Origin of the sequence: Campylobacter sp. RKI_CA19_01128 (assembly GCF_025771175.1) — a bacterium.
Taxonomy (GTDB): Bacteria; Campylobacterota; Campylobacteria; order Campylobacterales; family Campylobacteraceae; genus Campylobacter_D.
The window spans coordinates 57672-115342 of record NZ_JAKMPU010000005.1; the positions used below are offsets into that span (position 1 = coordinate 57672).

Sequence of the window (57671 nt, forward strand, 5' to 3'; positions counted from 1 at the left end):
TAATTATACGCATACATAGATTTTGGCAAATCCATGCCAATTTTTTTCATACATTCTTTAAAAACTTGTCTATCTTCGCCTTTTTTTATCGCTTCAGGATTTGCACCTAAAAATTTTACATCTGCAAGCTCGCCACTTTCATAAACTTCCATAGCAACATTCAAAGCAACTTGGCCACCCATAGTAGGTAAAATCGCATCGATTTTTTCTTTTTTGATTATACTTAGAATACTTTCTTTGGTAATTGGTTCTATATAAGTTGCATCAGCAAATTCAGGATCTGTCATAATAGTAGCTGGATTAGAATTGATCAAAACTACTCTATAACCTAGCTCTTTTAAGGTTTTTGCTGCTTGAGTTCCTGAGTAATCAAACTCGCAAGCTTGACCTATAACGATAGGCCCACTGCCTATTAATAATATATTTTTTATATCTGTTCTTTTTGGCATGTATTTTCCTAAGCTGAATTTTTAGCCAAATTATAACAAATATAAGTTTTTTAGAAGTTGAAATTAATAAAGAATTTAGCTCTTAAAGAGCTAAATTTTATTGACGCTTACCAAAAGTTATAGCATAAGCTTCATTTCTTACATCAAATAAAGGATCTTGTGGTGGATTAACCCCTTGAGGTACATCTGAAGGAAAATATACATCAAAATTACAATCTTCCTTGCTCAAAGCATTAACTTTAAAAGTCCCAACTAAACTTTCTTTGTGTTTACCACTCCACAAGGCCGTTGTATCATTAGTAATATCATTTTTATTTGCATATACTAAATACATCTTATACTCAACTGACTTATTAGCCTTTATACGATTTTGAAAATCTTCTTTTAAAAAATCACTACTTGCACTTTTCATTTGTGCCTCATTTAAATACGCCACACCTTCGCTTGGAACTAATTTCCATCTTGCTGGTAGATAATTTTCTCCATTTGCTTGTTTAAAATAAAAAGTATGGATACTAAAAAATGGAGTATTTGCTACGCTTTTACTGATACCAATTTTATCCGTATATGCAGCAAAATTTCTATAAGAATCAACCTCTTGCATCATCTTGCTTATTTTTTCTTGATCAACTTTACCATTTACAGGAAGTCTCATTTCAAAAAACTGACCAAACTCTTTAGGATTTTTTGCAAAATTTATTTCTGTATTTAGCATAACCATAGTCCAAGAGGCAGAATCTTTAGGATCAGTAATTCTAATAGCCATACCCCTTGTTTTGCTTTTATCATCTTTAAAAGCGCCACCCAAAGAATATCTTACTTGGATTGGCAAACTTTTTTGTGTTAATAAAGGCACATCAATTTCTTTATTGATAGACAAAGCTGGCTCAAAAGTTCCCATAGCACAAAAACCCTTTGCATGATTAACCTTTGCTTTTGGATTTTTAGGGTCTGCATTAAGTTGATAAAAAATATCTGCTATTTTTTGCGCATCATATTCTACTTCGTTTGCATAAATAGCACCACTTAAACAACAAATAGCCAAACAACTGCTAATATATTTTTTCATTAAAGCTCCTAGTTTTAAACTTAGAAGCTATTGTAATATTTAATTCTAAATAATAATTTATATTAATTAAAATAAATAATTTTTTACTATAAATTTTCTACCATATAAAAATAGCTTGGTACTTTCATCTTAGCATAGGGTTTAACATAAGCATTTTGATAAGCACCCTCTTCTTCTATTTTAAAAATTTCTCCCACCGGAATTCCTGAAAAGAAAATCTCATCTAAGCCACTTGTATAAACCTTATCACCCATTTTAAGCTCAAGCCATTTAGGGATATATTTAACTAAAACATAATCATTTCTCCCATGAGCTATACCTGGTGCTTGTTCTTTACCTATATAAACAGAAAAAATACATTCTTCATCACCTTGCAAAAGACCCAAAGCTCTACCATTTTTTTCTATGACTATGCCTGCTGTATAGCCATTATAAATTAAGCCTTTGATTTTTCCTTTATAATCAACATCAAGCCAAACCTTATGATAATCACTAATTTGCGCATAAGAAGTTGCTTTAACTAAACTAACATTAGGATAATAAAAACTTGAGTTTTTATCACTTAAAATATTATTTAGCTCATTAGCAAAGTTTTTCATATAGATATTATTTTTCTCAAGTTCGGCATTTCTTTCTCTTAAAGTTCTAATTTTTTCAGATTGATTAAAATGCTCGTTAAATTTATTTTTTAAAAGATCAATACTTTGAGAAAATTGATTGACAATAGCAATATTTAAATCTAAAACATTTCGTTTTATTACATCTCCATAATAAAACGAAATAAATACTAAAAAAGATAATATTAAAACGCTAAGAATTTTACTCTTCATTCGTTAGCTGGTGCAATAATGAAATTTCTTCTAAAGCTTTACCTGTACCTTTTGCAACTGCTAAAAGCGGCTCATCAGCTACATATACTGGAAGTTTTACAATTTCAGATAAATATTTATCAAGCCCGCGTATTAAAGCTCCGCCTCCTGTTAAAACAACACCATTTTCAACAATATCTGCTGCAAGATCAGGTGGCATCATTTCAAGAACGATTTTTAAAGCATCAGCGATTTCTTTTAAATGTTCACGCATAGCTTCTCTTACATCTTCACTTGTTAGTTCGATTCTATTTAACAAGCCTGTTACTTGATCGCGTCCTTTAACTACCATAGAAAGCTCTTTTGGAAGCTGAACTGCTGAACCAATAGCGATTTTAATCTCCTCACCCGTTCTTTCACCTATGACAAGATTGTATTTTTCTTTTACATAATTTACTATACTAGTATCAAGCTTATCACCGGCTGTGCGGATAGATTTTGAAATCACAAGTCCACCCAAAGAAGTAACGCCAATTTCAGTTGTACCACCACCAATATCTACCACTAAGCTCCCTTGAGGCTCTCTGATTGGTAAATTTGCACCAATAGCTGCTGCCATAGGTTCTTCTATCAAAAATACTTCTCTAGCACCCGCACTTAAAGCACTTTCTCTAACTGCTTTTCTTTCAACTTGAGTTAAACCATAAGGTACTGAAATGATAATTCTAGGTCTTAAAAAAGATTTTCTTCTATGAGTTTTTTCTATAAAATAACGGATCATTTTTTCAGTCATATCAAAATCAGCAATCACACCATCTTTCATAGGACGGATTGCTTCGATATTACCTGGGGTTTTTCCTACCATTTCCTTAGCTTCTTTTCCAACAGCTAAAATTTTAACCCTACCATATCTTTCACGCTCTACTGCAACAACCGAAGGTTCATCAATCACTATACCTTTATCTTTTACCAAAACTAAAGTATTTGCGGTACCTAAGTCAATCCCCATATCACTTGAAAAAAATCCAATTATTTGATCTAAAATCATTCTCAGCCTTTAACTTTTTTATTTTTTATAAATAAAGGTTTTGCACCTTCTTTGATCACTTCTTTAGTAATTACTATGCTATATCCATTATACTCTGGCAAATCAAACATCAAATCTACCATCATCTCTTCAATAATACTTCTTAAACCTCTAGCACCTGTTTTACGCTCTAATGAAAGCTTAGCAATCTCTCTTAGTGCTTCATCTTCAAACTTTAATTCCACATTATCAATAGCAAAAAGTTTTTGATATTGTTTAATAATGGCATTTTTTGGCTCAGTTAAAATACGCACCATACTTTCTTCATCAAGCTCTTCTAAAGAAGCAAGCACATGCAATCTTCCTATAAGTTCAGGGATAAGCCCAAAATGCACTAAATCATCAGGCTCTAATCTTTGAAGCAAGGCTTCTTTTTCATCTTTTTTATCATCAGTAAAAAAGCCCATGACATTATCGCCTAGTTTTCTTTTAATGATATCACTAATACCATCAAAAGCCCCACCACACACAAATAAAATATTAGTCGTATCTATTTGTATAAAATCTTGATTTGGGTGTTTTCTACCACCTTTTGGCGGAATATTTACTAAAGATCCTTCAATGATTTTAAGTAAAGCTTGTTGCACACCCTCACCGCTCACATCTCTTGTAATAGAACGATTTTCACCCATTCTTGCAATTTTATCTATCTCATCGATAAATATAATCCCTTTTTGAGCTCTTTGCACATCTCCATCAGCAGCTTGTAAAAGACGAGTGAGGATATTTTCAACATCTTCTCCTACATAACCTGCTTCAGTTAAAGAAGTTGCATCACAAATTGCAATAGGCACATCTAAAAATCTAGCTAAAGTCTGTGCTAGTAAAGTTTTTCCACTTCCTGTTGGACCTACTAATAAAATATTTGATTTTGCTAATTCTGTATCATCATCTTCTAAGTCAGATCTAAAAAGTCTTTTGTAGTGATTATACACCCCTACACTAAAGATTTTTTTAGCCCTATCTTGCCCGATGACATATTTATCTAAATATGCTTTTAATTCTTTAGGGGTTATGTCTTTAAAATTTTCTTTATCAACTTCTTTATTTTTTAGCTCTTTTTCCTCTCCAAAGAAAATATTGCAAGCACTTTCAGCACAATACTCACATATAAAGGCATTATTATAATCATTTACTAAAATTCTTCTTTCGCTTGTTTCTATTTCGTTACAAAAACTACATCTTTTAACCATGGTTTTTTTCCTTATATATAGGAATTCCTCTTTTTGTTTCTAAGATAAAATTACACATTTTTTTAACATTTTCACTAGAAGCACTTTCTAATAAATTCAAAGCATTATCTTTTAAATTTCCTTGTCTGAATAAAAATTTAAAAGCTTTGCTTAAAACATCCACTTCTTCTTTATCAAAGCGTCTTCTAATGCCTACTAAATTCAAACTTCTAATGCTTGCGCGATTTCCCTCAGCTAAGCAAAATGGCACTACATCTTGAGAAAGTGCGCTAGCACCTGCTATCATACACCCTTCTCCTACTTTTACAAATTGATGTATTGGAGTAAGCCCACCTACTACAGTATAATCTCCAAGTTCTACATGGCCTGCTAAAGTAGCATTATTTGCTAAAATGATGTGATCTCCTAAAGTACAATCATGCGCAATATGAGAATAAGCCATGATAAAAGCATTATCGCCTATCCTTGTAAAGCCATCGCCTTTAGCTGTACCTGAGTTAATAGTAACAAATTCTCTAATAACCGCATTCTTTCCTATGATAACACCTGAGTTTATCTCATCTTTATAAGATATATCTTGCGGGATATCTCCAACTATAGCATAAGAAAACACTTTTGAATTCTCACCTATAGTTACATTAGGTAAAATTCTTGCACCTTGTTTGATGATGGTATTTGCACCTATGTTAGCATTTTTACCAACATAAGCATAAGCTTCTACTACAACATCATCTGCTATAATAGCTCCATCTTCTATAACTGCACTTGGATGAATTTTGCTCATCATTTATCTACTATCATGGCTTTAAGTTCAGCTTCTGCAACTAATTGCCCATCTACAAAAGCTTTTCCTTGGAAAATCCACATATTTCCACGATTTTTTACTACACTCATTTCATAATCAAGTCTATCACCAGGACGCACTGGATTTCTAAATTTTGCATTATCAATACCCGTAAAATATACTACCTTAGTGCTTGGATCTACTTTATCATCCATACTTTCAAATGCTAAAACCCCTCCAGTTTGCGCCATGCCTTCTAAAATTAACACACCCGGATAAATTGGATGATCTGGAAAATGTCCCATAAAAACATGATCACTTATACTAATATTTTTATAACCTCTAACAACTTCTTTGTTTTTTAATTCTACGATTTTATCTACAAGTAAAAATGGATACCTATGTGGTAAAATTTTTTGAATTTGCATTACATCTATCATAAATTTAGCCTTAAAATATATTCAAAATTCAGATTTTACAAAAAAAATATTAATAAATTAATTAAGTTTTATAACTTCACAATCTTTTCTTTGCTATCAAAATAAATTTCACTTTTTGCCATAAATTCATAAGCACCTTTAATAATATTTTCAACAATAATCACCGGTGAAAGATCATAAGCACCAAAATACTTTTGTCTTATTTTGATTTCTTGCTCTATTTTTAAAGGATTTTGTAAAAAATCTTCGTAATTTTTAAATCGCATTTTACATAAGCTATTAAAATAATCAAAACTCCATAAATTAATCTCATCCTTTGCACTTTTATAATGCTTTAAACCCTCATCTAAAATACTAAATTTAGTGTAAGAATTTTTAAAATGTGAATAAAATAAAACATGAGTTCTTATAGCTTGCTTGTTTTGTTTTATCAAAGCCCTTAACAAGCGATAATTTAAAAATTTCTCTCTTTGAATTTCAAATTTAATGCCCTTTTTTTCTAAATTTTTTACTTGGTTGTAGAATTTAATTTTCTCTTCTATACTTGAAGGTAATATTTGTTTATTAATAGGACTCATCAGCTCATCTATAAAGGCTTTTTGACCTTTTTGTTTAGAAAGTGCATAAATACAACCACAATAATTTTGATGATAAAGCATATCTTGCTTTGCTAGGGCAAATTGTCTTTGCGTACCTCCATTTTTTCTAAAATCGGGCGCTAAAAACTCTATGCCAAATTTATCACATTCTTTTTGCAAAGCTAATTTTAGTTGCTCTAGGTCTTTTTTAGGAGATGTTAAAAGAGTTGTTGTAAGTTTTTTTTCTCCTATTTTTTGAGCAAATTCAACACTTTTGTGCATTCTAAAATCAAAACAAATTTGACATCTTGCACCTTTTTCGGGCTCATCCTCATAGCCCTTTACACTCTCAAGCCATTTTTCATACTCATATTCACCTTTATAAAGTTTAATGCCTAATTTATCACAACTGCGTTTAACATCTAAAAATCTAAGCTCATGCTCACTATATGGATGAATATTTGGGTCATAAAAATACCCGATGATTTTCTCATCAGGATAGGCTTTGCTTAATTCTTGTATAAAATAATGACTATCCACACTACAACAAATATGAACTAACATAATTCTTTTAACACCTTAAAAGCATGATCTTTAGCTTTTACATTTTTATAAATTTTTGCGATATTTCCTTCCTCATCAACTACAAAAGTAGATCTTATAAGCCCTTCATACTCTTTTCCATAATTTTTCTTTAAACCCCAAGCACCATAAAGTTTGCAAATTTCTTTTTCGCTATCACTTAATAAAGTGTGTTTCAAATCATATTTTTTAATGAAATTTTCATGTGATTTCACACTATCTGGACTAATACCTATAATCACAGCATTTTGCCCTAAAAAATCTTCATAATTTTGACTAAATTCACAAGCTTGTGTAGTACAACCTGGGGTGTTATCTTTTGGATAAAAATACAAAATAATTTTTTTACCCAAAAAATCACTTAGAGAAATTTTAACCCCATCTTGATTTAAAAGTTCAAAAACTGGGGCTTTATCGCCAATTTGTAATTCTTTCATTTTTTACCTTTCAATCTTAATTTTTCTACACTTTCACCACCAAAAGCAATATTATATGGCTCAATATCTTCTAGCATTATGACTATATTTTGCTTTGGTTTATTATATTTTGTATGCAAAAGCTCTGTAATATCTGCTATTAACTCTTCTTTTTGTACTTTGCTAAATTCTGGTTTAGCGAGTTTGATACTAATAATAGGCATTGTTTTTCCTTGCTTTAAATAAAGAATTTTACTATATTCTAGCAATTATTAGTATATTTTTGATAAAATTAGTTTTATTTTCAATAAAGGCTTATTTATGATTAGGGCAAAAAAAATTTGGATGGATGGAAAAATAATTGATTTTGATGATGCAAAAATTCATGTTTTAACACATTCATTACATTATGCAAATGCAGTTTTTGAAGGAACAAGAGCTTATAAAACACAAAATGGTTTAGCAATTTTTAGATTAAAAGAACACACCAAAAGACTTTTAGAATCTGCAAAAATCACTTTAATCAACTCACCTTTTTCTCAAGAAGAACTTGAAAATGCGCAAGTTGAACTTTTAAGAGCAAATGATTTTCAAAATAACACTTATTTGCGCCCATTGATCTTTTTAGGTGATGGCACTATGGGAGTTTATCATGCTAAAGCTCCTGTTAGAGTAGCTATTGCTGCTTGGGAATGGGGTGCTTATTTGGGCGAAGAAGGCTTAGAAAAAGGTATTAAGGTTAAAATTTCTTCTTTTGCTAGAAATAGCGTAAAATCTAGCCTAGGCAAAGCCAAAGCAAGTGCAAATTATTTAAATTCTCAAATGGCTAAATATGAAGCTATAGAAGCAGGATATGAAGAAGCTTTAATGCTTGATGAAGAAGGTTTTGTAGCAGAAGGGACAGGCGAGTGCTTTTTTATGGTTAAAGACGGGAAATTAATCACCCCGCCAAATGATTTTTCATTAAAAAGTATTACCCAAGATACTGTTTTAAAAATTGCACATGATTTGGGCATAAGCGTAGTGCGCCAAAGAATTTCAAGAGATGAAGTTTATGTGGCTGATGAGGCATTTTTCACAGGAACTGCAGCAGAAATAACCCCAATAAATAATATTGACGCAAGAATCATAGGAAATGGAAAAAGAGGTGAGCTAACAACAAAGCTCCAAAATGCGTATTTTGATATAGTTTATGGACGCAATGAAAAATACGCTTCTATGCTAACTTATATTTAACAAAGGAACTAAATGCCAGCTGATTTGAATGATTATTTTAATAAAAAAAACAATCAAAACAACAATAAGCAAAATTTAAATTTCAAAGCCCCAGAATTTAATTTCAAAGGTTTTGGAAAATTTTCTCCATTAATTTATAGTGCGATTGCAATTGTTTTAGTCTTTGCACTTTTTAAACCTTTTGCAATAGTTAATTCAGGGGAAATGGGGATCAAGTCTACCACGGGTAAATACAGCCCTACTCCGCTTGAGCCAGGACTTCATTTTTTTATGCCGGTATTACAAAAAATCACTATAGTAGATACTAGAGTAAGACAAATTAATTATGCTTCCATTGAAGGCGTAAATGAAAATTTACAAATAGGCTCAGGGGTTGTAAATAAAAATAGTATCTCTGTACTTGATTCAAGAGGTTTGCCTGTGTCTATTGATGTAACTGTTCAATATAGATTAAATCCTTTGCAAGTTCCTCAAACCATAGCTACTTGGGGGCTTAATTGGGAAAATAAAATCATTGATCCGGTTGTAAGAGATGTAGTAAGAAATGTGGTAGGTCAATATACCGCAGAAGAGCTTCCGACCAATCGCAACACCATAGCAGTGCAAATTGATCAAGGCATTAGAAAAACCATAGAAAGTCAACCAAATGAACCTGCTGAGCTTCAGGCAGTTCAACTTAGAGAGATTATCTTGCCTATAAAAGTAAAAGAGCAAATTGAAAGAGTACAAATTGCTAAACAAGAAGCTGAAAGAACCAAATATGAAGTAGAAAGAGCTAATCAAGAAGCACTTAAAAAAGCAGCTTTAGCTGAAGGGGAAGCAAATGCAACCATAATTAGTGCTAAAGGTAGAGCAAGTGCGGTTAAAATAGAAGCTGATGCGCAAGCGTATTCAAATAGAGAAATAGCAAAAAGTTTAAATAACCCTTTGCTTGATTTAAAACAAATTGAAACTCAAAAGCAGTTTAACGAAGCGCTTAAGGTTAATAAAGATGCCAAAATTTTCTTAACACCTGGTGGAGCTGTGCCAAATATTTGGGTTGATAGCAAAGATAGCAAAAGAACAAGCTCAGTAGCAAATTAAAAACTAAAGAAGTGATAATGAATGCCCAACACATTCGAGAGCAAATGATTTTTTATACTACTCATTTGCACTTAGTAGATTTTTTATTAATGGCCTTGGTTATATTTTTTTTCATTATCACTTTATTTTTAGCTTTAATCATTAGAAACAAGCCTGCTTTTGCTTTTACAATTATTTTTTTAGGAATTTTATGTTCAGCAAGTATCGCTTATTTAGGATATTTTTTAATTGATACTAAAGTTAGATCAAGAATAACCAGCTTAGATAATGCTCAATTTTTTGTATACGATAACTCACTCAGCGTTGATTATAGCTTAACAAATACTTCTAAAAAAAGCTTTAGATACTGCAAATTAAAAGTAGAAGTTTTTAAGAAAAGTGATGATAATAGTACTTTTAAAAATTTAATACATACTATAAAACCTCTAAGAAGCAAATCAACCATGATAGAAAAAACAATAAATCCACAACAAACTATTAATTTAAAAACCAAATTTTCCGATTTTAAAGAAGGTCAAAATTTTGACATTGAGATTAGTTCAAAGTGTTTTTAATGGGATATTTTACATTTTTTCATATTTTAATCATTGTTATTATGTTAACTTCTACAGGTTTAACTTGGGTTTTGCTTTACTTAAAAGTTCAAAATAAAAAATATATGATTATTTTTTGCATAGTGAGTTTTATACTCGCCTTGATTTTAACCATTTCATTGTTATTAACTATAGATCAATATACCAAAAAAGCAAGTTTGAGTAATTTTTCAACCTACAGACGCTTAGCAACAGAAAGTATTATTGTAAAAGGTAGAGTAACTAATGATACTAATTTTAAAATTTCTGAATGCTTTTTAGAACTTAGGATAATTGATGATAACAAAAAACATGAGGTAAGTGGTGAAATCTTTAATCAACAAAATTTTGATAGCATAAAAAGAGCAAATCAAGAACAAAGAGATGCTTCATATAATATCAATATTGCAAAAAATTTACCAGGGCATACTTATAAAGATTTTTCATTTGAAGTGGGATTACCGCCTCATTTTCAAAGCTATAAGGTATTTAAACAATTAAAATGCAGATAAGGATTATTTAATAAAATAATCCCCATCAAAACTAATTAAAGAGTATTTTCTTTCATCGCCTATACTTGAAACTAGTTCATTAATATCCAAAAAAGTCAAACTATCTGCACCTGTATACTCTCTAACCTCTTCAACGCTTTTATTAGCTGAGATTAATTCTTCAAAAGTAGGTGTATCTATACCATAAATATCAGGAAATTTAATTTCTGGACATGCAATCGCTAAATGGATTTTTCTTGCACCTGCTTGTTTTAAAAGTGCGATGATTTTTTTAGAAGTTGTTCCTCTTACCACACTATCATCAATCACCACTATATCTTTGCCTTCTAAAACTTTTTTCATAGGATTGAGTTTTAATTTTACTTTCAAATTTCTCATTTCTTGAGTTGGCTCTATGAAAGTTCTTCCAACATAATGATTTCTCACTATTGCCATTTCAAGTGGAATTTTTAAATACTGTGCAAAACCTATAGCAGCACTTACACCACTATCTGGAACTGGCACTACAAAATCCACTTTTTCTTTAAATTTTTTAGCCAAGGCTTCACCCATTTTTTTACGCACTTCATATACGCTTTTACCTTCTATAATACTATCAGGTCTAGCAAAATAAATATACTCAAATGCGCAAATTCTTGGATCTGTCTTATCAAATACTTGAATGCTTTCAAACTCATCACTACCTTGAGTAAAAATCAACATCTCGCCTGGTTTTACATCGCGGATAAATTCAGCCTCTATCAAATCAAAAGCACAAGTTTCACTCGCTACAATATACCCACCATCTTTTAATCTACCCAAAGATAAAGGTCTAACCCCATAAGGATCTCTTACGACAAAAAGTTGATTTTTACTAGCAAGCATAAAGCAATACGCTCCCTTGCTTTGAGTCAAGCTTTCTATAAATCTATCTTTTAAAGTTTCTTTTTTGCTTTTCGCTATTAAATGTACCACATTTTCTGTATCCATATTAGAATGAAAAATAGCCCCGTTGTTAATCAATTCTTTTCTAACTTCTTCTTTATTAATCAAATTTCCATTATGCACTAAAGAAATATCACCCAAAGAACAAGTAGCTGCAACAGGTTGGGCATCATGCAAAGAAGAATTTCCTGCAGTAGAATAACGATTATGTCCTATAGCTATCTCGCCTTTTAATCCTGCTAGAATTTGTGTATTAAAAATTTGCCCTACTTCACCTTTAGCTTTGTGTGTTTTGATACTCAAACCATCACTTACGCTAATCCCACTTGCCTCTTGTCCGCGATGTTGCATAGCAAATAAAGCATAATAAGCCACCGTACTTGCATTTTTTGAATTAATTACTCCAACTACTGCACACATTTAAATTCCTAAACAATCATCTATATCATATAAGCCATTTTCTTGAGAAGCTAACCATTTTGCACATTTTATCGCACCTTTTGCAAAAGTAGCTCTTGAAGTAGCCGTATGATTTAATTCTATAAATTCACCTTCATTGTAAAAACCAACCCTATGTGAACCTACTATATCACCGCCTCTTAAACTCATTACCGCGATTTCATCTTTACTTCTTTGCCCAATAATCCCATCTCTACCGCTTACTCTGACCTTTTCTAAGTCTAAATTTCTAGCCTTAGCAACATTTTGTGCTAAAGTCATTGCGGTACCACTTGGAGCATCTTTTTTCTTATTATGGTGCATTTCAAGTATTTCTATATCAAAATCTCTCAAAGCCTCACTAGCTAAATAAGAAAGCTTTTTTAAAATCGCCACACCCAAAGACATATTAGTTGCATAAAGAATAGGCATAGTAATACTTGCACTTTGCATTAACTCATTTTGCTTAGCATCCAAACCTGTAGTACCTATCACCAAAGGCTTGGGATTACTTCTTGCATATAAAAGCAAATCCTCACAACCCTTTGGAGTAGAAAAATCAATAATTACATCACATTTATTAAAAAAATCTTCATAATTTGATCCTTGATCAAAAAACGCACTAGCCTTTGCCTGCTCATCATCTTCTAGGCAAAGTCTTATTTGAGTACCCATACGCCCATTACTTCCATGGATTCCAATATTAATCATTTTAAATCTGCCTTTTTAGAATTTGGAAAATTGTAGCGTTTATTTATTTAAAAGCAAATAACGCTTTTAATTAATCATCCCATTTTTGCCCTAAAAAATTTCCATTTCTATCAAAAAACATTTCCATATTATTACTTAGTTTAATTTCATAACCAAATTCTTCCCAATCCACATCTACAATAAAAGCTCCAGGAAAAGAACTTTGAATTTTATCCATAATAGGTTTAGAAAGCCCATAATAATTTTGCGCATAAGGATTATGCTGAGGCATATGAGGCATATTTTGTTGATATGAATTAGTATTTTGTTGTGTAATATTTGCACTAGCCATTAGCGCTAAAGTTGTACTTAGAATTAGTATTTTTTTCATTTTAGATTCTCCTTGATTTTTTATAGGAGAATCTTAATTAATTTTTGTGAAATTTATGTGAAGATTAATGCAAATTTTCAATATATGCTAAAGCACTAAGTGCTGCTACTGCTCCATCACCTGCTGCACATATTACTTGTTTTGGAGCATCTTTTCTTAAATCACCTGCTGCAAACAACCCTGCTATATTAGTTTGCATTTTAAGATCAACACTCACTTGACCACCTTCTTCCATAGCACATAAAAACTCACCATTTTCTTGTTTTAAGATTTCATTTCTCACATTCAATCCAACAAAGGTAAAAATTCCAGGCACATCAAGATCTCTTTTAGAGCCATCATTAAATGCTATTTTTACCTTATTAACACCCATATTATCACCACAAACCTCATCAACCACTGCATTTGTGATTAATTCTATTTTATCATTATTTCTTACTTTTTCTACCGTTGAAGGCGCTGCTCTAAACTCATCTCTTCTATGGATTAAATATACTTTTGAGCAAATATTAGCTAGATACAATGCCTCTTCTAAGGCTGTATCTCCTCCACCTAAAACAGCTACTTCTTTATTTTTATAAAAAAATCCATCGCAAGTTGCACAAGTACTTACACCTTTGCCAAAAAATTCATCCTCGCCTTTAAAACCTGCACGACGTGGGGTAGAACCTGTACAAATAATAACAGTCTTTGCTTGTTCGACTTTACCATTTTCTAATTTGATATTAAAACTACCATCAGTATTTTTGCTAATTTGTTCTACACCTATCATTTCATGTTTTAAACCAAAACGCATACATTGTTCATTCCATGGAGCCATAAAAGAAATTCCATCTAAAACTTGTGCAACTCCAGGATAATTTTCAATTTCTGAACTTGAAGTTATTTGCCCACCTGGTGTACCTTTTTCAAACATTACAACATTTTTTAATCCACCTCTAGTAGCATATAATCCCGCACTTAAACCAGCAGGGCCACCGCCTATAATAGCTAAATCTAACATCATTATTTTCCTTGTGATTTATTTCAGAGATATTATACAAATTTTTCTTTAATTATAAATAATAAAAATTATTAAATAGTAAAAAATATGAAGAAAAGCCACTAAAAGTGGCTTGAGATTATAAAAGTGAGTTTAGTTTATCTGCTAAAACTTGTTTTGATTGAGCACCAACCAATTGATCAACCACTTCACCATCTTTAAAGAAAAAGATAGTTGGAATAGATCTTACACCAAATTGCGCAGCTAAATCACCTTGCTCTTCTGTATTTACTTTGCAAATTTTAGCCTTGCCATCAAAATCATTTGCAAGCTCATCAATTACCGGTGCAAGCATTCTACAAGGTCCGCACCATGGAGCCCAAAAATCTACTAAAGCTACGCCTTCTTTTGCTTGTGCAAAATTTTCTGCAGTTAAATCAATATATTTTCCCATGTTATCTCCTTTAATTTTTTAAGATTTTATTAGATTAAAATAAACATTCTCTTAATAACTAATGTTTTCTAAAAGTTTTATATCATCTTTATACACGCAAAGTAAATCTAATTGAAAATTTTCATTACTTTTGTGTTTCATAAAGTAATACTCTATGGTTTTAATAATTTTGTTAAATTTTTTGCCATCTAGTCTATAGGCTACTTCATAATTTCCTTGTGTACTTTTAACTTCAATAAAATGTAAAATTTTATCTTTTTTAGCAATAATATCAATTTCTCCAAATTTAGAATGAAAATTTCTTTCTAAAATTTCAAAATCTTTATTTTTAAGATATTCACATGCTATATCTTCACCTTTTATACCAAAAAGATACTGTGATAAAGCCATTTAATCTTCTATTCTCATCATAAAAACATCATCTTTAACAAATTCTTGTTCTTTAAGTTTTTGAGTTAAAATTTGTATATTTTTTTCATAAGTTTGATGAGTAATAAAAAATAAAGTACTACAATCTTGCTTTTCTTTTTTTGGCTTTTGCAAAAAAGTATCGATTGAAATTTGATGTTCACTCATTAATTGCGTAATTTTTGATAAAACACCTATTTTATCTAATACTTTTAATCTTAGATAGTATCTTGTATAAATTTCATCCTTATTTAAAAGCTTATAAGAAGTATCATTTAAATATCCAAAAATAGCACTATTTTTTTCTTTTCTTGCTATATCGATTAAATCTGCTACAACAGCACTTGCAGTTGCCTTGCCACCTGCTCCTGGACCATAGTATAAACTTTCGCCCAAAATATCCCCATCTATACTGATAGCATTCATCACCCCATCAACTTTTGCTAACATTTTATCTTTATTTAACATAACAGGATGAACCCTTAATTCTATTTTTTCATCTTTTATTTTAGCAATACCTAAATGTTTTATGGTGTACTCAAATTCCTTTGCAAAATAAATATCCTCATCGCTTACCTTACTAATACCCTCAATCAAGATATCCTCAGGTTTTACTCTTAGTCCATAAGCAATATTTGCTAAAATTAAAAGCTTGTGCGCAGCATCAAATCCTTCTATATCAAAAGTAGGATCAGCTTCAGCATATCCTAAATCTTGGGCTTTTTTTAATACCTCTTGAAATTTGGCATTATCTTCTGCCATCTTGCTTAAAATATAATTACTTGTGCCATTTAAAATGCCTTTGATAGAAACGATATTATTGGCACTCAAACCCTCTTTTAAAATTTTAATAATAGGAATTCCACCCGCTACACTTGCCTCATAACCAAAAGCTGTATCTTGTGCTAATTTTTCAAGCTCATAACGATGATAAGCAAGTAAAGCTTTATTAGCAGTTACTACTGATTTTTTTCTTTTTAAAATTTTTGAAATTATCTCAAAGGGTAAATCAATACCACCCATTAACTCCACAAATACATCAATATCTTCACGCTCTAAAACCTCATCAATATCATTAACCACAGGAATCAATGCATTTGGCTTTGCACTTCTTGCTAAAGCAATTACCGGAATAATTTCTTCATCACATCTTGCTTTAATTAAATCTTGATTTTTTAACAAAGTTTCTACAACAGCACTTCCTACCGTGCCATAGCCTAAAATCGCTATTTTCATTTTATTCTCTTAAGTATTTTTTGATATTTCTTGCTGCTTGACGAATACGGTTTTCATTTTCTATTAAAGCTATTCTAACATACTCATTACCCGCTTCACCAAAGCCAACTCCAGGACTTACTGCTACATTTGCTTTTTGTAAAAGCTGCTTAGAAAATTCCATACTACCAAGATGGGCCTTGCTTTGAGGGAGTTTTGCCCAAACAAACATACTTGCATTAGGCTTTTTTAATTCCCATCCTGCTTGGTAAAATGATTCCAGTAAGACTTCCAATCTTTTTGCATAAGTTGCCTTAATCTCTTCAACACAAGTTTGATCTCCATCTAAAGCTACAGTAGCAGCAACTTGTATAGGCGTATACATACCATAATCAAACCAAGATTTGATCTTTTTCAAAGCCGCAATTAAGCGTTTATTACCTACCACAAAACCTACACGCCAACCTGCCATGTTGTAAGATTTTGAAAGTGTATAGGTTTCTACTGCTACATCTTTAGCACCTTCAACTTCAAAAATCGAAGGAGTTTTATAAGAGCCAAAAGTTAAGTCCGCATAAGCAATATCAGAAATAATATAAAATCTTTCTTTTTTTGCCATAGCAACCAATCTCTCATAAAAACTTTTTTCCACTGTAACTGTTGTAGGATTATGCGGAAAATTTACCACTACATATTTTGGACGTGGAATACTTTCATGCAGTGTTTTTTGTAAATTTTCAAAAAAAGTATTTTCGTTTAATTCATAATTTTCATTAAAATCAAAATTCATAGTTGCTACATTACCACCTGCTATGATAAAAGCTTGAGTATGTATAGGATAAGCAGGTGTAGGCACAATAGCTACATCCCCTGGGTTAATAACAGCTCTTGCTAAATTTACAAAGCCTTCTTTAGAGCCCATCGTTACAACTACTTCACTTTCAGGATCTAAATCAACATCATATTTTCTTTTATACCAATTACAAATTGCAAGTCTTAGTTTATAAATTCCACTCGAAGCAGAATACCCTGAAGTTTTGTCTTTATTTGCACTTTCGCAAAGCTTGTCTATAATATGCTGAGGAGTTTTGCCATCAGGATTTCCCATAGAAAAATCTATTATATCCTCCCCTGCTCTTCTTGCTGCCATTTTAATCGCATTAACTTCAGCAAAAACATAATTTGGAAGTCTTTCTATGGTATTAAAATGAATTTCTTCAAACATCGTCCGTCCTTTTTAGCGTCTTAAGTAAATTTTTAAACCCCTTTTTATATTATCAAGGCTAAACATATCTCCTATAATAGCATATTTTGCGCCCAATGGTATATTTACATTTACTTCATTTTGCTTATGTGTATTTTCTACACCTTGTATAAAATTCAAGTTTTTATCTAAAAATTGAATTTTGCAAAACCAAGAATCAAGATTGTGCGCACTAAGCTCCATACTTTTTGCACCTTGCAAATCAATAATATATTCTCTTAAAGGTTTGTTTAATTGAGTAATAGTATTTAATGGAATTTGAGTATTGACTTTAGGTTTTGCTTTTGAAAAATCTAGCTCATATTCATAATTTAACTCTGAAATTTTATAAATATCTTTAATAAAAACAGAACTACCCAACAAAGCCTTATAAAAAACTCCTGGATCAAGCATATACTGAGAATCTACGGCTAACTTATATGTGATATAGTTTTCCCTTAAAGTTAATTCAGTTGGTATAAAATAAATATAACCTAGTTCATTTAAAGTATCATTGATTGTTTTAAAAAACAAAACAGAATCAGCTTGGGCTTTAAAACTAAAAGTTAAAGTTTTTGGCTCATTTAATATAAAATTTGCCAAAGAATTGGTTTTTAAAATTTGAGAAATAGTGTAAATATCTACGTTTCCGCGCTCATCTTTATAATCATTTCTTGCAAACAAAAGTTCCAATTGTGCATCTTTAGAATTATCATTAACAATATGCTTAGCAACTTCTAAAGCACTTAGCGCAAAAGCATTAAGAGCAAAAAAAATGGAAAATATTAAAATTCTTACCATAATTTTCCTCTATTTTCTTTTATAAACTCAGCTTTTGTAATTTGTTTGATTTTACCATCTTTAATCATTAAAAACTTAGACACGCCATTTTTAAACTCTAAAGTATTATTATTCTCATCATTTAAACTAAAAGCAGCATGACCTGTAGTAATAAGCATATCTTTATCTAAAGATAAAATATAATCATTTTTAACAGTCAAAGAACTTTTTCTAAAAGTTTTTAAATCCACCATACCAAGCCAAAGCTCAGCGCTTGGTTTTATAATACTTTCTTTAAGCAAAACCATATTTTCTTCAGGCATATTTAAACTAGTATTACCCTCTAATGTTTCTTCTATAGTATTATTACTCTCATCTATTGGTTCTAAAATAGCACTTGTATTTGTTTCATTGTTTTCTGTGGTTTCATCAGCAAAAAAATTAAGAACTGGAGTTTCATTCTCATCAACTTTTTCTTCTAAGATAATTTGTTCTTGATTTAGCACATTAGTAGTATTTTCATCTAGTGTGGAACTTTGGAAAAATCTTGAAACACCCCAAGCTAAAGCCACTATCAAAAGCACTACTACTATAATCACAATATACCATACACTTGAGCTTTCTTTGGTATATGAGTTCATTCTAGGAGCAATATGCACATGATTTTTTTTCTCAATACCATTTTCTTCTAAATAGGCATGATATTCTTCTAAAAAGTTAGAAAAATCAAGCTCATATTCTCTTTGTAAAATTTTGATAAAACCATTTATATTAAAACGAGATAAAGACTTAAAATCTTTTTTAATAATATATTCAAGACAAGTTATTTCTATTTGTGTTCTTTTTTGAACTTCTAATAAATTTAAATCTTCTAATTTTTTCCAACTATCCATTTTTCATCCTATCGCAAAGTATTGCAAATGCTGCACTAACATTTAAACTATCAAAATCATTGTGCATTTTTATCCCCACACATTCATCGCATTTTTTAAGCACCTTTGGTGCTATACCAAAACCCTCACTTCCCATAATCAAAACTTTTTTATTTTTGGCCTTGATAGTATGTATATCACTACCTCCGCTTGCACTAGCATAGATATAAAAACCTTTTTGTTTTAATTCATTTATCATGCTTAAAATATCATCATTTAAAACTATTTTCATATCTAAAGCCGCGCCACTACTTGCACGAATAACTCCATCCATAGCCACACTTTTAGCTACCAAAATAATCCCATCAGCACCCAAAGCATAAGCACTACGCACGATAGCGCCTATATTTCCAACATCGCTAATATTATATAAAATAACTATAAAATCTTTTTCTTTTAAACTCTCAAAAGAGCTAAATTCAAAATCATCAATTTCCATTAAAAAACCTTGATGATTTCCACCTCTTGCCAAACTTTGCGCGGCCTTAAAATCAAGTTTTTTAATTTTTTTTGATGCCTTTGCTATTTTTGAAAAATCAGCTTTTTCACATTCTTTTGCTAAATAAATTTCTTTAATTTTTTCTTTGTGCTTTTCTAAGATATAAAAAAACACTTGCTTACCATAAACTATCATTTTTAAATAATAACCAAATTCAACTTAAAAGCAGTTTTTGATAATTTTCTTTTGGAGATTTCGCATTGATTTTTGAAAGAAGCTTTGCCTTTGTTTTTAAAGGCAAATCAAGTTCATAAATATCTTGCTCACACAAGGTATTTTGGTGAAATTGCTTTTCTTTAGCACTTACGACTACACACCATTCGCCACGCAAGTTCATTGTTTTTAATTTTTCTAAAGTTTCTAAGGCATTTGCTCTAAATTTGGCTTCAAATTTCTTTGTTGCTTCTTTTATGATAAAAATTTCTCTTAAAGGATCAATTTTACTAATTTCTTCTACTAAATTAAGTATCCTAGTAGGTGCTTCATAGACTATACTAGGATAAGGATTAAGCATTAAATTTTCAATATCTTTTTGTCTTTGAGGATTTTTATTAGCCAAAAAACCCATAAAAATAAATTCTTTTTTACAAAATGCACTTGAAACTAATGCAAGTAAAGCAGCATTTGACCCTGCCAAGACTTCATAATCAATATTATTTTTAACGGCATATTCAATTAAAAATTGCCCCGGATCGCTAATACCTGGCATACCCGCATCACTCAAATATGCAACATCTTGTTTAAAAAAATCATCATCTATTTTTGCTAAAAAATCTTTTTCATTATGAGTATGTAAGGCTAAATATTTATCAGGTTTTATTTCTAAATTAAATTTTTCATTAAGGAGATGAACTAAGGATTTGCAAACTCTCGTATCTTCGCATAAAAAGAGTTTGCATTTTTGTAAAATTTCTAAAGAATGAAAAGAAATATCGTTTAAATTTCCTATGGGCGTAGGAATAAAATATAACATTATTGCATTGCGTATTTTTTCTTAAATTTCTCTACACGACCCGCAGCATCTACGATTTTTTCACTACCTGTAAAAAATGGATGACAACTTGAGCAAATATCAACTTTAATTTCTGGTTTATTTGACTTAGTAGTAAAAGAATTTCCACAAGCACAACTAACTTTGCATTCTACATATTCTGGGTGAATTTCTTTTTTCATTGTTTATCCTTTTTCAAAACATTAAGGCGTAATTATATAAATTTTTATATAAAAAATAGCTAAATTTAAGCATGTTTTTAAATTATGAATTTTGAAGCAACCCCTATTAAAGCTGTTTGCGCTTTAAGTATAAAATCAGCCTGTAATTTTGCTTTTTTTACATTCTCCCCTCTTTCTTTTTGCGAAAATCCACCTTCAGCGCCTATTAAAAACACATGCTCACTAGGTTCAAATCTCATCAAATCTTCACCTTCAAAGTCTATTAAAACAATATTTTTATAAACTTGCTGAAATTTTTTAAAATCACCAAAGCTTTCAAGCTCCATTAAAGAGGCACGACCGCATTGCTGGGATGATTCTATAAGAATCTTTTCCATTCTTTTAAAATCTAATTTAAAATTCTTTTGTGAATAATCCATATACACAAAAGAAAGCTTTGCTACTCCAAGCTCGTTTAAAAAAGGTAAGGTTTTTTCTATAATCTTTGGATCAATCACCGCTAAAGCTAGGTGTAAATGCGTTTTTAATTCTTGTTTTTCTTCTTTTTTATCAAGTAAATTTAATGCACATGAGCGTCTAGAAAACTCTATGCATTCATAAGTATAAGCAAAAAAATCTTTTAAATTTTTTAATATGATTTTATCGCCTACTTTAATTCTTCTAGCTTTTAAATGCAAGAAAGCTTCATTTTCTAGCTCTAAATTTAAAGCACCACTTTGTGGGTGATATAAAAATCGCATTAAAAATAAAACCTTTGAAGCAAATAAGGCACAAAAAGTAAAAATATACCCGAACACAAAATAAAAAAGCTTAAAAATCTAAATTTAGCATAACGTTTGAACAATCTTGCTTTTTTAAATAAAACAAATTGATAAATAGCCAAAGCAAAGATAAAAATCCAACAAAACCACATAGAAAGCATGTATAAATTTAGCTCAAAATGCTTTAAAGCCCAAAGCAAACTTCCTGTAAAAAGTGTAATTGCTAAAAATAAATAATAAATTGGCAAAAATAGGCGAATTCTTTTTATAAAAATAAACTCTTGCGAAAAACTACTTTGAGTTAAATACAAATAAAACAACATTAAAAAGCCATTTGCGTATAAACTATATACATGCAATGCTAAAAAAAACTCATAACTTTGATCCATCACTGTCCTTGTGTGTTATTTTCATCTTTGATATCATCATCTACAGGTATAGGAAGCGTATCATCATCTATAATCACATTAGAATCACTTTGCTCAATTTGAACTTGCTCAGTCTGCACCTCTTTTTTTACGCTTGTATCTTCTTGACTTGAGCAAGCAATAAAAAACAATAATGGCACAATCAATAAAATCTTTTTCATTACACCTCCTTTTGATTAATAAAAACAAAATTTGCATCTTGAAGTTTTTTAAAAAAATCTTTATCTTTCCATTCATCGCTTATAGCTTGTGAAAATTCAATATCTGCCAAATTTATCTTTGGTAAAAACTCACTATAAGCATCTTCTCTAAAACCTTGTGCATAGCCTGTTCTTGTTTCATGCACAATAATACTTTTTAAGCTAACACCTTGCTCGCCATTGACCATCTTAGTCTTTAAAAGCAAGGTATCTATCAGTACAAAAAATATGCGTACAAAATTTTCTGCACTTACATTCACAGGTAAACTTACCCATCTTTGTGAGTGTTTTTTCATATCTTCTAAATAAACTTTATCATCATCTTTAAAAAGCGTAATAGCATGATCAAAACTATCAATAATTTGTTTTATTTCATCTTTTAACAAACCAAAATCATATACCATTCCCGCATTGTCAAGGTATTTACTCTCAAGTAAAATTTCTACCTTATAAGAGTGTCCATGTATGCTTGTTTTACATCGCTTGGAGCTACAAAATCTAACAATATGAGCATTTTCAAATTCAAACATTTTTCTAATAATCATACGCCTTCTTTATCTCCCCAAATTCTAATATGCAATCTATCGGAGTAATTATATCCATTTTTTATACAAAATTCAGCAATACTTAAGGCATTTTTAGAAATTTCTTCTTCACTTGACCCCATAGGCATACAAAATACCTCATTTTCACAAATTTGTAAAATTTCATTAATTTCGCCTAAGGCTTTACTTTCTTGTAAAAAATCCTTATCTAAAACAAATTTATAAAAACTATCTTTAGCATAATATTTAAAAGCTTTCAATGCTTTTTCATTAATCCTTTTTTCTTTTTTTACACCACTATTGCTAAGCTTTACTCCTAAAGCAAAATAACATTTTTTATACAAAGGATATTTTTCAAAATCAATTTCAATACTTGCATTGGTTTCAAAATGCACTTTAAAGTCATTTTCTAAAAGTAAATTAATAAAACACAAAAAATCTTTATTTTGATAATTTAATAAAGGCTCACCACCTGTAATAACAACCATAGCTTTGTGTGAATTTGCTAGTTTTAAAACCTCATCAAAAAGCTTTACTGAAGTATATGTTTTATAACAAGTTTTAAATTCTTTGGTAAAAACAGCTCTTATAGTATCACAACCCAAAAGTATTTTAGAATCTTTTTCTTTTTTTACTCCAAAGCCTATACAGTTAAAATTACACCCAGCAAACCTTACAAATACAGCTAAATTTCCACTATATTTTCCCTCACCTTGCAAGCTTAAAAAAGTTTCAACAACTTCCATTATCCACCTGTTTGATAAAAGGCTCTTGTAGAACTTTGATTGGCTTCATTTTCTGCCCATCTATTTTTTTCTGATTTATTTTTTATCACGGTTTTTAAAACCTCACAAGCACCTGCTATGTCTTTATTACGTATAGCCTTTTTAATGCTTAAAGCTTCATCATAATATAAACAAGGTATTAAAAGCCCTTCAGCTGAAAGTCTTATACGGTTACAACTATCACAAAAATCATGGCTATGTGGATCAATAATGCCAAACTCATACCCATCTTCAAGCTCATAAATAGTCGCAGGCGCGTTAGGGGTTTTTTGTCCTTCTTTAAAAGAATATTTTTGAGCAATAATATTTAAAATTTCTGCTGATTTTAAGCCTTTTAAATCCCCATAAGCATGATAATTTTCCATAAATTCTATAAAGCGAATTTGGCTTTTGCGTGCTTTGGCAAATTCTAAAAGATCGATAAATTCACTATCATTAATCCCTTTAAGAGCTACGGTGTTAAATTTAATATTAAAGCCTAATTCTAAAGCCTCATTAATACCATTTAATACATCTTTAAGTATATTTTTTTGGGCTAACTTAAAAGCCACTTCTTCTTTTAAGGTATCTAAAGAGATATTAATTCTTTTTAAACCTGCCTGTCTTAAATCTTTTGCTTGTTGTTTTAACAAAGAAGCATTAGTAGTAAGTGCTAAGTCTATATCCTGCTTATACTCACTAATCATAGCAATAAATTTATGCAAATCTTTTCTTACTAAAGGCTCACCGCCTGTAATACGAATTTTCTTAATCCCTTCATCAATGCAAACTTTAACAAACATGAAAAGTTCTTCAAAAGATAAAAGGTTTTCCTTAGCACTCCATTCAAATGGAGTTTTTGGCATACAATAAAGGCAACGAAAATTACATCTTTGTGTTACTGAAATTCTTAAATAATCTATCACTCTTCCATAACTATCTACCAACATCAAAGGCCTTTATAATAATTTATTAAATTTCAAAATAAGCTCAACTCTGCCCATGCCTATACGCAAATCTTTGGCAATTTGCTCAATGGATTTTTTTTGATTAAAAAGCTCTATTACCTTTTGTTCTTCATTATCATAGCTTGGGCTTAATTTTGTAATACTTTGGGTTTTTTGTTCTAAATTTAATAAACGATTTTTTTGCTCACTTTGAAATTCTTCAATCACCTCTTCTACTTCTTTTAAAGCACTTAAAATAGGAATGATATTTTGATTAATTTTTTGTTCTAGCACTTGCAAAAGTTCTTCTTTTAGCTCTTCTTTAATGGCTTCAGTATCTATTTCTTCTTTTTCTTGTTCTTGTTCATCTAAACTTTCTTTTTTTAAATAATGATATTGCTTGTTTAAATCTTCTATCATCTTACCAAGCTCATTAATTTTAGCAATACTTTCTTTTTCTTTTATCATCATATAAGCAAACATAGCAAAAATTAATAAAGCTACCACAAGCCACAATAATAAATCACTACCCATTTTCTTGCTCCTTTAAAATCTTAATCATCGCTCTTTGCATATTTGCCACAAAATTATCATACACAAGCTCATCTTCTGCTTTTATTTGTGTGATTTTTGCCTCATTTTCATTTAAAGCTTTAAAAAAAATACTAATTTTTTGACCATTTAACTCAAATCTTGCATAATATTCCTCATCTTGAGTCAAACACTTTTCTTTAAATTGAATGTGTGCAAAATTTACACCCACCACAAAGGCTTTATATTTTAAATCTGTAAATAATTTTGTTTTATTGATATCATTTTTTATCAAATACAATTCTTGTTTTATATCCATAAGCAAATCAAAAATAATTTGCTCACCTTCACTAAATTCCACTCTTGAGGCAAGCTTTTTCCATTTACTTAAATTGACATAATTATTACTTGAAAGATATTCTTGTAAAAACTCTTCATATCTTTCTTTGCTCTCTTCAAACTCAAGCTCTAACGAGCTTTTAAAAAATTTTATCTCCATAAAAGATCAACCCAAATAAATATAAAAAACACTATACTTAAATATCCATTTAAAGTAAAAAATGCTTTATCAATTTTTGCAAAATTCTTTCTAACAATGCGGTGTTCAAAAAATAAAATAATCGCACTAATTATCACGCCTAAAAAGGCAATATTTCCTGTTGGAGCCACCCAGACAAATAAAAGCCAAAAAAGTACTGCTAAAACATGACAAAACGCTGAGATAAATAAGGTTGCTTCAAGTCCAAATTTAGCAGGTATAGAGTACAAGTCTGTTTTTTTATCATATTCCATATCTTGCAAAGCATAAAGCAAATCAAAACCAGCTGTCCAAAAAGTAACACCCAAACACAAAATCACACTATAAATTTCAATACTTCCCAAAACTACAATGCTACCTGCAATAGGAGCAAGCCCTAGGCAAAATCCTAATACTAAATGCGCTAAGGATGAAAATCTTTTAAAAGCTGAATAAATAGCTAAAATAAATAATACCGGCAAGGAAAGAGCAAAAGCTAGCTTATTAATAAAATAACTTGCCAAAACAAAAATAATAGCATTTAAAACAATAAAAAGTAAAATACTAGTTTTACCTATACGCCCATCGATATTAGGTCTATTTGCACACCTTGGATTATTTTTATCAATATCCTCATCCATCAAACGATTAATCGCCATTGCAAAATTTCTTGCACTCACTGCACAAATAACACCCAAAAATAAAGCCTTAAAGCCAAACCAAGTGCTATCATTTAAAATAACAGAAGCCACAATCATTGAAGTGAATAAAAAAGGTAGGGCAAAAATAGAATGCTTAAAAACTATCAAGTCTAAAATATCTTTCAATTTTTCTTTTAATATAGGCATTTTTTCTCTTTATAATATATTTTTGTTATGATTTTACTAAAATAATTTTAAATTTAGGATATTTTTACGATGTTTTTTGAATTTGCACTCATTGGAACCACTGCAAGTGGCAAAACAGAACTTGCTAATAAACTAGCTTATGAATTTAACGCAAGCATTTTAAGCCTTGATAGTCTTTGCGTGTATAAACAAATCAACATCGCTTCAGCAAAAACAGAGCAAAAAACCCTAGATGAGCTTGATTATTTTGGCATAAATTTATTAAATGTCAATGAGCATTTTAACATCGCTTTGTTTTTTGAAGAATACAAAAAAGCAAAGGCTTTTGCCCAAAAAAATAATCAAATGCTTATTATCACAGGTGGAACTAGCTTTTATTTAAAAGCTTTAATGGATGGCTTGAGTGAAAATTTCAAAGAAAGTCAAAGCACACTAAGTAACGATGAAATTTATCATTTAATGATAAAAATTGATCCACAAGCAAAAATAGAAAAAAACGATACTTATCGTTTGAAAAAATGGCTTGGAATTTATGAGCAAACTAATAAAATTCCAAGTGAAGTTTTAAAAGAAACCAAACAAGAAGCTTTGATTAAAAAACTTGATATTTTTGAAATTTCTTGGCAAAAAGATCTTTTAGAAAAACGCATTATTAAGCGCACTAAAAATATGCTAAATGAGGGCTTAATAGATGAAGCTAAAATGTTATTTGATAATTATGATCATCATTTAAAAGCACTAAATTCCATAGGTTTAAAAGAATGCAAAGAGTTTTTAGATAAAAAAATAAATTTAAATGAGCTTGAAGAGCTCATCATCATCCACACAAGACAACTTGCTAAAAGACAAAGAACTTTTAATAAAAAATTCAATAAAGAAATTTTAGATTTTCAAAATGCTTATGAGAGTTTAAAAGCTTATATTTTAAAAAAATATCAAGGCTGAGTATTTAAGACATTTAATTTATCTTTACATAAATTTTGCCAATTGCTTGTTGCGTTAATATCTATACAATTTTGCAAACTTTGTTTTTGATTTTTCACATCTTTTAAATCTTCATAAATATTGCTTTGCACATAAAAAACTCTTGCGCGCTCATCATCTTTTAAAGGATTAGCAAGTAAGTCTTTAAACAAAGTTAAGGCTTTTTGAGCTTGATTGCTTTGTTTTAAAGCTTTGATATAGATAAATTCTAAATCGGGACTAAAAAGATTTACTCCCTTTAAGTTTTGATAATCAATAGCCTTTGGAGCATAGTTTAAAATACTTGTTAGAAAATTATTTTTTTCACAATAACGCAAAAACTCATAATATAATTCCACCATACGATAATTCATAGGAAATTGCTCTAGTTTTTGTAAAGTTCTTATCATGGCATTATAATCTTGCAATCTAAGCTCAGCAAAAAATTTAATATAATTTGCTTCAAATTTTTCATTATCACTAATAATCGTTCTTGTGTTTAAAATATCGTTAATTGTTTTTATAACAAAGTTATAGCGTTTATCTTTAAGAGCTAAATCAGCACTTTGAAGCTTATAAAAGATAATATCATCATTTTCATTTTCCACTATGTATTTTTTAGCTTCTTCTATGCGCGTTGTGCGTTTAAAACACTCAAGCATTTGTTTTTTATTTTGTATTTTGCCTCCTATATTATAGGCTTTAAAATCATCATATATTTTAATAGCAGCCAAACACTCATCATTTTTTAATCTTTGCTCTAAAACCAAAATAGCAGCTTGCTCTAAAAGATTTTTTACTTCTTTATTGGAGTATTTTTCAATGTCTTTTTGATAACTTATAACCTTTTCATAATTTTTTTCTTGAAAATATAATTTGACATTATCAAACAGCGCCTTACTAGAAATTTCTCCAGCGTATTTTTTCATAATTTCTTCATATTTTTGATGCAAAAAACTTGCATTAGCATCTTTTAAATATAAAAAGTTTTTATCTTGTGCTTCTTTAATTAAACTCACATATTCACCCAAAGGAAAATCTTCTGCATAAAGATCTAAATATTTTTGAGCCTTAATATGCTCATTTGCATTTAATAAAGACAAGGCAAGATCTTTTAATACTCTTTCATATTCTTTATCTACCTTGGTTAAATGCGTAAAAATATACTCATAAATTTTAGAACTTAAATCATAAACCCTATTATTAGCAAAAGCTTTTGCCAATAATAGAGAATTTTCCAAATCACTCATGAAAAATTCAGGGTTTGATTCTAAAATTTTATTTGCTAACTCTTTGGCTTCTTTTATATTTTTTGCCTCTAGATGATTCTTTGATAAAAATAAAGCGGCTCTACTGGCTAAATCTGCATTTGGAGTAGAATAATACACATCTTGATAAATATTATTTGCGGTATTTTTTTTACCCAAATGATACAAATAATCTGCATAATCAAGTAAAGCCATTATAGTATATTTATCGCCTTTGTGTTCAGTATTTAAAGTATCTATAATATATTCAACATTAGATCTTTGCGATAAACCCATATAAACTCTCATCATAATATACATTACTTCTGTATAATCTTTATCGTTAATATAAGTTCTTACCCATCTTTTAGCATCATCTAACATTTGCTCTAAAATTACTTGGTCTTTATCAAGTTCATAAGTGTATAGTTTATTTTGAGCTCTTAATTTATAAAGCTCAAATTCATTCATAAATACACTACCCTGATAACGCTTAATAGCGCTAGTTGCATCCCTTAAAACCTGATCATATTTTTTTGCTTCATATTCTTGTTTTATACTAAAATAAGCGTTAAAATCTGCACTTTTTGAAGTTTCCATAGGATTAGAATTTAAATCTAATGCTCCAATATAAGGCATTAATGCATCATCAAAATAAATATCAAAATCAAGCCCATCGCTAGGTTTATAATACCTTAAATCTTTGGTAAAAATAAATACAAAATGCTTAGAAGCATCTTCACTTTGACTTTGAATTTCTTTAGCATTAAAAATATCTTGAGAATAATTAAACATCTTAGCTAAAATTTTAGGATAGATTTTGATTGTCAAAAAAGTTTGGTGCTTTTCAAAATAAATCGTAAAATCATCAAATTCTTTATTTTGAAACTGCATATTGCTAACACCTAAAACATTGCACTCAAAATGGGTTTTTTCAAATTCAAAAACACTTTTGCAAGTAAAATCCTTATCATCTTTTAAATGCAAAAGCGTAAAAGGGCGTTTATGCTCTTCCCCTTTATTAACAATAATTTCAAAAGAAAATGTATAAGTTATACTTAATAAAAATAAAAATAAAACCCTTATCATAAGCGTGATTATAGCAATATTATTTTACAAAAGCAAAAACACGCAAGAAACACTTCCAATCAAACACAAGCATAAAATAATCTTTTGTTTTACATCTAAGTTTGCACTTTCTATGATTTGAGCCTTTTTGAAAAAAACATAAATTAAAATTTTTAAATAAGCATAAAGCATAATCATAGAACTTAAAGCTATAGCAAATATAAGTACATAATAGCCTGAGTTTAAAATAGAAGCTAAAATTAAAATTTTACCCCAAAAAATACCAAAAGGCGGAATACCTGCTATACACAAAATGAATATAGCTAGCATTATAGACAATACTGGTCTTTGATTAAACAAGCCCGAAAAACTCTCAAATGAACTTTTTTGAAATAAACTCAATATCAAAAAAATTCCATAATTTGCAAAAGCAAAAGATATCCAATACACAAACAAAGCAAAAATTGAAAGCAAATAAGAAGTCCCATCTCCTTGAGAACTCACACTCATACTAGAAACAATAACTGCTAATATAAAAGAAGAATGAGTAATAGAACTATATGCTAGCATTTTTTTCACATCTTTTTGGATTAAAGCTACTATACTTACAACAAGCATAGAAAAAATTGCTAGTAATGCTACTATGTATTCAAATTTTACTCCACCGCCCAAAGCAGAAAAAATTCTTAAAACTACTATTATCATAGCTATTTTTGGTACTATAGATATAAATGCTATAAAATTTGTATGCACTCCACAATACACATCTTTTAACCAAAAATGAAAAGGTGCAATAGAAAGTTTTACTCCAACAATAACTAAAAACATTACCCCAGCACAAAGCAAGATAGGATCTGAAATATATTCAGAATGCAATAGATTATCTAAATCCAAAGATTTTGTTTTTAAATATACAAAAGCACAAGCAAAGACAAAAAACCCAGCGCCTACCGCAGCTAAAGTAAAGTACTTTATACTAGAGCTAATAGCATTATGAGTTCCTCTTAGTGCTATTAACGTATAAAGAGCTAAAGAAGAACCTTCTAAAGCTAGGAAAATTACAATTAAATTAGTGCTTGATATCATTAATATCAAAGAAGCAATCATAAATAAAAACAAAGAAAAAAACTCTGCCTTTTGCTCATCTTTATCCATTAATAAATAAAGCATTGAAAAAACTAAAATAACTATTTGAGCAAAAATTGCATAATTATCACTTACAAATAAACCAAAAAAGGCATGAGAGTTATCTAAAACAAAGCCATTATAAAGCAATAAAAAACACAAAGCGCTAAATAAAGCTATAACACTTGCTCCTATATAAAAATTTCTAGAAAGTTTTTTAAATGCATCCAATAAAAGCAAAACAATAGCCCAAAAAAGCAATGATAACACAGGAAATAATAATACAAAATTGAATTTTTCTAAACTAAAGCCACTCATTAAAAACCTCTTATATCATCTATGATTTTTTGATTTTCTATTGCAATATTTCTTGTTTGCATAACTTCAAGAATGCTATTTACATTCAAAGCAATTTCATCAAGCATAGCACTTGGAGCTATCCCTAAATAAATTACCAAGGCACTTAAAATACTCAAAACAAAAATTTCACCTTTTTTTAATATTAATTTCTCTATTTTTTCTTCACTAGTGGCAAAAAACATATTTCTATAAATATTTAACATATAAATAGCCCCTAAAATAATCACACCACCTGCAAATAATGCATACCATAAATTCACACTTGCTATGCCTTGTAAAATTAAAAACTCACCTACAAAAGAAATAGTCAAAGGTAGTGAAATAGATGAAAATAATAACACCGCAAAGAAAAAGCTAAATAATGGAGCTGTTTTAGCTAAATTTTTATAAAAGTCTAAATCAAAAGTATGATATCTTTTATAAAGCATATAAGCAGCCAAAAACAAACCACCCGTTACTATACCATGTGCAAACATGTAAAATACAGAACCACTAACCCCATTATAAGTAAAAGTCACAATACCCAAAATCACCACACCCAAATGTGAAATTGAGCTATAAGCAATTAATTCTTTTAAATCTTTGGTTTTAAAAGCAATTAAAGCTGCATATAAAATTCCAACTATACATAAAATAGCAAGTAAAGAATAATAATGATTTAAAGTATCAGGTGTTAAAGGCAAGATAAATCTTAAAAATCCAAAAGGAGCCATTTTAAAACTAACAAGCATTACAGATACTAAAGTCGGACTTTTTGCATAAACTTTTGGCGCCCAAGTGTGGAAAGGAAATAAAGGACTTTTAATCGCAAAAGCGATAAAAAATCCTATAAAGATTAAATTTTGCACACTTTCAGGTATGAAAAATTCACTCTTATACCAAGCAAGTAAATCAAAACTCCAATACCCAAAACTTTGATAATACAAAAATCCTACATAAATAATCGCTAAAAGCATGAGCATAGAACCGCAAAATGCATAAATGAAAAATTTAATCCCTGCTTTATAATTATCTGAATATCTGCCTATTAAATAAATAAGCGGTATAAGAGAAAACTCCCAAAATACATAAAATAATAAAGCATCTAATGAAGCAAAAAGCCCTATAATACAAAATTGCAATAAAAATATACTTACTACAACACTTTTATCTTGAATATCCAAACATACAAAAGATAAAAAAATCATAATAGAACAAAGCAACATTAAATAAAGCGCTATAGCATCTACACCGATATGAAAATTAACTATTAAAGAATTTAAACTAAACTCATAAGCTATACCATTATGATAATTAAACAATAAAAAAACATTAAAAACTAAAATCAAAAAGCTAACTAAAATAGCAAAAGACTTGCTATCTTCTTTTTGCAAAAACAAAGCTATAAAAGCTGCAAAAAATGGAAATAACATTAATAAACTAAGCATTCTACACCGCCAACGCTAAACAAAATAAACATACAAAAGCCAACACTGCGATTCTTAAAACCAAAGAATAATCCTTACCTATGCTAAGAGTTCTAGCAAAAGTTTTAAGGAAAAATGCAACACTATCTACCAAAGTATCTAAAATTTCTTTATCGCTTTTTCTTAAAAATTCACAAAATAAAGCATATTTACTAACAATAAATTGATGATAAAACCTTGGTATATAGTATTCATTAAACAAAAGCTTATAAATACTTGTTTTAGAAAGTGAAGGTTTAAACCAATTTTTCCAATAAGCTATAATAGCTAAAAGCACCCCAAGCACTGCAGCAGCACTTGCAAGCACCATAACTAAAGAATTTTGTCCATCAATAAAAGCTAAGTTTTGACTCACAAACTCCATAAAACTATGCTCAAAAAATCCTGCAATAATAGCAAGTAAAGCCAAAGGACTCATCGCAAGCAAAGCTATTTTACTAGCTTCATGAGGATGTTCTTCATGTCTTTTTGGAGTAAAAAATACAAGCATTAAAAGTCTAAAACTATAAAAAGCTGTCATAAAAGCTGCTATTAAAAGCACCAAGAAAATTCCATGATGATGACTTATAAAAGAAAATCCTAAAATTAAATCTTTAGAGAAAAATCCTGCAAAAGGATAAATTCCTGCCAAAGCCAAAGAGCCTATAAGCATTAAAATAGCACTAAAACGCATACTTTTATAAAGTCCACCCATCTTGCTAATATCAAGCTTATCATTCATCGCATGCATAACATTACCTGCACCTAAGAATAATAAAGATTTAAAAAATGCATGGGTTGCTAGATGAAATAAAGCTATAGCATAAGCCCCAAGACCTGCTGCTACAAACATATACCCAAGTTGAGAAAGCGTTGAATAAGCAATAATTCTCTTTAAATCTTTAGCCACCATAGCCATAGAAGCGGCAAAAAGCGCTACAAAAGCTCCAAGTATAGCGATAAAATACCCTACTTCAGGGACTTGCAAATAAAGCTCTCCAGCACGAATCACCAAATAAACTCCCGCAGTAACCATAGTTGCAGCATGGATTAGCGCTGAAACTGGTGTAGGTCCTGCCATAGCATCAGCAAGCCAAGTATGGAAAGGAAATTGTGCTGATTTACCCATAGCGCCCACAAAAAGTAAAAGTGCTATTAAAATCAAAATCATATCATTTTCATGCCCTAAAGATAAAAGGGTAAAAAACTCATCGTATTTTAAAGAATTGAACTCTATATAAATTAAGAAAATTCCTAAAAGCAAAGCCAAATCTGCAATTCTATTCATGATAAATGCTTCATTAGCAGCAAAGGTATATTTTTCATTATGATACCAAAAACCTATCAAAAGCCATGAGCAAAGTCCAACGCCCTCCCAACCTATGAAAAGTCCTAAGAAATTATCACTCATAATCAAGAACATCATAGAAAAAACAAAAAGCCCTAAATAGCTAAAATAGCGATTAAACCCTTCATCATGCTCCATATAAAATATACTATATAAATGCACAAAAGTAGCAACTATGCTTACTACATTCATCATAATTAAAGTAATAGAGTCTATTTTAAAACCAAAACTAACATCTACCAAAGATATCCAAGTACCAAGTTCAAAATTAAAATGCACTCCATTGCTTAATAAAATAATTGAAGCAAGTGCCGAAAAAGCTATAAGCAAAGAAGCTAAATAACCTAAAATAATTTTCTTAGCACTAAAAGCAAAAATACCTAAAACAATAGCTGAAACTAAAGGAGAAAAAAGTGCAATTAAAGCTAAATTTTGCATTTTAACTCTCCTTTTTCAGCTAAAGAACTAAGCTCTAGTGTTCCTGTTTTTCTATACCATAAAACACAAAGTGCTATCCCAACAGCTACCTCACAAGCTGCAACCCCCATTACAAATAAAGCAAAAATTTGTCCTTCAATATCTTTATGAGAAGCTCCTGCTGTAACTAAGGCCAAATTAGCAGCGTTTAATAAAATTTCACTTGAAATAAAAAGCATAATTAAATTTTGGCGTTTTATAATACCTATTAGACCAATGATAAACATCAAAATAGCCACAATGTAGTATTTTTCTAACATCATTGCTCATCCTTTTTTATATTTTTTTGAGTAAGTGCTATTGCACAAATTAAAGCTATTAAAAGTAAAATTGCCATAAATTCAAAAGCAAGCATGTATTTTGTAAATAAAGTAAAACCTATTTGCTGAGTTGAATCAAGATCATAAACTTCACTAGTTTCATTTAAACCAAAGTTATAGCCCATAATAATACTAATTAACAAAATAGCACTAAAAATCACAGCAAAAATAAATACTCTTTTACCTTTTAGACTTTCCTTTACTTTTATCGAAGCATCAAAAAACATCATAGCAAAACTATAAAGACCTAAAATAGCCCCGCTATAAACGATAATTTGAATTGCTCCAATAAATTCAGCATTAAGTAAAAAATAAAATCCGCTCAAAAAAACCATAGCCGCAGCCAAAGAACTAATAGCATAAAGTACACTAGTACTTAAAACGCTAATTAGAAAAAATCCCAATACCAAAACACTTAACAAACAAAAAGCTATCGTTTCAAACATTTTCTTCCTTTGGGGTATCTTGCTGTCTTTGCAAATCTATCTCATAATAATTTGGAGTTTTCTTTACTAAATCATCAGCATCTTTTCTTAAACTACCACTTCCTTCAAATACTACTTGATTTTTAAGCTCATCGATAGGAGTTAAAAAATCTTCCTTTTGACCAAAATACGATCTTTGCTCTGCTGCATTTTCATACTCTTTGCCATGTACAATAGCAAGTTCAGGACAAACATCAGCACAAAATCCGCAATAAATACAACGTCCTAAATTGATACTATAATTTTCAACCTTTTTGCGTCCATCTTCGCTTAAACTTGTTTCCATTCTTATGCAATTACTAATGCAAATTTTTTCGCACAAGCCACAACCAATACAACATTCATTTTCACTTTCAATAAAACGCATCAAACGATGTACCGCACGGTAGCGATTATCTAAAGCAACTTTTTCCATAGGGTATTTAATCGTTGCACTATTATTTTTTTTAAACATTTCTCTTAATACGACAAACAAACCTACAAAAAGTTCTGTATTTAAAGAACGCTTGATTACTTGTATGAATTTTTCATAAGCATTTTGAGGATTTTTACGCTCAAAATCTACTTTAAAATAACCTTTTTTCATTGTTTTTCCTATATCACAAGTACTAAAGCACTAATTAATAAATTTAAAACCGCTAAAGGAATTAAAATCAAATAACACATTCTCATTACTTGATCAGGACGCAATTGCGGAAAAGCCCCTCTAGCCCAAAAATACCAAAAGAACACAAAAGACACTTTCAAAAGCATCATAATAGCCCCTGGTATAATCCAAAAATCATTAAATCCACCCAAAAATAAAAGCGATATCATAATCGCTCCTGTTATCATGGCTGTATATTCTCCGATAAAAAACATACCCCATCTAAGCCCACTATATTCAGTGCCATAACCTGAAACAAGTTCAGTTTCGTTTTCACTTAAACAAAGTGGAGTTCTATTAGTTTCTATAAAAATAGCTATCACAAATAAAATAAAAGCCAAAGGTTGTTTAAAAATAAGCCAAGAAAGTATGCCTTCACTTTGATAGTTATTAATATCTACTAAAGACAAAGAGCCAACAAGCATTACAACACATACCAAAGAAAGACCTGCAACACTCTCATAAGAAATGATAGAAACAAGCCCTCTTGCCCCACCTAACAATGACCATTTATTATTACTAGCCAAGCCTCCTAAAAAAATCGCATAAAAACTAACCCCACCCATACCTATGACAAATAATAAAGCCACATTAATATCAGCAATAATAGGACGAATCACTCTACCAAATAAAGTAAATTCAGGAAAAATAGGTATAGCTGCAATTGCCACAAAAGCACAAATTGCTGCAATCAATGGAGCGATTAAAAACACCACTTTTTGAGCATAAGTTGGCACTATATCTTGTTTAGTAAAAAGCTTAATCATATCAGCAACTACTTGAAGCAATCCAAAAGGACCTACCATATCAGGCCCTAAACGACGATGAAATAAAGCCAAAGCCTTTCTTTCAAGATAAGTTGCCAAGCCTGCTAAAGTTGCAAAAATAGCTATAACAAGCACGCATTTGATAATTGTTTCTATAATAAAAAAAGTAATATCACTCATATTTTAGCTCCTGCTTTTTCAAGCCAAACTTTTGCATATCGAGTATTATTAAATAAAGATTTATAATCAATCTTACTATCATAATCCCCCAAATACGCGCCATTTTCTAAAGATTCATCACATTTTACACTTATAGCAATTTGAGTTTTTTCATTTTTTAAAATAACACTATCATCTTGGTTTAAATCAAATTTTTGCATTAAATCAGACGATAAAAATAAAGCTCCAACCTCATTAAAAGCTCTATTGCTAAGCTTTGAAAACTGATGAATACGATTTGCATAATATAAGGTTAAATTTCCTTCATTTTGCTTTTTGACTTCTTGAGTACTTAATGTTTTTTCAAACTCAAAATGAGAAAAATCAAGCTCATAGCCTCTATGATTTGCCCCACCATTATCATAATGATTTTCCAACTCATCAAAATCAATTGCCATAAAGCCTTTATTTTGTGGTAAAAATTTAGTATAGTTGATTGTAAATTCCTCATCAAAACCTAAAGCATTTGCTAAATCATTTAAAAAATAACCTTTAAATTCTAAAGCTGCATTTGTAGGAACCAATCTTTTGTCATAATTTACAAAGCTACCTTCTTGTTGATTTAAACTAGAACTTGCAAGATCAAAATGCCCATCATAAGAAAAAGTAAAATTGCCTTTTTCGTTATAACCTAGTGTTTTTCCCGCTTGAAAATCTTGACTTAAATCACAAATTAAACTCACGCCTAAAGTATTGGTACAAGTTGGATTTAAAAAGACTTTAAAATCGGTATATTTTTGCACCAAAGCACAAAGTTTTGCTAGCTTTACACTTTGCTCATCATAGTAAAAATCACTTCCTATAATAAGTGTAAATTTTTGCTTTTTTGCGAGCAAAGTTTCTAAAATATCCTCATCTATGCCAAGATTTTTCGCATAATTTGATCTTTGCACCTCTATGCTTTTTTTAATTTTTTTAGGCACAAGCTTTTTAACTTCTTCTATAATAGTGTCACCATTTTCATTTTGCTTTTCTATCTTTTCAATAACTTCTTCATTAATAGTTTCTTCAATTTCTTTAGTGCCTTGGTAATACGCATTTTCTAATGTATTTTTAAATTCTTGTGGAAACTCTTTAGCAAATTTTTGCAAGATAAACAATAAAATATTTTCATTATCTTTAATATCATGATTAATCTGCAAGAAATTTTTAGAATATTTATCCACACCTTTATCTTTTATAGGGTGAAAATATATCCCCGCACCTTTATTCATCACTAAAGCGTTATTAACTTTATATCCTAGCGTTGGCGCATCATAGCGTAAAAATGAACCTACGATGATTAAAAAATCACTTTGAGTGATATCGTCTGTATTTGCATTATACATTGCATTTGCATTTTGATAAAAACAAGCTAGGAAATCTTGGAATTTTTTAGCTTCATGGTTTATAAGGTTAAGATTAAATTTTTTACTTAAATTTTGCAAGATTAAAGCTTCTTCATTGGTAATAAAACTATTAAATAAAATATTTTTTATTTCATCATTTTTTATCATATTTACTAGTTTTTCAAAAGCTTTTTCATCTTTACCTTGAACTTCATTTTGGGTATTAAAACCATATCTTGCAGCTTTATTTAGCGTAGCAAAAGCAAAATCATTACTCACTCTATAAATTTTTTCTTTTTGATTATTAATACTAGTTTGTTTAATATCATAATACATCAACTCACAATCACTAGAATGTGGATTACTAGCTGGAATTTTCTTTAATTCCCAAGCATTAGATGTATATTGAAAAGCCGAACCCACCAAGGCTCCTGTTGGACATACACTTGTACATTCTCCACAAAAAGAGCAATCAAGCATATCACCACTACTTGGCGCAATTAAACTCTTTTGAAATTTAGTCCAAATCGCTAACGCGTCTTTACTCATACTCTCTTTAAAACTTGCATCGGGCGCGTTTGCTCCTCTTGGAGTAGTTTTTAAAGCACTTTCACCTATTTTATCTTTACAAACTGTGATACATCTTTCACACACTATACATAAAGCTGGATCATAATTAATCTCGCCCCATTTTTTATGCTCTTTATGGGTATCTTTAATCCAATAATTTTGCACATTTACTCTTGCTTTGTGTGTAAAGTTTTGAAGCTCACATTCGCCAGATTTATCACATACCCCACATTGTAAAGGGTGGTTGATACAATATGCTTGCATGATAGCATTACGCTCATCCCATAAATTTGGCAAATCACTCTCTACTACCATACCTTCTTTAACTTTAGTATTACAAGAATAAACCTTTTTACCATCAGCTTCTACCATACACATACGACATGCAAGTGTTGGAGAACAACCATTTAAATAACAAATTGCAGGAATGAAAATATCATTTTTTCTTGCGACATTTAAGATATACTCACCCTCATTTGCCTCACATTCTATACCATTAATGATAACTTTCATTTTATAACCTTAACTTGAGCTTTTGAAAAAGCAAAACCAGCGCTTTCATAATCAAACAAAGCCACCGTGCCTTTTAAATCATGATTGATTTTTACTATAGTTGCAAATTCTTGAGTGTTTATTTTTAAATTAATTTTATCCTCATCCTTAACCTTGGCAATCAAAGCAAAAGATGAAGAACAATGCAAATTTTTATCCCTTAAAGGTGCTTGCATGATGATAGTTCCATCAAAATTATCAAGTTCTAAAAGTTCACTAAAAGAATTTTGTATTGACAAATTTTCTTCATTTTCATTAGAGCAAATCAGCAAAAGATTAAATTTATGACAAAGTTTTTCTAAAAAATACTTAATATTTTCAAAATCTTTATGCTGGTATAAATTTTCATCAAAAATAATACACTTTGCTTCTTTTAAAAATTCCAAAATCTCTAAAGCCTCTTCTTCACCAAAGCAAGATTCAGCACTTAAATAACCCTCATCAAGCTCGTTAAATTCAGTATCCAAACTCATCTTACAAAGTAATGCAAGCACGAAAGGCACACTTGCAATCTCACATTTATAAAAGCTTGCTTTTAAATTTTTATCTTCTAAACAGGAAATATTGTAATTTTTACTTTTGTTAAGCTTAGCACAAAGTGAAGGATTTTTTAAAGAAAGCAAATCCACAAAACACAAAGCATTTAAGCCTTCTTGATATTTTGCTAATTTCATTGTCCTACCTTTTTAAAAACTATAGTCCAATCTACTTGATTAAATTTTAAAGAATTTAAAAGTTCACAATTTCGCTCTTTTATGAAAGCAAAACTTTTTTCTACATTAGAAAAATCTCCTATTTCAAACAAAACCACTAAAACTTCACCCATATAGGCTTTTTGAATGATTTGTTCTAAATCCTTAAATAAATCTTGACTTTTTCTTAAATCCACGCGTCTCATCGGTCTATCTCACCTAAAACTATATTAATACTTCCTAAAATCGCCACCGCATCAGCCAAATATGACCCTACAAGCATTTCTTCTAAAAATGCACAATGAAAAAAACTTGGGGTTCTAGCTCTTAATCTATATGGCCTACCGCTACCATCTGAGTGAATAAAAAATCCAAGTTCGCCTTTTGGACTTTCAGTTGGCACATACACCTCTCCTTTTGGTGGTTTTAAGCCTTGGGTTACTAGGACAAAATGTTGCATAAGCGAATAATTTTGTGTCATGATTTGCTCTTTTGAAGCACTTACATACTCAGGATGATTGCACAAAATTTCAGGCGGAGTATCTTGATAAAGCTTAGCACATTGAACTAAAATTTTTAAACTTTCTCTAAATTCTTGCATATAAACTTTATATCTTGCATAAGAATCACCCATTTTAGCCACAGGCACGCCAAAATCTACCTCATCATAAAGTAAATAAGGTTCTTCTTTTCTAACATCATAAGCAATCCCGCTTCCTCTTAGCATAACCCCGCTACAACCCCAACTTAGCGCTTGTTCTTTACTTACCACTCCTACATTTTCAGTTCTTGCACGCCAAATTCTATTATCATCAAGCAAGGCTTCATAATCTTTTATATCATTTGGAAATTTATTGCAAAATGCTAAAAGTTCATCTAAAAAACCTTCAGGTAAATCAAGCATTACCCCGCCTATTCTCATAGATGAATGTGTAAGTCTTGCCCCGCAATATTTTTCTATTAGATCAAGCACATATTCACGCTCTCTAAAGCAGTATAAAAATACTGTCATCGCACCAATATCAAGAGCATGTGTAGCAAGCCACAACAAATGTGAAGCAATGCGGTTTAACTCAAGCAAAATCATCCTTATCACACTTGCCCTGCGTGGAATTTCTAAGCCACAAAGTTTTTCCACAGCAGCTACATAGGCATAATTATTTGCACTAGCTGCGATATAATCCATTCTATCAGTAGTTGGGATAAACTCTTGATAAATCATATTTTCAGCCATTTTTTCCATACCACGATGCATATAGCCTATACAAGGAGCAGCCTTGGTGATTTCTTCTCCATCAAGTTCTAAAATAAGGCGTAAATTTCCATGAGCACTTGGATGCTGGGGACCAAGATTTACTATCATAGTACCATCTTCACGCTCAAAGCTTATATTTTCATAATAAGGTTTTAATTTAGTAGAAATTTGCATTTTATCTTCTCTTATCTAAAATTTTTACTTGCGTTCTTTTGGCTTTTTTCACAAAAGGCACACCACCTTCTTCTTGATATTCTTGTAGATATTTATCTTCTCTTGGGGCTTCGCCTTTACCAACCTCATGATAAATTCTGCTAAAGTTTAGCGTGTCTTTTTCATCTACAAAACCTGGATCTCTATTTTCCTCACCTACTACCTCGCGGTATTCTTTTCCAAAAATTTTATCTATCTCATACCATTTAGCAAATTCATCACCATGCAAAGGATAGCTTTTTAAAAAAGGATGTCCATACCAATCATCAGGCATTAAAAGTCTTTTTAAATTCGGATGATTGATAATGAAAATTCCAAACATATCATATATTTCTCTCTCACACCAATTAGCGCCCTTAAAAACACTCATAACACTTTGAAGTCTTTCTTTTAAACCAACGAAAGTCTTTATTCTCACTCTTAAATTTTTCTCCATATTTAAAAGCTGATAATACACCTCAAAACCTTGTTTTTGAGCGACAAAATCAATCGCACTTGCGTCAGTAAAACAACTATAACCTAAATTTTTAAGCTTGCTAAGAATAGCAACATTATCATCTTTATTTATTTCAATCACCCAAAAATCAAGCTCTATAAAAGAATTTTTTAACTCAAATTCTTGGCTTAAAATTTGATGATCACTCTCAAAAGCACTACTCTCTGTACTTAGTTTTTTAGTTGCAGGTGCATGGTAAAATCTATCTTCATAATAATTTTTTAGCTGAGCATTTTTCTTATCGCTATATTTTCTCATCATATAAGCCTTTTTGGAGCTATTTTTCTGCTTGCTTTTTCTTTACGAATTCTTTTTTGCAAAATCATCAAAGCAAATTGAAAAGTTTCAGGGCGTGGGGCACAGCCTGGTACATAAATATCAACAGGAATGATTCTATCTACCCCTTGAACGGTAGAATAGGTATTAAACATACCGCCGGTATTTGCACAAGAACCCATAGAAATAACCCATTTAGGATCAGGCATTTGATCATAAAGTCTTCTTGTAAATTCAGCATGTTTTTTGCTTAAAGTACCCGCTATAATCATTACTTCAGATTGTCTTGGACTTGCTCTAAAAATAGTTCCAAATCTATCAAAATCATATCTTGCACCACCTGCTGCCATCATTTCAATAGCACAACAGGCAAGCCCATAAGATAGCGCCCATAAAGAATTACTCCTACCCCATTGCACTAACTTATCAACCGTAGTTAAAACAACTGGCGCATTGCTCATTTTTTGATACTCTGCCATGCGAATGCTCCTTTTTTATAAGCGTATAAAAAACCTATTGCAAGCAATAAAATAAAAACAAATACTTCCACTAAGGCAAATAAAGATAGGCCGTAATTTGAAAGCTCTGTGGTTAAATCTTTAAAAATCACCGCCCAAGGAAATAAAAATACTACTTCAATATCAAGCAAAATAAAAATCAAAGCAAAAACAAAAAATTGAGAATTAATTTTGTTTGCTTGCTTAGAAGCCATAGGTCCACACTCATAAATCCCAAGTCCTAGTTTTTTTCTATTATGAGAGGCGAGTTTGGATCCTATTTTAGAAGAAATGTACACCAAAGTAAAAAATATAACACTTGCAATAACAAGCATTGCAAAGATGCCAAAGTATTGATGCTCTATAGTTGCGTGCGTCATAATAAACCTTTTATTCAAGCATAATTAAAATTTATTTTACTTTAACTTAGCTATATAAAAACTTATTATCAAAAAAATAATTTTTTAGGTATTTCAAAATGAAACAATTTTTATCTTTATTATAAAAACACTTTTTTATGGCATATATCTTGCAAGATTTTTTCTTGATGAGAAATAAATATATAAGTAATATCGTGTGTTTTTTGAAAAGTGTGCAAATAGTTTAAAATTTTATAAGCGGTCACCACATCAAGCGCTGCTGTGATTTCATCTAAAATAAGCAATTTTGGCTTTAAAAGCAAAGCTCTAATCAAACCTAGTCTTTGACTTTGACCACCACTTAGCTTAGAGGGTTTTAAATTTAAAATATCTTTTTCAAGCTCAAAAGCATCAAAAAGCTTAAAAAGCTCTTCAAAATCAGGCTTAAGTTTAAAATTTTCATACACATCAAGTAAAAGTCTTTTGGTGCTTTTGTAAGGATTTAAAGCTAGCTTTTGATCTTGGAAAACATATTGAATTTTTTGGCGTAATTTTCTTTGAGCGTTAAAATCTAAATTTAATATATTTTCATTTTCAAACAAAACTTCTCCAGTATTTGCACGTTCAAGCATACAAAGAATTTTAGCCAAAGTGCTTTTGCCACTACCACTTTCCCCACAAAGCAATAAATTCTCATTTTGTTTTAAAGAAAAACTCACATCTTTAAAAACAAAAATTTCTTCTTCTTTTAAATACCAGTGTTTTTTAAATTTATAAGATTTGCTTAAATTTTTAACTTCTAAAAACATTTTCATTCTCAAAATAATTTAACAATTCTTTAGCAAAAATACCTTTTGGATTGTTTAAAAACTTTTTCATAGGCATTTGATAAAGTAAAGTTTTATCTTCTATGATAGCCACCTCATCGCAAAGCTCTTTGGCTAAATTTATATCATGCGTGATGAAAATGAGATTTTTAAAATGCGCTTTTAACTCTTTTAAAATAGCGATGATTTTTTCTTCATTAGCTCTATCAAGAGAACTTGTAATCTCATCACACAATAAATACTCAGCCTCGCTTAACAAAGCTAGAGCTATTTGAACGCGTCTTGCCATACCACCACTTAACTGATATATAAAAGAATGCCACAAAAGATCATGATTTTTAAGTCCCAAGCACTCAAAATAATAAAAGGCCTTTTCTTTAATCTCTTTTGTGCTTAAATTAGTATGAGTTTTTAAAACTATATTAAAATAACTCCCTATATCAACAAGAGGATAAAAACTCCCATAAACATCTTGAAAAAGCAAATTTACCTTAGCTCTTAATGCATTTAGTTCTTTTTCTTTTAAATTTAAAATATCTTTTTGATCTATCTGAAATTTTTGTGCATTGAGTTTATAGTGTTTATCAAAAAGCTTAATCATACTTTTTAAAAGCAAGCTTTTTCCCGCTCCACTTTTACCCATGATAGCCAAAGCTTTGCCATCTTCTAAATTAAGATTTATATCCTTTAGTAAGATTTTATCTTTAAAGCTAAGGTTAAGATTTGAAATTTCTATCATACTTTAATCTCTTCTTGTAAATCATTACCCAAAGCAAGCAAAGGCAAGATAAGCATAAGTATAAAGGCTACTGGAAAAACTATCATCCACCAAAATCCTAAAAACACAGCCTTGCTTGCTTCATTTAGCGTATTTCCTAAACTTGGAGTCCAAAGCTCTACACCCAAACCAAAAAAACTCAAAGTAGCTTCACTTGTAATAGCATGAGCGATATTTAAAACAAAAAGCACAAAAAGCAAATTCCAACAAGCAGGCAAAAGCTCGCTAAATAAAGCTTTCATCTTGCTAGAACCTAAAATGATAGCATTTTGATAAAACTCAAGTTTTTGAAATTTATTAAGCTGAGTATCAAGCACCTTTGCCACAAAAGCAAAATGCCCCAAAGCGATGATAAAAATCATGCTCCACAAAGATCCTGCCAAAAAGCTTTGAAAAAACATAATCACAAGCAAAGAAGGTAGTGCCAAAAGCATATCAAGTACTCTAGCGAAAAAAGCATAAGCAAAAAATCTTGTTAAAAACACATAAACACAAGCAAAAAGCACACTAAAAAATGCTGCCATTACCCCTACAAACAAAGAAACACGCAAGGCATATAAAATACGCGTAAAAACATCTCTACCAAGTAAATCTGTACCAAAAATATGACTTAAATTTGGGGCTATTTTAGCCTTACTTAAATCTACTAAATTTGGATCATAAGAACTTATTAAAGGCGCAAAAAGCGCTAAAATAAAACTTAGCAAAATCATCATCACGCAAAACTTACGCATTAGCAAACCTTGGATTAATCATCTTGCAAATTATTTCTACGATCAAATTTACAAGCACCACCACTAAAATGCTAAAAATCACCACAGCTAGCACCACAGGATAGTCTTTAAACAATATGCTTTTAATTACCAAATTTCCCACGCCCTCATAAGAAAACACACTTTCTACTATATAAGTTCCCATTAAAAAACTCACAAAAGAAGCACCAAAATACGCAAGTATAGAACCAAAAGCATCTTTTAACACAAAGTGCAAATAAATTCTTGTTTTGCTAAGTCCTCTTGCAAAAGCACTTTCTATAAAGCTTTGATTTAAACTATCAATCAAACTTGTCCTTATAAAACGCACAAAAACAGCTAAATGCGAAAGCACTAAAGCACATACTGGTAAAAACAAATGCCATAAACGATTAAGCACATCATCTTCAAAGCCAATATCTGCAATAGCCGAACTTGGAAAAAGCTTAAAAAATACAGCAAAAACCAAAATAAGCATTAGTGATAAAGAAAAAGCAGGCAGTGCAAAAAAACTCATCGTTAAAAAAGTAATAAATTTATCCAAAAAGCTATCTTTATAAAGAACACAAAAAAGCGCTAAAACCAAAGATAACACAAAAAGTATAAAAAAAGCTAAACTCCCTAGTATGATGGTATAGGGAAGTTTTTCTTTTAAAATTTCACTAACCTTTTCTCCGCTAATTAAAGAGTAGGAAAAGTCGCCTTTCATGGCATTAAAAAGCCAATTTTCATACTGCTCTAACAAGGGCTTGTCTAAATTTAAATTACGCTCGATTTGCTCTTTTATTTTAAGGCTAGTTCCTTGAGGCACACTAGCAAAAACCACGCTTCCTTTAGCATGATAAATCATCACAAAACATAAAAAACTTGCAAAAATCATCAAGAAAAACGCCCATAAAAGGCGTTTAAAAATGAGTTTTAGCACTAATTTTTGCTCCACTCATAAGCATTCCAAGTAAAACCTACCCCATGATGACCTAAAATATGAGGTTTTATACCTTGGATATTTTTAGCAAAAACTAAAGGATAATCAATATAAGCTATAAATAAAAACGCAGGATCTTTATATAAAGCATCGATAAATTCTTTATAGTGTTTTTTTCTTTCATTTACATCAAGTGAATTTCTAGCTTTTATCAGAGCTTCATCAACTTTAGCATTTTGATAATGACCAAAATTCCATCCACTTGAGTTTAAAGCACTATCTTGAGAGCTTGCAAAAACTCTAAAGGTATGAAAGTCAGGATCATAAGGACTACCCCAACCCACTAAAAAGCTATCAATTTTCGTATAATCAAAACTTCCACTTGGCTTAGCAACTGCTTTTGCTTTTATGCCAAGCTTTAAAAACTCACTTTGTAAGATATTTACCAAAGCCACTCTTAGTGGATCTTCACTCATAGCATACATTTCAAAGCTAAATTCTTTGCCATTTTTTTCTAAAATTCCATTCTTATTTTTCGCAAAGCCCGCTTTTGCTAAAAGCTCATTTGCTTTTTTTACATCATAAGCATAGCTTGCAAATTCTTTAGGATTTGCCCATGATTTTTCTAAAGGATGATTTGCTACCTTTCCAAAAGAATGCAAAAGTGAATTTATGATAGCTTGTTTATCAATAGCATAATTTAGCGCTAAACGCACATTTTGATCTTTTAAAAACTCATGATTAAAATTAAACATCAAAGCACGGTAATCAGCCGAAGGCTCTATAAGCATTTTAAAGTTTTTATCATTTGCAAAATTTGAAGCTAGAGCAAAATCAACCAAAGCCACATCAATAGAACCATTTTTAAGCTCAATTGCGCTAATACTTGGATCTTTAATGTGTTTTAGTATGAGTTTTGGTGTTTTTACCTTAGCTAAATGATAATTTTCATTTGCTTCTAAGATCATGTATTGACCTTGTTTCCATTGCTTTAGCTTATATGATCCTGTTCCTATAGGCATTTGATTAAATTTAGTGGTATTTAAATTTTCTTTTTCAAGTAAGTGTTTTGGTAAAATCCCTACACTCAAAGCATCTAAAAATGCAGGAAAAGGCTTTGAAAGTGTGATAGACAAGTGATAATCATCGATGATTTTTACTTCTTTAACCGCATCAAAATTTACTTTTGAAGGCGAGTTTAACTTCTCATCTTTTAAAGCATTTATACTAAATTCTACATCTTTAGCACTAAATTTAACCCCATCATGCCATAACACATCATCTCTTAAAGTAAATTCATAAACAAGCCCATCCTTGCTAACTTTCCAAGAACTAGCAAGATCAGGCGCTAGATTCATATTTTCATCAAAGCGCGTAAGCCCTGAAAACACAAGAGCAATCGCCACATCATGATCTTCACTAAAAAGCGGATTAATACGCTCTGGTTCATTCTCCACTGCTATAACAATCGTATCTTTTGGCGTAGCAGCAAAAAGATTTAAAGCACAAAAAAGCATTAAAAAAAATCGCAACATAAAAGACCTTTCTTATAAAATAAAGTGAAATTATAACGCTTTTTAATCATAAGCTTTGGTAAAAATTTCATTTTTATCATCAAATAAAAGTTGCAAATACCTCTCATACTGCTTTAGTATATCTACGATGATTTCTTGTTCGTTTAAATACTCTATATTATAACCATTACGCGAATCAGCAAAAAAAGTTTGTGGCTCAAAGATAAATTCTTTAGAATAAGTTGGCATAAATTTATCATCGATTATGCTTTGACTTGCTTGTTTTTTTACCACTTGCACTCCATAGATAAAATCTTTTGCAAATTCTTTTTTTATAATCAAACTTATGCTTGATTTTTCTTGAACAATTTGTGTTTTTAAGCCGTAATTTTTTAGACTTTGGCTGAGTGATTCCATAGCATTTTTTACTTTGGTGTTTAAGAAATTTTGTATGTCTTGTTCTTTGCTTTGTTTTAAAATTCTAGCTAGTCTTTCTTGCCAAAATTCCCCTGAAAAATACACACTACTTTGACTAAGCTTAGTCAAAGAGTAATTTACATCTACGATTAAGCCTTTAAGCAGTGAAAAACACATCAAACAAAGCAAAAAAGCAAAAGGCAAAGCCACTATCATGGTGATACTTAAAATCGCTCCCAAACCACCTGAATACAGCAAAGAAGTAGCTAAAAGCGCGAGTACAAAACCCCAAAGGATATTTTGCCATTTATATGGCTCATGAGCCCCACCACTACTTAAAGAATTTAACACAAATATCCCACTATCTGCTGAAGTGATAAAAAACAAAGCTAAAACCAAAAGCGCAAGCAAAGAGCTAAAATAAGAAAAAGAAAAATTTTGTAAAAAATAAAAAAGTAAGCTTTCGGGCGCTGAAGTAAAAGGACTTAAAATATCATTGAAATTTAAAGCACTATTGCCAAAAATGCTAAACCAAAGTATATTAAAACTAGTAGGCACTACAAGCACACCAAAGATAAATTCTCTTATCGTTCTACCGCGAGAAATCTTAGCAATGAAAAAGCCCACAAAAGGCGCCCAACTAAGCCACCAAGCCCAATAATAAATAGTCCAGTTATTAAACCACTCTATATGTTCTTTTTCATAATAATAAGTCTTAAAACTCAAAGAAATTAAATTTTGCAAATAATTGCCAATATTAGAGCTAAATTGTGAAAGAATTTGAATGGTGTTGGTTGAAAAAAGCACAAAAAGCATTAAACCCACTGCAAAAACCAAATTTGCCTCGCTTAAAATTTTTAAGCCCTTTGTCAAACCACTAATCGATGAAAGCGTAGCTAAAGAAATGATGATGATTATAATCACGCTTTGTTCTAAAAAGCTTTGTTCGTTTAAAATGCCTAAATTTAAAAAGCCAGCATTAAGCTGAGAAGCACTATAACCAAGCGTAGTGCTAATGCCAAAAACCGTGACAATTAAAGCCAGCATATCAACTAAATTTCCCCAAAAACCATAAATTTTGTCTTTAAGCAAAGGGTAAAAAGCGCTACGCAAACTAAGAGGCATTTTATATCTAAAACCAAAATACGCCATAGCCAAAGCACACACCCCATAAATAGCCCATGGGTGAATTCCCCAGTGGAAGATAGTATGTAGCATAGCTTCTTCATCGCTTGTTTGCAAGGCTTTTTTATGTATGAGAGGCTCAGCCACACCAAAATACATAAGCCCCACACCCATACCCGTAGCAAAAAGCATAGCAAGCCATGAAGTGAATTTAAAATGAGGTTTTTCATCATCATCGCCGAGCTTGATATCGCCAAATTTTGAAAGAGCAAGTGCGAGCATAAAACACACAAAAAAACTCACACTTAGTATATAAAACCATGAAAAATTTGCAAAAATTCCACTTTTGATATGATTGATAAAATCATTTGTAAGTTTAGGTAAGAAAATACAACTAAGGCTTAAGATGATTATGATACTAATGCTTGGAATAAAAACTGATTTTTTAAAACTTGTCTTTAGCATGGTACTCCTTTTTTGGATAATTTTCATTATACCATAAGCTAAAAACGAACAAAATTTAAAAAGCAAAAAAACAAAAAGGCTTTAATAAGCCTTTTGATTTAGCTTGGCACTATGGAGTTTTTACGTGCGGTTTTTTGGAGCGAGAATATCACTAAAATAACTAAAATAAAATACACCACATTTAAGCTATTTATTATTATTAAATTTTCATTATTTTCTTTGAAAATATTATATATAAAATAAAATTCTTTTGGTTTTAAAAACAAAACAAAAGCTAAAATAAAATACGAGCAAGATAAAAAAACATATCTAAAAAGAAAGGAATTTATAAAAAACAAAAACAACCCAATAAAGCTAATGCAAGCAATAGATATATATACAACATCTTTAAATATTTTTAAATCAAAAAATTTTGCCAAAAAATCTCCAACTATACCAAACGTAGAAATACCTAAATAACAAATTGTAAAAACTAAGAAAAAAGTATATATTTCTTTTATTATAATTCTACTCCATTTAAATTTTTTTATTATGCTCTCTCGATCTATCATATGCGTTTTCTCTTTATTTTTACAAAAATAAAGAGAACTAACACATATAAACAGTAAAATACCTAACACATACCAAAAAATATTATCATAGTTAAAAGTATCACTTAAATAAATTTTAGCATCATCAATAATTTCTTTATCGTTAATACGAAAAATAACAATACCGTATAAAACATGCAAAGATATTAACAATATAAAATTATTAAAAACTCTTAAAAAATCGGTATGATGATCACACAATTTTCTATAAAATCCTAAAAGTAAAAAATCTGTCAATTGAGAGTAGTTTTTATTGTTTTGCCTTAAATCTTCATCTGTCTTTACATTTTTAATCCTATTCCAACTTTCCTTTAATTCTATCTCTTTGCAATAAAGCTCGTATTTATGAAAATTTGAAGCGTCTAAAAGATTATTATCTTTTATCAATGCACTTTTAAAAACCCTAAAAGAATCTCTAAAATCATTTGCAAATTTATCTAAAGATTTTTGATATTGTTCATTTTTGTCTTCATTAAATTTTTCATATTCTTGATTTATTTTTTCTTGCAAATTATCAAAAGTAAAATTTAAATTTGTATTGACAGCATTTAAACTTCCTTTAAAAATCGCTTGAGAAAAATTTGGAGCTTTATCAAATGTAACTCCATAAAAACAAGCTATTTTGTTAAATTCACACGCGTGAAAATCAACATAATCTTTAAAATGAGAATTAGTAAAATATACACTATTAACAAATTTAGAATTATGGAAATCAACTCTTTTATTAAAAATACAATTTTCAAATATAGTATCTCTTTCATTGTTATAATACTTATTATCAGGCAGTGGAGTACCTGATACAAAGCGTTTAAAATTTACATCATCTTCAAAAATACAATTTGCAAAATCTATACCATTGCAAAAAGCAATTTTATGACTACTATCAATTTTATGTAAAGATATTTTAGATTTAAATTCGCAATTTGAAAAAACTATTCTTTCAAGGCAGCTATAATTTATATAAACTTCTCTTTTAAAAATGCTTTTATAGTTTTTTCCTTCATAACCATAACTATTTTTTAAATTTTCAAGCTCGCTTGGGAGAATTGAAGTGGCGTCTCCTATTATTTCACAAGAAAAACAACAAAACGATATAAAATTTTTCATATGGTTTATTTTTTTTAATAAAATTTCATCTACATTTTCTTTTGTTTGTCCTATAAAAGTATTTAATGTTAATCCGAAATTAAAATAATAAACAATGTTATTTTCTTCTTCTATTTTGTCTATAATTTTAATACCATTAAAATTATTTTTATGATTTTCTTCTAAAGTTTTATAGATAATATATGGATTTAATGGTTTAGCTAATTCTCCAACATCTAGCTTATCACCTAAAGATTTAAGTTTTTCTGCATTGATTTCCATAAATTTTAATATATCTAAAGAAACAATTAAATTTTCATCATCTAAACCCTTTATAAAAATACCACTATATGGTATTTCTAAATCAATGTTATATATATTTTCTTTCATTATTTTCCTTCAATGATTTTTATTTCTTCTTTGCTTAGGTTGTAAAGTTTGTAAATGATAGAGTTTATTTTGTCTTCTTGGGTTTTGGTATTTGCGTTTTTGTCTTGTTCTTTTAAAACTAAAATCTCATCGACTAAGCTTATAAGCTCATTTGCTAGTTTTTCATTTTTAGAATTTATTTTTGGTATAGGAAGTTTTTCTAAATTATTTGTTTTCAGCTCACCCTCTATGCCACCACCCATGTAAAATTTCCTAAGAATTAAATATATAAAATTAGAATTTAAAAAAGATAGTAAATATTTTAAAATTTTTGGCTCTGATGTTATAATATTAGCTGGAGCTATAGCCATAGAATTATTTGTTTCATAAGAAAAATAAGGTTCTTTTGCCATTATACACGGATAAACAATCTTTTCTTTTTCAAATTCTTGATAATAAGCTATATTATCTTGAGTTTCAAACCACTTATTACTTGTTTTTTTACGACAGCCTTTTTCTCCACTTTGCTCTATGCGTGGTAAAAATTTAGATAAATAAGATTTTAATGATGGGTATTGTTCTATATCTATTTTTAAACTAGGAAAAGTTCCTATCACCCAAAGCCCTGCCCACTCATAACTATATCTTTTTATATCTCTACCGCGTAGCATTTTGCGTATGAGTTTGGCGGTGCGTTCTTTTTCGGCTTCATCTTTGCATTTAGCTAGAATTTCATCTCTTTTTTCAGTAGTGATGATAAAGGCTTCATTATAGCCCGTTTTTATGCCATAGTTTATATTAAGCCCATGCCAGTCTTTAAGTGGAGTGCCGTGCTTTTCTATCTTTGCTTTTAGTGCATTTGTGCTTTCATCGTTAAAAGTAAAGCTTTCTTTGCTTAAAGAATTTTGTGCGATTTTGTTAAAATCTAAAATGCTTTCTATGTTAAAGTCATTTTCTTTTAAAAGCTCGGTGTTTGGGGCTAGGTACTTAAAGCTACTATCTTTAGTTTTTGCTTTTTCAAAGCTTAGTATGGAAGTATCTACCGTAGCACTATCAAAGACTTTTATACCATTTAGATCAATGTATTCTAAAAGCGTAGTATTTTTAAGCAAAAATTCACGTAAAGGCTCTCCATAACCTGCTCTTGTGTATTTATTTGAAGTGATAAAACTCAATACCCCCCCCCCGTCTCTTAGAGTGTTAAAACCAAGCTCATAAAAATAAGTATAAATGTCACTTGTGCCTTTATAAACTTTATAATTTTTTGCTAAATTTGGCTTTAGTTCTTTGATATCTTCTTGTCTGATATAAGGTGGATTACCGATGATGAGATCAAACCCTTGAAAATTCCCGCCCTCATCAAGCACTTCGCTAAATTCAAAACGCCATTCAAAAGGATTTGCACTTTCTAAGTCAAATATACTCTCATAAAGCTTTTTAAGCTTTTTAAATTCTTTCTTAGCAGCACTTTCATCAAAGTCAAATTCAAACATATTTTTAGAGAAAAATGCTCTAAAATTCTCATCTTTTTCATCTTGCGCTAAAAAATCGCCGTATTTTTTAGAGTATTCATTAGCGCCGTTGGTAAGTTGCTTGATCTCTTTGGCAAATTTGTCTTTTAAGCAGAAATTTTTAAAAGACTCTTTGAGGTTTTTGATCTCTTTAGCGATGAGAGTTTTATCGGTGTAAAAGCCTTCTTTGTAGTCTTTGACTATGCGTTTGTATTTATCCATGCGTTCTTTGATGTTTGGGTAGTGAGAAAGGCTTTTGTGAATTTCAAAATAACTTATAAGCGAATTTCCACATTTTATGTTGATGTCGATGTTTGGTAGGGTTTTAAGATCATGATAGTTTGTATCATCAAAACTTTCATAAAAGCTGTGTTTTAAAAGCTCTATCCAAAGCCTTAGTTTAGTGATCTCACATGAGTTTGGGTTGATATCTACTCCAAAAAGGTTGTTTTCTATGATGTCTTTTTTACGCTCGAAAAGTTCTTTTTGACAAAGGTGGGTTTTGTCTTTGTCAAAATCAGGGCGTTTATACTCTAAAAACTGGCCTTTGTGATTTTGCACTAAAATTTCATCATTTTGCACGCTTAGGTAAAAGTCCTCTTCAAACAAACCAAGCTCATAATGCACCATAAGCATGACATTTAAAGCTGAAACTAAAAAATGCCCACTTCCCACCGCAGGATCGCAAATGCGTATGGAATTTAGCAAGGCTAGTTTTTGCTCTTGAGGGATTTTTTCTTGACGCAACTGGGTTCTTAGCTCACTTAGCTTGGTGGCATTTAGCTTAAAAGTATGGTTAAACTTATCAAGCACGACTTTTTCTATACTTGCTTTACACATATATGAAGTGATAAAGCTTGGAGTGTAAAAACTACCTTCTTTGTAGCCATTTAGCTTTTCAAAGACATTTCCCAAAACGCTTGAGTTGATGAGTTCTTTTTGCTTGATGAGTTCTTCGCTTTGCTCATCTGCTCCAAAGTCAAAGCTGTCTAAAAACTCAAACAAATACTCAAGCAAACCTACTTTGCCTTTTTTACTTTTGCCTTTGTCATCTTTTAACTGCGTGTGTGGGTGATACTCTAGCAAAGCATCATTTTCTAAAGTAGCGATTTCTAGTGTGGTTTTTTCGATGGCTTGTTTTTCAAAAAGTGATGAATTTAAATAAGGCAAATAGCTAAATTTACTCTGTGCTCTTGTGTGCTTTTCTTTAGCTAAGATATCAAAGAAAAGGTGTGAAAGGGTAGTAAAATTTGGAATTTTTTCATAGTTTAGAAATTTAAGGGTTTTATCATTGTTAAATCTAACTAAATTAGACTCAATAAGCTTTAAAAATAAAATACGATTTAACCAAAGTATGATGAATTTTAACACCTCTTCAAAGTCATGCTTTGGAAGCTTGCTCGCTATGAGATGATAAAGTGTACCTTGAGCTTGTTTACTTTGCTCACTTTGTGTGATGATGAATTTAGAAAGCTGTTTACTCTCGCTTAAACCCAAGATGTATAAAAGCTCTTTATAGAATGCATTGTTTAGTGAGTTTGCGTCATTTGGGCTAAATTCATTTAGCAAAAAGTCTTTGTGGAAGGTTTTAAAAATGCTTGCTAGGTTTTTGAAATTTGACTTTTGCTTGTCTTTTAAAAAGGCTAAATCGATGAAAAAGCCTTTTAAGCTTTCTTTGGAATTTTCTATAAGTTTGCTTGCTTCTTTGTAAAATTCATCAGTATTGCCTTTAAAAAGTGAATTTGGGCTTTGAAATTCTTCAAAAAGCTTTTTAAAGCTTGTGTTTTTATAAAAAAGCTCTTCAAACTCACTAGCTTTGAAAATGTAGAATTTATAAAAGTCTGTGATGATGATAAATTTCAAACTAAAGCTATGTTCTCTATTTCTAAAATAATACAAAATGGCTTCATGTAAGGCTTTGGAATTTGGCTTTGTGTGGGTGATGAATTCTTTTGAGTTGGGCTTTTTAGCTTCGATGAGAACTTCTAAGTCTTTGCTAAGCTCATCTTTAGCGATGGCTAAATCAATCTCGCTTTTGCCTTTTTGCTTGGTTTTGATGTGGGTTTTGAAATTTAGAGTGGTTAAAAATGGACTAAGTGCATTAGCCACAAGATAATCTTCATTTTCACTTTGTGAGCTTTCAAGCCTTTTTATATACTGTGTTAAAGCCTTGCTAAAAGTATCAAATTCATTTTGTGTGATTTGCTTTTTGCGGTAGTAGGGGTTGAAAAAATCTTTTTCATTTAGCAAAGTAAAGTGCATTTTTAACCTTTATAAAGAATATTTTATATTTTACTAAAATTTACTTTAAAGGATTGAAAAGACTTTATGAAAATATAAAAACAAATAAATTAAAAAATTAATAAAAAATTATTAGATAATATTTATTATTGCATTTTTTATATTTTTATACTAAGAAAATTTTAATACTAAAGTTATACAATAAGTTTATATTAAAAATATCAAGGAGGCAAAATGGGAAAAATTTTAGTTTTCTGTTTAGCGCTTGTTTCTTTTGTTTGCGCTAAAAATGAATTTTTTACAAGTGAAGTAAGCTCACTTTATTTAAGCAAAAATGACACAAAAGCTGTTGGTAGATTGCTACCCACAAATCCTTTTGAAGTATTAAAAACTGATGGAAATAAAGTTTTAGTCAAGATCACAGGCTATGTTAATCCTGCTTCGCCTTCTGTGCTTTATTACAACGATAGTCAAAGAATCATAGTTGCTGCATTTTCTAAAAATACAAAACTTGATTTTAAAACTTATACTAAAAGCAAAAATGGAAAATGGGATAAAGCTACCATAGAAGTTTGGACTGACAAGAAAGATTTTGCAAAAAGCAACAAAGAAATGTTTATAAAAGCTAAAGAGCTTTATATGAATAATTGCGGAATTTGTCATAGCGTTCATAAAGAAAGTGAATTTAGTGCTAATGGCTGGCCTGCTACTTTTAGATCAATGGTAAATAGAACAGGAATTGATAAAAAAGATCATTGGTTAGTGATACAGTATTTACAAAAAAATGCAAAAGATTTTAAGGAGGTAAAATAAAATGGGACTTGATAGAAGAAAATTTTTAAAAATTGGTGCTGGTTTAAGTGTATTACCTCTGGTTCCTAGTTTGGTTATGGGAAAAAGCGTTGAAGCTTCAACTATAAATTCAGGTTTAGTAAAAAATGGAAGCGTGATAACAGCAGCACATTGGGGAATTTTAAAGCTTACCATTAAAGATGGCATTGTGATCAAAAGTGAGCCATGGGAAAAAGTAACACAAATTGACAATCCCTTACAACACTATACAGCAGATATGATCTATAAATCACGTGTGAAATATCCTTATGTAAGAAAAAGTTATCTTGAAAATCCTGACAATCCAAAGCCTGAGCTTAGAGGAAAAGATGAATTTGTGCGTGTAAGTTATGATGAGGCTATAAAACTTATAGCAAAAGAACTTAAAAAAACAAGAGAGCAAAAAGGAACTCAAGCTATATTTGGTGGAAGTTATGGGTGGAAATCTAGCGGAAATATGCAAAATTGTAGAATATTACTTCATAGATTTTTAAATGTCACAGGTGGGTTTGTAGGGACTACTGGAGATTACTCAACCGGAGCTTCTCAAGTGATCATGCCTTATGTTGTAGGCTCCATTGAAGTTTATGAACAACAAACTTCATGGGAAAATATTTTAGAACATTCTAAAATAGTAGTTATTTGGGGTGCTAATCCTATCGCCACTTTAAGAATAGCTTGGACTTCAAACGACCAAAGGGGTTTGCAGTATTTTGAAAAATTAAAAAATAGCAAGATCAAGGTTATTTGTATAGATCCTATAAAAACTGAAACTGCTAAATTTTTAAATGCACAATGGATCTCCCCAAGACCAAATACAGATGTTGCTATGATGATAGGTATGGCTAGTCATCTGATCGAAAAAAATAAAGTCAATTATGAATTTTTAGAAAATTATACAAGTGGTTTTGATAAATTTAAAGCTTATTTAGATGGCAAGAATGATGGTATTAAAAAAGATGTAAAATGGGCAAGCAAAATTTGCGGGATTGATGAAAAAACCATTAAAACACTAGCTGAAAGCTTTTATGATAACCCTACCATGCTCATGA

Annotated in this window: 62 protein-coding genes (2 of these 62 cut by a window edge); 7 read left to right on the forward strand and 55 right to left on the reverse strand. The window is 30.3% G+C overall.

The genetic code is table 11. The features are described from left to right. From carB to L8U98_RS04825, 10 genes are all read right to left on the reverse strand, one after another. Positions 1-449 carry the start of a carbamoyl-phosphate synthase large subunit gene (gene carB / locus L8U98_RS04780; RefSeq protein ID WP_263725164.1) on the reverse strand. The gene continues 2815 nt to the left of window position 1, outside the view, so 449 of the gene's 3264 nt are visible here — the first part of the coding sequence; it begins with the start codon at positions 447-449; its stop codon lies off the left edge, out of view. Positions 450-546: 97 nt separating this feature from the next. Then, the gene (locus L8U98_RS04785) at positions 547-1518 is read right to left on the reverse strand and encodes a catalase (protein ID WP_263725165.1); all 972 of its coding nucleotides are present in this window, start codon (positions 1516-1518) and stop codon (positions 547-549) included. Positions 1519-1604: 86 nt separating this feature from the next. Further along, on the reverse strand, positions 1605-2348 hold the full coding sequence (mreC, locus tag L8U98_RS04790; RefSeq protein WP_263725166.1) for a rod shape-determining protein MreC: 744 nt from the start codon (positions 2346-2348) through the stop codon (positions 1605-1607). Continuing rightward, on the reverse strand, positions 2338-3375 hold the full coding sequence (locus tag L8U98_RS04795) for a rod shape-determining protein (RefSeq protein ID WP_012662095.1): 1038 nt from the start codon (positions 3373-3375) through the stop codon (positions 2338-2340). The genes mreC and L8U98_RS04795 overlap by 11 nt, the downstream gene beginning before the upstream one ends. A gap of 2 nt (positions 3376-3377) precedes the next feature. Beyond that, entirely contained in the window at positions 3378-4607 is a 1230-nt protein-coding gene (clpX, locus tag L8U98_RS04800) for an ATP-dependent Clp protease ATP-binding subunit ClpX (protein WP_039619273.1), read from the reverse strand. After that, positions 4600-5391: an acyl-ACP--UDP-N-acetylglucosamine O-acyltransferase gene (lpxA, locus tag L8U98_RS04805; RefSeq protein WP_263725167.1), complete on the reverse strand. Its 792-nt coding sequence runs from the start codon at positions 5389-5391 to the stop codon at positions 4600-4602. Before lpxA ends, clpX begins: the two co-directional genes overlap by 8 nt. Beyond that, positions 5391-5831, reverse strand: a complete 441-nt coding sequence (gene fabZ, locus L8U98_RS04810; protein ID WP_039619275.1) for a 3-hydroxyacyl-ACP dehydratase FabZ — start codon at positions 5829-5831, stop codon at positions 5391-5393. Before fabZ ends, lpxA begins: the two co-directional genes overlap by 1 nt. A gap of 68 nt (positions 5832-5899) precedes the next feature. After that, positions 5900-6973, reverse strand: coding sequence for an epoxyqueuosine reductase QueH (locus L8U98_RS04815; RefSeq protein WP_263725168.1), 1074 nt, complete (start codon positions 6971-6973; stop codon positions 5900-5902). Continuing rightward, positions 6967-7428 (reverse strand): thioredoxin-dependent thiol peroxidase, encoded by a 462-nt coding sequence (gene bcp / locus L8U98_RS04820; RefSeq protein ID WP_263679502.1) that lies wholly within the window; start codon positions 7426-7428, stop codon positions 6967-6969. Before bcp ends, L8U98_RS04815 begins: the two co-directional genes overlap by 7 nt. Continuing rightward, on the reverse strand, positions 7425-7631 hold the full coding sequence (locus tag L8U98_RS04825) for a tautomerase family protein (protein WP_263706753.1): 207 nt from the start codon (positions 7629-7631) through the stop codon (positions 7425-7427). The genes bcp and L8U98_RS04825 overlap by 4 nt, the downstream gene beginning before the upstream one ends. A gap of 97 nt (positions 7632-7728) precedes the next feature. Here L8U98_RS04825 and ilvE point away from each other — a divergent pair, with 97 nt between their 5' ends. From ilvE to L8U98_RS04845, 4 genes are read left to right on the forward strand one after another with little or no spacing between them, the layout of a single operon-like run. Further along, the gene (gene ilvE, locus L8U98_RS04830; RefSeq protein WP_012662102.1) at positions 7729-8643 is read left to right on the forward strand and encodes a branched-chain-amino-acid transaminase; all 915 of its coding nucleotides are present in this window, start codon (positions 7729-7731) and stop codon (positions 8641-8643) included. 12 nt (positions 8644-8655) lie between these two features. Beyond that, positions 8656-9726, forward strand: a complete 1071-nt coding sequence (locus tag L8U98_RS04835; protein ID WP_263663891.1) for a prohibitin family protein — start codon at positions 8656-8658, stop codon at positions 9724-9726. Between the two features lie 17 nt (positions 9727-9743). Continuing rightward, positions 9744-10280: a DUF2393 domain-containing protein gene (locus tag L8U98_RS04840; protein WP_263725169.1), complete on the forward strand. Its 537-nt coding sequence runs from the start codon at positions 9744-9746 to the stop codon at positions 10278-10280. After that, on the forward strand, positions 10280-10810 hold the full coding sequence (locus L8U98_RS04845) for a DUF2393 domain-containing protein (RefSeq protein WP_263725170.1): 531 nt from the start codon (positions 10280-10282) through the stop codon (positions 10808-10810). The genes L8U98_RS04840 and L8U98_RS04845 overlap by 1 nt, the downstream gene beginning before the upstream one ends. Positions 10811-10813: 3 nt before the next feature. Here L8U98_RS04845 and purF read toward each other — a convergent pair whose 3' ends face one another. The 22 genes from purF to mqnP form a co-directional block, all read right to left on the reverse strand. Next, positions 10814-12154 (reverse strand): amidophosphoribosyltransferase, encoded by a 1341-nt coding sequence (gene purF / locus L8U98_RS04850; protein WP_220555473.1) that lies wholly within the window; start codon positions 12152-12154, stop codon positions 10814-10816. Continuing rightward, positions 12155-12883, reverse strand: coding sequence for a 4-hydroxy-tetrahydrodipicolinate reductase (gene dapB, locus L8U98_RS04855; RefSeq protein WP_263663887.1), 729 nt, complete (start codon positions 12881-12883; stop codon positions 12155-12157). A gap of 70 nt (positions 12884-12953) precedes the next feature. Beyond that, positions 12954-13253 carry a PepSY-like domain-containing protein gene (locus L8U98_RS04860; protein ID WP_070255351.1) on the reverse strand — a complete coding sequence of 100 codons (300 nt, stop codon included), beginning with the start codon at positions 13251-13253 and terminating at the stop codon, positions 12954-12956. 64 nt (positions 13254-13317) lie between these two features. After that, on the reverse strand, positions 13318-14256 hold the full coding sequence (gene trxB / locus L8U98_RS04865) for a thioredoxin-disulfide reductase (RefSeq protein WP_263725197.1): 939 nt from the start codon (positions 14254-14256) through the stop codon (positions 13318-13320). Between the two features lie 118 nt (positions 14257-14374). Beyond that, a complete protein-coding gene (gene trxA / locus L8U98_RS04870; RefSeq protein WP_012662110.1) occupies positions 14375-14689 on the reverse strand; it encodes a thioredoxin in 315 nt (104 codons plus the stop codon). Positions 14690-14740: 51 nt separating this feature from the next. Then, positions 14741-15079 (reverse strand): YraN family protein, encoded by a 339-nt coding sequence (locus L8U98_RS04875; RefSeq protein ID WP_220555475.1) that lies wholly within the window; start codon positions 15077-15079, stop codon positions 14741-14743. Beyond that, positions 15080-16333 carry a homoserine dehydrogenase gene (locus tag L8U98_RS04880; protein ID WP_263725171.1) on the reverse strand — a complete coding sequence of 418 codons (1254 nt, stop codon included), beginning with the start codon at positions 16331-16333 and terminating at the stop codon, positions 15080-15082. It lies immediately after the preceding gene. 1 nt (position 16334) lies between these two features. Continuing rightward, on the reverse strand, positions 16335-17537 hold the full coding sequence (locus L8U98_RS04885; protein WP_263725172.1) for an LL-diaminopimelate aminotransferase: 1203 nt from the start codon (positions 17535-17537) through the stop codon (positions 16335-16337). A 12-nt stretch (positions 17538-17549) separates the two neighbouring features. Beyond that, positions 17550-18356, reverse strand: a complete 807-nt coding sequence (locus L8U98_RS04890; protein ID WP_263663884.1) for a hypothetical protein — start codon at positions 18354-18356, stop codon at positions 17550-17552. Next, positions 18350-19228, reverse strand: coding sequence for a hypothetical protein (locus L8U98_RS04895; RefSeq protein WP_263725173.1), 879 nt, complete (start codon positions 19226-19228; stop codon positions 18350-18352). Before L8U98_RS04895 ends, L8U98_RS04890 begins: the two co-directional genes overlap by 7 nt. Then, entirely contained in the window at positions 19221-19901 is a 681-nt protein-coding gene (rlmB, locus tag L8U98_RS04900) for a 23S rRNA (guanosine(2251)-2'-O)-methyltransferase RlmB (RefSeq protein ID WP_263663882.1), read from the reverse strand. Before rlmB ends, L8U98_RS04895 begins: the two co-directional genes overlap by 8 nt. A gap of 19 nt (positions 19902-19920) precedes the next feature. Next, the gene (gene rsmI / locus L8U98_RS04905; RefSeq protein ID WP_263663881.1) at positions 19921-20739 is read right to left on the reverse strand and encodes a 16S rRNA (cytidine(1402)-2'-O)-methyltransferase; all 819 of its coding nucleotides are present in this window, start codon (positions 20737-20739) and stop codon (positions 19921-19923) included. After that, positions 20739-20939: a 50S ribosomal protein L31 gene (gene rpmE / locus L8U98_RS04910; protein WP_012662118.1), complete on the reverse strand. Its 201-nt coding sequence runs from the start codon at positions 20937-20939 to the stop codon at positions 20739-20741. The genes rsmI and rpmE overlap by 1 nt, the downstream gene beginning before the upstream one ends. Before the next feature lie 77 nt (positions 20940-21016). After that, positions 21017-21679 carry a 16S rRNA (uracil(1498)-N(3))-methyltransferase gene (locus L8U98_RS04915; RefSeq protein ID WP_173776935.1) on the reverse strand — a complete coding sequence of 221 codons (663 nt, stop codon included), beginning with the start codon at positions 21677-21679 and terminating at the stop codon, positions 21017-21019. Continuing rightward, on the reverse strand, positions 21679-22089 hold the full coding sequence (locus tag L8U98_RS04920; RefSeq protein ID WP_039668881.1) for a hypothetical protein: 411 nt from the start codon (positions 22087-22089) through the stop codon (positions 21679-21681). Before L8U98_RS04920 ends, L8U98_RS04915 begins: the two co-directional genes overlap by 1 nt. Then, on the reverse strand, positions 22089-22289 hold the full coding sequence (locus tag L8U98_RS04925) for a hypothetical protein (protein ID WP_039668882.1): 201 nt from the start codon (positions 22287-22289) through the stop codon (positions 22089-22091). The genes L8U98_RS04920 and L8U98_RS04925 overlap by 1 nt, the downstream gene beginning before the upstream one ends. Beyond that, positions 22289-22873, reverse strand: a complete 585-nt coding sequence (locus tag L8U98_RS04930) for a 6-pyruvoyl trahydropterin synthase family protein (RefSeq protein ID WP_012662122.1) — start codon at positions 22871-22873, stop codon at positions 22289-22291. Before L8U98_RS04930 ends, L8U98_RS04925 begins: the two co-directional genes overlap by 1 nt. Then, a complete protein-coding gene (locus L8U98_RS04935; protein ID WP_263725174.1) occupies positions 22870-23619 on the reverse strand; it encodes a 7-carboxy-7-deazaguanine synthase QueE in 750 nt (249 codons plus the stop codon). Before L8U98_RS04935 ends, L8U98_RS04930 begins: the two co-directional genes overlap by 4 nt. Next, positions 23619-24587 carry a GTP 3',8-cyclase MoaA gene (gene moaA, locus L8U98_RS04940; RefSeq protein ID WP_263702297.1) on the reverse strand — a complete coding sequence of 323 codons (969 nt, stop codon included), beginning with the start codon at positions 24585-24587 and terminating at the stop codon, positions 23619-23621. The genes L8U98_RS04935 and moaA overlap by 1 nt, the downstream gene beginning before the upstream one ends. 9 nt (positions 24588-24596) lie before the next feature. Next, positions 24597-25118, reverse strand: coding sequence for a hypothetical protein (locus L8U98_RS04945; protein WP_070255378.1), 522 nt, complete (start codon positions 25116-25118; stop codon positions 24597-24599). Then, a complete protein-coding gene (locus L8U98_RS04950; RefSeq protein WP_263725175.1) occupies positions 25111-25614 on the reverse strand; it encodes a hypothetical protein in 504 nt (167 codons plus the stop codon). The genes L8U98_RS04945 and L8U98_RS04950 overlap by 8 nt, the downstream gene beginning before the upstream one ends. After that, positions 25605-26480, reverse strand: a complete 876-nt coding sequence (mqnP, locus tag L8U98_RS04955; RefSeq protein ID WP_263725176.1) for a menaquinone biosynthesis prenyltransferase MqnP — start codon at positions 26478-26480, stop codon at positions 25605-25607. Before mqnP ends, L8U98_RS04950 begins: the two co-directional genes overlap by 10 nt. A 69-nt stretch (positions 26481-26549) precedes the next feature. On the opposite strand from mqnP, the gene miaA reads away from it, so the two are divergent. Beyond that, positions 26550-27425 carry a tRNA (adenosine(37)-N6)-dimethylallyltransferase MiaA gene (gene miaA / locus L8U98_RS04960; protein WP_263725177.1) on the forward strand — a complete coding sequence of 292 codons (876 nt, stop codon included), beginning with the start codon at positions 26550-26552 and terminating at the stop codon, positions 27423-27425. On the opposite strand, the gene L8U98_RS04965 is transcribed toward miaA, so the two are convergent. The 23 genes from L8U98_RS04965 to L8U98_RS05075 all read right to left on the reverse strand — a co-directional run bounded on the left by L8U98_RS04965 (position 27416) and on the right by L8U98_RS05075 (position 55809). Beyond that, positions 27416-29779, reverse strand: coding sequence for a tetratricopeptide repeat protein (locus L8U98_RS04965; RefSeq protein WP_263737851.1), 2364 nt, complete (start codon positions 29777-29779; stop codon positions 27416-27418). The genes miaA and L8U98_RS04965 overlap by 10 nt on opposite strands. A gap of 24 nt (positions 29780-29803) precedes the next feature. After that, positions 29804-31201, reverse strand: coding sequence for an NADH-quinone oxidoreductase subunit N (locus L8U98_RS04970; RefSeq protein WP_263725180.1), 1398 nt, complete (start codon positions 31199-31201; stop codon positions 29804-29806). Continuing rightward, on the reverse strand, positions 31201-32670 hold the full coding sequence (locus L8U98_RS04975; RefSeq protein ID WP_263725181.1) for a complex I subunit 4 family protein: 1470 nt from the start codon (positions 32668-32670) through the stop codon (positions 31201-31203). Before L8U98_RS04975 ends, L8U98_RS04970 begins: the two co-directional genes overlap by 1 nt. Position 32671: 1 nt before the next feature. Beyond that, positions 32672-34474, reverse strand: coding sequence for an NADH-quinone oxidoreductase subunit L (gene nuoL, locus L8U98_RS04980; RefSeq protein ID WP_263725182.1), 1803 nt, complete (start codon positions 34472-34474; stop codon positions 32672-32674). Beyond that, on the reverse strand, positions 34462-34773 hold the full coding sequence (nuoK, locus tag L8U98_RS04985; RefSeq protein ID WP_039667768.1) for an NADH-quinone oxidoreductase subunit NuoK: 312 nt from the start codon (positions 34771-34773) through the stop codon (positions 34462-34464). Before nuoK ends, nuoL begins: the two co-directional genes overlap by 13 nt. After that, positions 34773-35279 (reverse strand): NADH-quinone oxidoreductase subunit J, encoded by a 507-nt coding sequence (locus L8U98_RS04990; protein WP_263679527.1) that lies wholly within the window; start codon positions 35277-35279, stop codon positions 34773-34775. Before L8U98_RS04990 ends, nuoK begins: the two co-directional genes overlap by 1 nt. After that, a complete protein-coding gene (gene nuoI / locus L8U98_RS04995; RefSeq protein WP_039668894.1) occupies positions 35272-35904 on the reverse strand; it encodes an NADH-quinone oxidoreductase subunit NuoI in 633 nt (210 codons plus the stop codon). The genes L8U98_RS04990 and nuoI overlap by 8 nt, the downstream gene beginning before the upstream one ends. An 8-nt stretch (positions 35905-35912) precedes the next feature. Further along, positions 35913-36911: an NADH-quinone oxidoreductase subunit NuoH gene (gene nuoH / locus L8U98_RS05000; RefSeq protein ID WP_263725183.1), complete on the reverse strand. Its 999-nt coding sequence runs from the start codon at positions 36909-36911 to the stop codon at positions 35913-35915. Further along, a complete protein-coding gene (locus tag L8U98_RS05005; RefSeq protein WP_263725184.1) occupies positions 36908-39361 on the reverse strand; it encodes an NADH-quinone oxidoreductase subunit G in 2454 nt (817 codons plus the stop codon). Before L8U98_RS05005 ends, nuoH begins: the two co-directional genes overlap by 4 nt. After that, positions 39358-40074 carry a hypothetical protein gene (locus tag L8U98_RS05010; RefSeq protein ID WP_263725185.1) on the reverse strand — a complete coding sequence of 239 codons (717 nt, stop codon included), beginning with the start codon at positions 40072-40074 and terminating at the stop codon, positions 39358-39360. The genes L8U98_RS05005 and L8U98_RS05010 overlap by 4 nt, the downstream gene beginning before the upstream one ends. Continuing rightward, on the reverse strand, positions 40071-40298 hold the full coding sequence (locus L8U98_RS05015; protein WP_263662748.1) for an NADH-ubiquinone oxidoreductase subunit E family protein: 228 nt from the start codon (positions 40296-40298) through the stop codon (positions 40071-40073). Before L8U98_RS05015 ends, L8U98_RS05010 begins: the two co-directional genes overlap by 4 nt. Continuing rightward, positions 40295-41521 carry an NADH dehydrogenase (quinone) subunit D gene (gene nuoD, locus L8U98_RS05020; RefSeq protein ID WP_039619347.1) on the reverse strand — a complete coding sequence of 409 codons (1227 nt, stop codon included), beginning with the start codon at positions 41519-41521 and terminating at the stop codon, positions 40295-40297. The genes L8U98_RS05015 and nuoD overlap by 4 nt, the downstream gene beginning before the upstream one ends. 1 nt (position 41522) lies before the next feature. Next, entirely contained in the window at positions 41523-42314 is a 792-nt protein-coding gene (locus L8U98_RS05025; protein WP_220701709.1) for an NADH-quinone oxidoreductase subunit C, read from the reverse strand. Continuing rightward, positions 42314-42811 carry a NuoB/complex I 20 kDa subunit family protein gene (locus L8U98_RS05030; RefSeq protein ID WP_039619352.1) on the reverse strand — a complete coding sequence of 166 codons (498 nt, stop codon included), beginning with the start codon at positions 42809-42811 and terminating at the stop codon, positions 42314-42316. The genes L8U98_RS05025 and L8U98_RS05030 overlap by 1 nt, the downstream gene beginning before the upstream one ends. Next, on the reverse strand, positions 42790-43209 hold the full coding sequence (locus tag L8U98_RS05035) for an NAD(P)H-quinone oxidoreductase subunit 3 (RefSeq protein ID WP_263725186.1): 420 nt from the start codon (positions 43207-43209) through the stop codon (positions 42790-42792). The genes L8U98_RS05030 and L8U98_RS05035 overlap by 22 nt, the downstream gene beginning before the upstream one ends. Positions 43210-43328: 119 nt before the next feature. Next, on the reverse strand, positions 43329-43997 hold the full coding sequence (locus L8U98_RS05040) for an ATP-binding cassette domain-containing protein (RefSeq protein WP_263725187.1): 669 nt from the start codon (positions 43995-43997) through the stop codon (positions 43329-43331). Beyond that, the gene (locus L8U98_RS05045; protein WP_263725188.1) at positions 43981-44754 is read right to left on the reverse strand and encodes an ATP-binding cassette domain-containing protein; all 774 of its coding nucleotides are present in this window, start codon (positions 44752-44754) and stop codon (positions 43981-43983) included. The genes L8U98_RS05040 and L8U98_RS05045 overlap by 17 nt, the downstream gene beginning before the upstream one ends. Then, on the reverse strand, positions 44751-45527 hold the full coding sequence (locus L8U98_RS05050; protein WP_263725189.1) for an ABC transporter permease: 777 nt from the start codon (positions 45525-45527) through the stop codon (positions 44751-44753). The genes L8U98_RS05045 and L8U98_RS05050 overlap by 4 nt, the downstream gene beginning before the upstream one ends. Continuing rightward, complete coding sequence (locus tag L8U98_RS05055) at positions 45520-46458, reverse strand: ABC transporter permease (protein WP_318529461.1); 939 nt, start codon at positions 46456-46458, stop codon at positions 45520-45522. The genes L8U98_RS05050 and L8U98_RS05055 overlap by 8 nt, the downstream gene beginning before the upstream one ends. Positions 46459-46469: 11 nt before the next feature. Further along, the gene (locus L8U98_RS05060; RefSeq protein WP_263725191.1) at positions 46470-48005 is read right to left on the reverse strand and encodes an ABC transporter substrate-binding protein; all 1536 of its coding nucleotides are present in this window, start codon (positions 48003-48005) and stop codon (positions 46470-46472) included. Positions 48006-48047: 42 nt separating this feature from the next. Then, positions 48048-49991 carry a BCCT family transporter gene (locus L8U98_RS05065; protein WP_263725192.1) on the reverse strand — a complete coding sequence of 648 codons (1944 nt, stop codon included), beginning with the start codon at positions 49989-49991 and terminating at the stop codon, positions 48048-48050. 98 nt (positions 49992-50089) lie between these two features. After that, positions 50090-52057, reverse strand: a complete 1968-nt coding sequence (locus L8U98_RS05070; protein WP_263725193.1) for a pentapeptide repeat-containing protein — start codon at positions 52055-52057, stop codon at positions 50090-50092. Further along, positions 52057-55809, reverse strand: coding sequence for an Eco57I restriction-modification methylase domain-containing protein (locus L8U98_RS05075; protein ID WP_263725194.1), 3753 nt, complete (start codon positions 55807-55809; stop codon positions 52057-52059). The genes L8U98_RS05070 and L8U98_RS05075 overlap by 1 nt, the downstream gene beginning before the upstream one ends. A 213-nt stretch (positions 55810-56022) precedes the next feature. Here L8U98_RS05075 and L8U98_RS05080 point away from each other — a divergent pair, with 213 nt between their 5' ends. Both L8U98_RS05080 and L8U98_RS05085 read left to right on the forward strand, forming a co-directional pair. After that, complete coding sequence (locus L8U98_RS05080) at positions 56023-56601, forward strand: cytochrome c3 family protein (protein WP_133319461.1); 579 nt, start codon at positions 56023-56025, stop codon at positions 56599-56601. A gap of 1 nt (position 56602) precedes the next feature. After that, on the forward strand, positions 56603-57671 hold the 5' portion of the coding sequence (locus L8U98_RS05085; RefSeq protein ID WP_263725195.1) for a molybdopterin guanine dinucleotide-containing S/N-oxide reductase. Its footprint extends 1451 nt past the window's final position; 1069 of the gene's 2520 nt are visible here — the first part of the coding sequence; it begins with the start codon at positions 56603-56605; its stop codon lies off the right edge, out of view.

What these genes read in the sequence shown, in the direction of transcription:
- L8U98_RS04785 (WP_263725165.1), bottom strand. Translation starts at nt 1,518, where the DNA reads ATGAAAAAATATATTAGCAGTTGTTTGGCTATTTGTTGTTTAAGTGGT.
- mreC (WP_263725166.1), bottom strand. Translation starts at nt 2,348, where the DNA reads ATGAAGAGTAAAATTCTTAGCGTTTTAATATTATCTTTTTTAGTATTT.
- L8U98_RS04795 (WP_012662095.1), bottom strand. Translation starts at nt 3,375, where the DNA reads ATGATTTTAGATCAAATAATTGGATTTTTTTCAAGTGATATGGGGATT.
- clpX (WP_039619273.1), bottom strand. Translation starts at nt 4,607, where the DNA reads ATGGTTAAAAGATGTAGTTTTTGTAACGAAATAGAAACAAGCGAAAGA.
- lpxA (WP_263725167.1), bottom strand. Translation starts at nt 5,391, where the DNA reads ATGAGCAAAATTCATCCAAGTGCAGTTATAGAAGATGGAGCTATTATA.
- fabZ (WP_039619275.1), bottom strand. Translation starts at nt 5,831, where the DNA reads ATGATAGATGTAATGCAAATTCAAAAAATTTTACCACATAGGTATCCA.
- L8U98_RS04815 (WP_263725168.1), bottom strand. Translation starts at nt 6,973, where the DNA reads ATGTTAGTTCATATTTGTTGTAGTGTGGATAGTCATTATTTTATACAA.
- bcp (WP_263679502.1), bottom strand. Translation starts at nt 7,428, where the DNA reads ATGAAAGAATTACAAATTGGCGATAAAGCCCCAGTTTTTGAACTTTTA.
- L8U98_RS04825 (WP_263706753.1), bottom strand. Translation starts at nt 7,631, where the DNA reads ATGCCTATTATTAGTATCAAACTCGCTAAACCAGAATTTAGCAAAGTA.
- ilvE (WP_012662102.1), top strand. Translation starts at nt 7,729, where the DNA reads ATGATTAGGGCAAAAAAAATTTGGATGGATGGAAAAATAATTGATTTT.
- L8U98_RS04835 (WP_263663891.1), top strand. Translation starts at nt 8,656, where the DNA reads ATGCCAGCTGATTTGAATGATTATTTTAATAAAAAAAACAATCAAAAC.
- L8U98_RS04840 (WP_263725169.1), top strand. Translation starts at nt 9,744, where the DNA reads ATGAATGCCCAACACATTCGAGAGCAAATGATTTTTTATACTACTCAT.
- L8U98_RS04845 (WP_263725170.1), top strand. Translation starts at nt 10,280, where the DNA reads ATGGGATATTTTACATTTTTTCATATTTTAATCATTGTTATTATGTTA.
- purF (WP_220555473.1), bottom strand. Translation starts at nt 12,154, where the DNA reads ATGTGTGCAGTAGTTGGAGTAATTAATTCAAAAAATGCAAGTACGGTG.
- dapB (WP_263663887.1), bottom strand. Translation starts at nt 12,883, where the DNA reads ATGATTAATATTGGAATCCATGGAAGTAATGGGCGTATGGGTACTCAA.
- L8U98_RS04860 (WP_070255351.1), bottom strand. Translation starts at nt 13,253, where the DNA reads ATGAAAAAAATACTAATTCTAAGTACAACTTTAGCGCTAATGGCTAGT.
- trxB (WP_263725197.1), bottom strand. Translation starts at nt 14,256, where the DNA reads ATGTTAGATTTAGCTATTATAGGCGGTGGCCCTGCTGGTTTAAGTGCG.
- trxA (WP_012662110.1), bottom strand. Translation starts at nt 14,689, where the DNA reads ATGGGAAAATATATTGATTTAACTGCAGAAAATTTTGCACAAGCAAAA.
- L8U98_RS04875 (WP_220555475.1), bottom strand. Translation starts at nt 15,079, where the DNA reads ATGGCTTTATCACAGTATCTTTTTGGTATAAAAGGTGAAGATATAGCA.
- L8U98_RS04880 (WP_263725171.1), bottom strand. Translation starts at nt 16,333, where the DNA reads ATGAAAATAGCGATTTTAGGCTATGGCACGGTAGGAAGTGCTGTTGTA.
- L8U98_RS04885 (WP_263725172.1), bottom strand. Translation starts at nt 17,537, where the DNA reads ATGTTTGAAGAAATTCATTTTAATACCATAGAAAGACTTCCAAATTAT.
- L8U98_RS04890 (WP_263663884.1), bottom strand. Translation starts at nt 18,356, where the DNA reads ATGGTAAGAATTTTAATATTTTCCATTTTTTTTGCTCTTAATGCTTTT.
- L8U98_RS04895 (WP_263725173.1), bottom strand. Translation starts at nt 19,228, where the DNA reads ATGGATAGTTGGAAAAAATTAGAAGATTTAAATTTATTAGAAGTTCAA.
- rlmB (WP_263663882.1), bottom strand. Translation starts at nt 19,901, where the DNA reads ATGATAGTTTATGGTAAGCAAGTGTTTTTTTATATCTTAGAAAAGCAC.
- rsmI (WP_263663881.1), bottom strand. Translation starts at nt 20,739, where the DNA reads ATGTTATATTTTATTCCTACGCCCATAGGAAATTTAAACGATATTTCT.
- rpmE (WP_012662118.1), bottom strand. Translation starts at nt 20,939, where the DNA reads ATGAAAAAAGAAATTCACCCAGAATATGTAGAATGCAAAGTTAGTTGT.
- L8U98_RS04915 (WP_173776935.1), bottom strand. Translation starts at nt 21,679, where the DNA reads ATGCGATTTTTATATCACCCACAAAGTGGTGCTTTAAATTTAGAGCTA.
- L8U98_RS04920 (WP_039668881.1), bottom strand. Translation starts at nt 22,089, where the DNA reads ATGGATCAAAGTTATGAGTTTTTTTTAGCATTGCATGTATATAGTTTA.
- L8U98_RS04925 (WP_039668882.1), bottom strand. Translation starts at nt 22,289, where the DNA reads ATGAAAAAGATTTTATTGATTGTGCCATTATTGTTTTTTATTGCTTGC.
- L8U98_RS04930 (WP_012662122.1), bottom strand. Translation starts at nt 22,873, where the DNA reads ATGATTATTAGAAAAATGTTTGAATTTGAAAATGCTCATATTGTTAGA.
- L8U98_RS04935 (WP_263725174.1), bottom strand. Translation starts at nt 23,619, where the DNA reads ATGGAAGTTGTTGAAACTTTTTTAAGCTTGCAAGGTGAGGGAAAATAT.
- moaA (WP_263702297.1), bottom strand. Translation starts at nt 24,587, where the DNA reads ATGTTGGTAGATAGTTATGGAAGAGTGATAGATTATTTAAGAATTTCA.
- L8U98_RS04945 (WP_070255378.1), bottom strand. Translation starts at nt 25,118, where the DNA reads ATGGGTAGTGATTTATTATTGTGGCTTGTGGTAGCTTTATTAATTTTT.
- L8U98_RS04950 (WP_263725175.1), bottom strand. Translation starts at nt 25,614, where the DNA reads ATGGAGATAAAATTTTTTAAAAGCTCGTTAGAGCTTGAGTTTGAAGAG.
- mqnP (WP_263725176.1), bottom strand. Translation starts at nt 26,480, where the DNA reads ATGCCTATATTAAAAGAAAAATTGAAAGATATTTTAGACTTGATAGTT.
- miaA (WP_263725177.1), top strand. Translation starts at nt 26,550, where the DNA reads ATGTTTTTTGAATTTGCACTCATTGGAACCACTGCAAGTGGCAAAACA.
- L8U98_RS04965 (WP_263737851.1), bottom strand. Translation starts at nt 29,779, where the DNA reads ATGATAAGGGTTTTATTTTTATTTTTATTAAGTATAACTTATACATTT.
- L8U98_RS04970 (WP_263725180.1), bottom strand. Translation starts at nt 31,201, where the DNA reads ATGAGTGGCTTTAGTTTAGAAAAATTCAATTTTGTATTATTATTTCCT.
- L8U98_RS04975 (WP_263725181.1), bottom strand. Translation starts at nt 32,670, where the DNA reads ATGCTTAGTTTATTAATGTTATTTCCATTTTTTGCAGCTTTTATAGCT.
- nuoL (WP_263725182.1), bottom strand. Translation starts at nt 34,474, where the DNA reads ATGCAAAATTTAGCTTTAATTGCACTTTTTTCTCCTTTAGTTTCAGCT.
- nuoK (WP_039667768.1), bottom strand. Translation starts at nt 34,773, where the DNA reads ATGTTAGAAAAATACTACATTGTGGCTATTTTGATGTTTATCATTGGT.
- L8U98_RS04990 (WP_263679527.1), bottom strand. Translation starts at nt 35,279, where the DNA reads ATGTTTGAAACGATAGCTTTTTGTTTGTTAAGTGTTTTGGTATTGGGA.
- nuoI (WP_039668894.1), bottom strand. Translation starts at nt 35,904, where the DNA reads ATGAAAAAAGGTTATTTTAAAGTAGATTTTGAGCGTAAAAATCCTCAA.
- nuoH (WP_263725183.1), bottom strand. Translation starts at nt 36,911, where the DNA reads ATGAGTGATATTACTTTTTTTATTATAGAAACAATTATCAAATGCGTG.
- L8U98_RS05005 (WP_263725184.1), bottom strand. Translation starts at nt 39,361, where the DNA reads ATGAAAGTTATCATTAATGGTATAGAATGTGAGGCAAATGAGGGTGAG.
- L8U98_RS05010 (WP_263725185.1), bottom strand. Translation starts at nt 40,074, where the DNA reads ATGAAATTAGCAAAATATCAAGAAGGCTTAAATGCTTTGTGTTTTGTG.
- L8U98_RS05015 (WP_263662748.1), bottom strand. Translation starts at nt 40,298, where the DNA reads ATGAGACGCGTGGATTTAAGAAAAAGTCAAGATTTATTTAAGGATTTA.
- nuoD (WP_039619347.1), bottom strand. Translation starts at nt 41,521, where the DNA reads ATGCAAATTTCTACTAAATTAAAACCTTATTATGAAAATATAAGCTTT.
- L8U98_RS05025 (WP_220701709.1), bottom strand. Translation starts at nt 42,314, where the DNA reads ATGAGAAAATATAGCGATAAGAAAAATGCTCAGCTAAAAAATTATTAT.
- L8U98_RS05030 (WP_039619352.1), bottom strand. Translation starts at nt 42,811, where the DNA reads ATGGCAGAGTATCAAAAAATGAGCAATGCGCCAGTTGTTTTAACTACG.
- L8U98_RS05035 (WP_263725186.1), bottom strand. Translation starts at nt 43,209, where the DNA reads ATGACGCACGCAACTATAGAGCATCAATACTTTGGCATCTTTGCAATG.
- L8U98_RS05040 (WP_263725187.1), bottom strand. Translation starts at nt 43,997, where the DNA reads ATGTTTTTAGAAGTTAAAAATTTAAGCAAATCTTATAAATTTAAAAAA.
- L8U98_RS05045 (WP_263725188.1), bottom strand. Translation starts at nt 44,754, where the DNA reads ATGATAGAAATTTCAAATCTTAACCTTAGCTTTAAAGATAAAATCTTA.
- L8U98_RS05050 (WP_263725189.1), bottom strand. Translation starts at nt 45,527, where the DNA reads ATGCGTAAGTTTTGCGTGATGATGATTTTGCTAAGTTTTATTTTAGCG.
- L8U98_RS05060 (WP_263725191.1), bottom strand. Translation starts at nt 48,005, where the DNA reads ATGTTGCGATTTTTTTTAATGCTTTTTTGTGCTTTAAATCTTTTTGCT.
- L8U98_RS05065 (WP_263725192.1), bottom strand. Translation starts at nt 49,991, where the DNA reads ATGCTAAAGACAAGTTTTAAAAAATCAGTTTTTATTCCAAGCATTAGT.
- L8U98_RS05070 (WP_263725193.1), bottom strand. Translation starts at nt 52,057, where the DNA reads ATGAAAGAAAATATATATAACATTGATTTAGAAATACCATATAGTGGT.
- L8U98_RS05075 (WP_263725194.1), bottom strand. Translation starts at nt 55,809, where the DNA reads ATGCACTTTACTTTGCTAAATGAAAAAGATTTTTTCAACCCCTACTAC.
- L8U98_RS05080 (WP_133319461.1), top strand. Translation starts at nt 56,023, where the DNA reads ATGGGAAAAATTTTAGTTTTCTGTTTAGCGCTTGTTTCTTTTGTTTGC.